General features: G+C 71.7%; 54 protein-coding genes and 1 riboswitch (1 of these 55 only partly in view). Of the genes, 19 read left to right on the top strand and 35 right to left on the bottom strand.

All coding sequences use genetic code 11. The annotated features are described in order from the left end of the window. Window positions 1-1,197, top strand: partial view of a glycerate kinase type-2 family protein gene (locus ABDZ66_RS11370; RefSeq protein ID WP_343758917.1) — the 3' portion only. It extends 84 nt beyond the left edge of the window; the window shows 1,197 of its 1,281 coding nt (coding positions 85-1,281); its start codon lies off the left edge, out of view; the stop codon is at window positions 1,195-1,197. A 628-nt stretch (window positions 1,198-1,825) separates the two neighbouring features. On the opposite strand, the gene ABDZ66_RS11365 is transcribed toward ABDZ66_RS11370, so the two are convergent. Then, window positions 1,826-2,776 (bottom strand): tyrosine-type recombinase/integrase, encoded by a 951-nt coding sequence (locus ABDZ66_RS11365; protein WP_343758915.1) that lies wholly within the window; start codon window positions 2,774-2,776, stop codon window positions 1,826-1,828. A gap of 241 nt (window positions 2,777-3,017) precedes the next feature. Further along, a complete protein-coding gene (locus ABDZ66_RS11360) occupies window positions 3,018-3,878 on the bottom strand; it encodes a metallophosphoesterase (RefSeq protein ID WP_343758912.1) in 861 nt (286 codons plus the stop codon). Window positions 3,879-3,971: 93 nt separating this feature from the next. On the opposite strand from ABDZ66_RS11360, the gene ABDZ66_RS11355 reads away from it, so the two are divergent. Then, a complete protein-coding gene (locus tag ABDZ66_RS11355; RefSeq protein WP_343758910.1) occupies window positions 3,972-4,562 on the top strand; it encodes a hypothetical protein in 591 nt (196 codons plus the stop codon). Window positions 4,563-4,592: 30 nt separating this feature from the next. Here the strand turns inward: ABDZ66_RS11355 and thiD are convergent, their stop codons facing one another. The 6 genes from thiD to thiC all read right to left on the bottom strand — a co-directional run bounded on the left by thiD (window position 4,593) and on the right by thiC (window position 9,844). After that, window positions 4,593-5,351 carry a bifunctional hydroxymethylpyrimidine kinase/phosphomethylpyrimidine kinase gene (gene thiD, locus ABDZ66_RS11350; protein WP_343758908.1) on the bottom strand — a complete coding sequence of 253 codons (759 nt, stop codon included), beginning with the start codon at window positions 5,349-5,351 and terminating at the stop codon, window positions 4,593-4,595. Then, a complete protein-coding gene (locus tag ABDZ66_RS11345) occupies window positions 5,348-6,259 on the bottom strand; it encodes an NAD(P)/FAD-dependent oxidoreductase (protein WP_343758906.1) in 912 nt (303 codons plus the stop codon). The genes thiD and ABDZ66_RS11345 overlap by 4 nt, the downstream gene beginning before the upstream one ends. A gap of 61 nt (window positions 6,260-6,320) precedes the next feature. Beyond that, complete coding sequence (locus ABDZ66_RS11340) at window positions 6,321-7,121, bottom strand: thiazole synthase (protein ID WP_343758904.1); 801 nt, start codon at window positions 7,119-7,121, stop codon at window positions 6,321-6,323. 1 nt (window position 7,122) lies between these two features. Continuing rightward, window positions 7,123-7,347, bottom strand: coding sequence for a sulfur carrier protein ThiS (gene thiS, locus ABDZ66_RS11335; protein ID WP_343758902.1), 225 nt, complete (start codon window positions 7,345-7,347; stop codon window positions 7,123-7,125). Continuing rightward, window positions 7,344-7,973, bottom strand: coding sequence for a thiamine phosphate synthase (gene thiE, locus ABDZ66_RS11330; protein ID WP_343758900.1), 630 nt, complete (start codon window positions 7,971-7,973; stop codon window positions 7,344-7,346). The genes thiS and thiE overlap by 4 nt, the downstream gene beginning before the upstream one ends. Further along, complete coding sequence (gene thiC / locus ABDZ66_RS11325; RefSeq protein WP_343758898.1) at window positions 7,970-9,844, bottom strand: phosphomethylpyrimidine synthase ThiC; 1,875 nt, start codon at window positions 9,842-9,844, stop codon at window positions 7,970-7,972. The genes thiE and thiC overlap by 4 nt, the downstream gene beginning before the upstream one ends. Before the next feature lie 172 nt (window positions 9,845-10,016). Continuing rightward, window positions 10,017-10,132, bottom strand: a riboswitch (TPP riboswitch). 119 nt (window positions 10,133-10,251) lie between these two features. On the opposite strand from thiC, the gene ABDZ66_RS11320 reads away from it, so the two are divergent. From ABDZ66_RS11320 to ABDZ66_RS11305, 4 genes are all read left to right on the top strand, one after another. After that, window positions 10,252-10,746, top strand: a complete 495-nt coding sequence (locus tag ABDZ66_RS11320) for a hypothetical protein (RefSeq protein ID WP_343758896.1) — start codon at window positions 10,252-10,254, stop codon at window positions 10,744-10,746. A 220-nt stretch (window positions 10,747-10,966) separates the two neighbouring features. Beyond that, window positions 10,967-11,419, top strand: coding sequence for a DUF1775 domain-containing protein (locus tag ABDZ66_RS11315; protein ID WP_343758894.1), 453 nt, complete (start codon window positions 10,967-10,969; stop codon window positions 11,417-11,419). Window positions 11,420-11,454: 35 nt separating this feature from the next. Continuing rightward, a complete protein-coding gene (locus tag ABDZ66_RS11310) occupies window positions 11,455-11,853 on the top strand; it encodes a copper resistance CopC family protein (protein ID WP_343758892.1) in 399 nt (132 codons plus the stop codon). Window positions 11,854-11,881: 28 nt separating this feature from the next. Further along, window positions 11,882-12,682: a CopD family protein gene (locus ABDZ66_RS11305; RefSeq protein WP_343758888.1), complete on the top strand. Its 801-nt coding sequence runs from the start codon at window positions 11,882-11,884 to the stop codon at window positions 12,680-12,682. A gap of 74 nt (window positions 12,683-12,756) precedes the next feature. Here the strand turns inward: ABDZ66_RS11305 and ABDZ66_RS11300 are convergent, their stop codons facing one another. From ABDZ66_RS11300 to ABDZ66_RS11290, 3 genes are all read right to left on the bottom strand, one after another. Next, window positions 12,757-14,772 (bottom strand): hypothetical protein, encoded by a 2,016-nt coding sequence (locus ABDZ66_RS11300; RefSeq protein ID WP_343758886.1) that lies wholly within the window; start codon window positions 14,770-14,772, stop codon window positions 12,757-12,759. A 227-nt stretch (window positions 14,773-14,999) separates the two neighbouring features. Then, window positions 15,000-16,070: a GGDEF domain-containing protein gene (locus ABDZ66_RS11295; protein ID WP_343758883.1), complete on the bottom strand. Its 1,071-nt coding sequence runs from the start codon at window positions 16,068-16,070 to the stop codon at window positions 15,000-15,002. 76 nt (window positions 16,071-16,146) lie between these two features. Beyond that, the gene (locus tag ABDZ66_RS11290; protein ID WP_343758878.1) at window positions 16,147-18,822 is read right to left on the bottom strand and encodes a sensor domain-containing diguanylate cyclase/phosphohydrolase; all 2,676 of its coding nucleotides are present in this window, start codon (window positions 18,820-18,822) and stop codon (window positions 16,147-16,149) included. A gap of 280 nt (window positions 18,823-19,102) precedes the next feature. Here ABDZ66_RS11290 and ABDZ66_RS11285 point away from each other — a divergent pair, with 280 nt between their 5' ends. Then, window positions 19,103-20,500 (top strand): NCS2 family permease, encoded by a 1,398-nt coding sequence (locus tag ABDZ66_RS11285; RefSeq protein WP_343758875.1) that lies wholly within the window; start codon window positions 19,103-19,105, stop codon window positions 20,498-20,500. A gap of 58 nt (window positions 20,501-20,558) precedes the next feature. Here the strand turns inward: ABDZ66_RS11285 and ABDZ66_RS11280 are convergent, their stop codons facing one another. Next, window positions 20,559-21,737 (bottom strand): sensor histidine kinase, encoded by a 1,179-nt coding sequence (locus ABDZ66_RS11280; protein ID WP_343758873.1) that lies wholly within the window; start codon window positions 21,735-21,737, stop codon window positions 20,559-20,561. Window positions 21,738-21,898: 161 nt separating this feature from the next. Here ABDZ66_RS11280 and ABDZ66_RS11275 point away from each other — a divergent pair, with 161 nt between their 5' ends. Together ABDZ66_RS11275 and ABDZ66_RS11270 are read left to right on the top strand one after the other, a co-directional pair. Then, complete coding sequence (locus ABDZ66_RS11275; protein ID WP_343758871.1) at window positions 21,899-22,078, top strand: hypothetical protein; 180 nt, start codon at window positions 21,899-21,901, stop codon at window positions 22,076-22,078. A gap of 176 nt (window positions 22,079-22,254) precedes the next feature. Further along, a complete protein-coding gene (locus ABDZ66_RS11270; RefSeq protein ID WP_343758870.1) occupies window positions 22,255-22,575 on the top strand; it encodes a hypothetical protein in 321 nt (106 codons plus the stop codon). 167 nt (window positions 22,576-22,742) lie between these two features. On the opposite strand, the gene ABDZ66_RS11265 is transcribed toward ABDZ66_RS11270, so the two are convergent. From ABDZ66_RS11265 to ABDZ66_RS11250, 4 genes are all read right to left on the bottom strand, one after another. Further along, entirely contained in the window at window positions 22,743-25,064 is a 2,322-nt protein-coding gene (locus ABDZ66_RS11265; RefSeq protein ID WP_343758868.1) for a hypothetical protein, read from the bottom strand. Further along, a complete protein-coding gene (locus ABDZ66_RS11260) occupies window positions 25,042-25,785 on the bottom strand; it encodes a fimbrial biogenesis chaperone (RefSeq protein WP_343758866.1) in 744 nt (247 codons plus the stop codon). The genes ABDZ66_RS11265 and ABDZ66_RS11260 overlap by 23 nt, the downstream gene beginning before the upstream one ends. Next, window positions 25,785-26,249: a hypothetical protein gene (locus ABDZ66_RS11255; protein WP_343758864.1), complete on the bottom strand. Its 465-nt coding sequence runs from the start codon at window positions 26,247-26,249 to the stop codon at window positions 25,785-25,787. The genes ABDZ66_RS11260 and ABDZ66_RS11255 overlap by 1 nt, the downstream gene beginning before the upstream one ends. Window positions 26,250-26,373: 124 nt before the next feature. Further along, window positions 26,374-26,916 carry a Csu type fimbrial protein gene (locus tag ABDZ66_RS11250; RefSeq protein WP_343758862.1) on the bottom strand — a complete coding sequence of 181 codons (543 nt, stop codon included), beginning with the start codon at window positions 26,914-26,916 and terminating at the stop codon, window positions 26,374-26,376. Between the two features lie 448 nt (window positions 26,917-27,364). Here ABDZ66_RS11250 and ABDZ66_RS11245 point away from each other — a divergent pair, with 448 nt between their 5' ends. Continuing rightward, on the top strand, window positions 27,365-29,359 hold the full coding sequence (locus ABDZ66_RS11245) for a hypothetical protein (protein WP_343758860.1): 1,995 nt from the start codon (window positions 27,365-27,367) through the stop codon (window positions 29,357-29,359). A gap of 51 nt (window positions 29,360-29,410) precedes the next feature. Here the strand turns inward: ABDZ66_RS11245 and ABDZ66_RS11240 are convergent, their stop codons facing one another. The 11 genes from ABDZ66_RS11240 to ABDZ66_RS11190 all read right to left on the bottom strand — a co-directional run bounded on the left by ABDZ66_RS11240 (window position 29,411) and on the right by ABDZ66_RS11190 (window position 39,533). Next, entirely contained in the window at window positions 29,411-29,908 is a 498-nt protein-coding gene (locus ABDZ66_RS11240) for a hypothetical protein (RefSeq protein WP_343758858.1), read from the bottom strand. Between the two features lie 92 nt (window positions 29,909-30,000). After that, window positions 30,001-31,050, bottom strand: a complete 1,050-nt coding sequence (locus ABDZ66_RS11235; RefSeq protein WP_343758856.1) for a DUF475 domain-containing protein — start codon at window positions 31,048-31,050, stop codon at window positions 30,001-30,003. 202 nt (window positions 31,051-31,252) lie between these two features. Continuing rightward, on the bottom strand, window positions 31,253-31,834 hold the full coding sequence (locus ABDZ66_RS11230) for a TerD family protein (RefSeq protein ID WP_343758854.1): 582 nt from the start codon (window positions 31,832-31,834) through the stop codon (window positions 31,253-31,255). A gap of 81 nt (window positions 31,835-31,915) precedes the next feature. Next, window positions 31,916-33,175, bottom strand: coding sequence for a VWA domain-containing protein (locus ABDZ66_RS11225; protein ID WP_343758852.1), 1,260 nt, complete (start codon window positions 33,173-33,175; stop codon window positions 31,916-31,918). Between the two features lie 126 nt (window positions 33,176-33,301). After that, window positions 33,302-33,877: a TerD family protein gene (locus ABDZ66_RS11220; RefSeq protein ID WP_343758850.1), complete on the bottom strand. Its 576-nt coding sequence runs from the start codon at window positions 33,875-33,877 to the stop codon at window positions 33,302-33,304. Window positions 33,878-34,145: 268 nt separating this feature from the next. After that, a complete protein-coding gene (locus ABDZ66_RS11215) occupies window positions 34,146-34,733 on the bottom strand; it encodes a PhoU domain-containing protein (RefSeq protein ID WP_343758849.1) in 588 nt (195 codons plus the stop codon). 5 nt (window positions 34,734-34,738) lie between these two features. After that, on the bottom strand, window positions 34,739-35,497 hold the full coding sequence (gene pstB, locus ABDZ66_RS11210) for a phosphate ABC transporter ATP-binding protein PstB (RefSeq protein ID WP_343758848.1): 759 nt from the start codon (window positions 35,495-35,497) through the stop codon (window positions 34,739-34,741). Between the two features lie 23 nt (window positions 35,498-35,520). Beyond that, window positions 35,521-36,315, bottom strand: coding sequence for a phosphate ABC transporter permease PstA (gene pstA, locus ABDZ66_RS11205; RefSeq protein WP_343759012.1), 795 nt, complete (start codon window positions 36,313-36,315; stop codon window positions 35,521-35,523). A gap of 65 nt (window positions 36,316-36,380) precedes the next feature. Further along, window positions 36,381-37,397, bottom strand: a complete 1,017-nt coding sequence (pstC, locus tag ABDZ66_RS11200; protein WP_343758847.1) for a phosphate ABC transporter permease subunit PstC — start codon at window positions 37,395-37,397, stop codon at window positions 36,381-36,383. A 167-nt stretch (window positions 37,398-37,564) separates the two neighbouring features. Then, window positions 37,565-38,590: a phosphate ABC transporter substrate-binding protein PstS gene (gene pstS / locus ABDZ66_RS11195; protein WP_343758846.1), complete on the bottom strand. Its 1,026-nt coding sequence runs from the start codon at window positions 38,588-38,590 to the stop codon at window positions 37,565-37,567. Between the two features lie 37 nt (window positions 38,591-38,627). Beyond that, complete coding sequence (locus tag ABDZ66_RS11190) at window positions 38,628-39,533, bottom strand: LysR family transcriptional regulator (RefSeq protein WP_343758845.1); 906 nt, start codon at window positions 39,531-39,533, stop codon at window positions 38,628-38,630. Window positions 39,534-39,672: 139 nt separating this feature from the next. Between ABDZ66_RS11190 and ABDZ66_RS11185 the strand changes: the two genes are divergently transcribed. The 6 genes from ABDZ66_RS11185 (at window position 39,673) to ABDZ66_RS11160 (ending at window position 44,896) form a co-directional block, all read left to right on the top strand. Beyond that, window positions 39,673-41,070 (top strand): MBL fold metallo-hydrolase, encoded by a 1,398-nt coding sequence (locus tag ABDZ66_RS11185; RefSeq protein WP_343758844.1) that lies wholly within the window; start codon window positions 39,673-39,675, stop codon window positions 41,068-41,070. A 131-nt stretch (window positions 41,071-41,201) separates the two neighbouring features. Further along, window positions 41,202-41,519 (top strand): rhodanese-like domain-containing protein, encoded by a 318-nt coding sequence (locus tag ABDZ66_RS11180; RefSeq protein WP_343758843.1) that lies wholly within the window; start codon window positions 41,202-41,204, stop codon window positions 41,517-41,519. Next, window positions 41,516-42,292, top strand: coding sequence for a sulfite exporter TauE/SafE family protein (locus ABDZ66_RS11175; protein ID WP_343758842.1), 777 nt, complete (start codon window positions 41,516-41,518; stop codon window positions 42,290-42,292). The genes ABDZ66_RS11180 and ABDZ66_RS11175 overlap by 4 nt, the downstream gene beginning before the upstream one ends. Before the next feature lie 186 nt (window positions 42,293-42,478). Next, window positions 42,479-43,054 carry a YeeE/YedE family protein gene (locus ABDZ66_RS11170; RefSeq protein ID WP_343758841.1) on the top strand — a complete coding sequence of 192 codons (576 nt, stop codon included), beginning with the start codon at window positions 42,479-42,481 and terminating at the stop codon, window positions 43,052-43,054. Beyond that, window positions 43,051-43,518: a YeeE/YedE family protein gene (locus ABDZ66_RS11165; protein WP_343758840.1), complete on the top strand. Its 468-nt coding sequence runs from the start codon at window positions 43,051-43,053 to the stop codon at window positions 43,516-43,518. Before ABDZ66_RS11170 ends, ABDZ66_RS11165 begins: the two co-directional genes overlap by 4 nt. Window positions 43,519-43,810: 292 nt before the next feature. Continuing rightward, complete coding sequence (locus ABDZ66_RS11160) at window positions 43,811-44,896, top strand: hypothetical protein (protein ID WP_343758838.1); 1,086 nt, start codon at window positions 43,811-43,813, stop codon at window positions 44,894-44,896. A 154-nt stretch (window positions 44,897-45,050) separates the two neighbouring features. On the opposite strand, the gene ABDZ66_RS11155 is transcribed toward ABDZ66_RS11160, so the two are convergent. Beyond that, window positions 45,051-46,397 carry a tetratricopeptide repeat protein gene (locus ABDZ66_RS11155; protein WP_343758837.1) on the bottom strand — a complete coding sequence of 449 codons (1,347 nt, stop codon included), beginning with the start codon at window positions 46,395-46,397 and terminating at the stop codon, window positions 45,051-45,053. A gap of 40 nt (window positions 46,398-46,437) precedes the next feature. Then, complete coding sequence (locus tag ABDZ66_RS11150; RefSeq protein ID WP_343758836.1) at window positions 46,438-46,599, bottom strand: hypothetical protein; 162 nt, start codon at window positions 46,597-46,599, stop codon at window positions 46,438-46,440. Between the two features lie 283 nt (window positions 46,600-46,882). On the opposite strand from ABDZ66_RS11150, the gene ABDZ66_RS11145 reads away from it, so the two are divergent. The 3 genes from ABDZ66_RS11145 to ABDZ66_RS11135 all read left to right on the top strand — a co-directional run bounded on the left by ABDZ66_RS11145 (window position 46,883) and on the right by ABDZ66_RS11135 (window position 50,028). Further along, complete coding sequence (locus ABDZ66_RS11145; RefSeq protein WP_343758835.1) at window positions 46,883-47,395, top strand: hypothetical protein; 513 nt, start codon at window positions 46,883-46,885, stop codon at window positions 47,393-47,395. After that, the gene (locus ABDZ66_RS11140) at window positions 47,388-48,641 is read left to right on the top strand and encodes a hypothetical protein (protein WP_343758834.1); all 1,254 of its coding nucleotides are present in this window, start codon (window positions 47,388-47,390) and stop codon (window positions 48,639-48,641) included. The genes ABDZ66_RS11145 and ABDZ66_RS11140 overlap by 8 nt, the downstream gene beginning before the upstream one ends. A gap of 424 nt (window positions 48,642-49,065) precedes the next feature. Beyond that, window positions 49,066-50,028, top strand: coding sequence for a vWA domain-containing protein (locus tag ABDZ66_RS11135; RefSeq protein WP_343758833.1), 963 nt, complete (start codon window positions 49,066-49,068; stop codon window positions 50,026-50,028). A 116-nt stretch (window positions 50,029-50,144) separates the two neighbouring features. On the opposite strand, the gene ABDZ66_RS11130 is transcribed toward ABDZ66_RS11135, so the two are convergent. The 6 genes from ABDZ66_RS11130 to ABDZ66_RS11105 all read right to left on the bottom strand — a co-directional run bounded on the left by ABDZ66_RS11130 (window position 50,145) and on the right by ABDZ66_RS11105 (window position 54,587). Beyond that, entirely contained in the window at window positions 50,145-50,717 is a 573-nt protein-coding gene (locus tag ABDZ66_RS11130) for a DUF6428 family protein (protein WP_343758831.1), read from the bottom strand. A gap of 406 nt (window positions 50,718-51,123) precedes the next feature. Then, window positions 51,124-51,843 (bottom strand): metallophosphoesterase family protein, encoded by a 720-nt coding sequence (locus ABDZ66_RS11125; RefSeq protein WP_343758829.1) that lies wholly within the window; start codon window positions 51,841-51,843, stop codon window positions 51,124-51,126. Next, entirely contained in the window at window positions 51,840-52,526 is a 687-nt protein-coding gene (locus tag ABDZ66_RS11120; protein WP_343758827.1) for an MIP/aquaporin family protein, read from the bottom strand. Before ABDZ66_RS11120 ends, ABDZ66_RS11125 begins: the two co-directional genes overlap by 4 nt. A gap of 1 nt (window position 52,527) precedes the next feature. Beyond that, window positions 52,528-52,989: an arsenate reductase ArsC gene (locus ABDZ66_RS11115; RefSeq protein ID WP_343758824.1), complete on the bottom strand. Its 462-nt coding sequence runs from the start codon at window positions 52,987-52,989 to the stop codon at window positions 52,528-52,530. Window positions 52,990-52,998: 9 nt separating this feature from the next. Then, on the bottom strand, window positions 52,999-53,319 hold the full coding sequence (locus tag ABDZ66_RS11110) for an ArsR/SmtB family transcription factor (RefSeq protein ID WP_343758822.1): 321 nt from the start codon (window positions 53,317-53,319) through the stop codon (window positions 52,999-53,001). Between the two features lie 554 nt (window positions 53,320-53,873). Further along, a complete protein-coding gene (locus ABDZ66_RS11105; protein WP_343758819.1) occupies window positions 53,874-54,587 on the bottom strand; it encodes a transposase in 714 nt (237 codons plus the stop codon). Between the last annotated feature and the right edge of the window lie 682 nt (window positions 54,588-55,269).

The raw sequence follows: 55,269 nt of genomic DNA, 5'->3' as shown, positions 1-55,269 counted from the left end.
CCGGAGCGGCTGCTCGCGCCGCACCTGGCGCGGGAGGCGCAGCCCGACCTGATCCTGGCGGTCGGGAAGGCCAGCGTGCCGATGGCGCGCGCCGCGCTGGCCCGCTGGCCGCAGGTGCCGGCCCTGGTCGTCCGGCCGGCCGGGCCAGGCGGGACGGACCTGCCGGGCCTGCCCGCCCACGCCGTGGTGCGGACCGCCGCGCACCCGGTGCCGGACGCGAGCAGCGAGGCGGCCGCCCGCGAGGTCCTGGGGCGCCTGCGGGCGCTGGGGGCCTCGCAGCGGGCGCTGCTGCTGCTGTCCGGCGGGGGCAGCGCGCTGCTGTGCCTGCCGCGCGGCGTGACCCTGGAAGGCAAGCAGGCCCTCACCCGTGACCTGCTGCGCTGCGGCGCCGACATTCATGAGATCAACACCGTGCGCCGTCACCTGTCCGGCGTGAAGGGTGGGCAGCTGGCCGCCGCCACGCGCGCGCACGTCCGGTCCCTGATCCTCTCGGACGTGGTCGGGGACGACCCGGCCTTCATCGCGAGCGGCCCGGCCGTCCCGGACCCGACCACGCCGGCGGACGCGCTCGCGGTGCTCGACCGGTACGCGCTGCCCGCCCCGGAAGTCCGCGCGTCCCTGCGCCGCGGACGCGCCGGCACGCCTGCGGTGCTGCCGAACGCCTCGTGGGAGGTGATCGGCTCGAACCGCACGTTGCTGGAGGCGGCGCGGGCGTTCCTGCGGGCGCGGGGTGTGCCGGCCGTGATTCTCGGTGATACCTTCACGGGCGAGGCGCAGGTCCTGGCCGGGTTTCACGCGGCGGTGATCCGGTCGGTCCGGGCGCACGGCACGCCGGTTCCGGCGCCGGTCGTGCTGCTCTCGGGGGGCGAGGCGACCGTGACGCTGACGGGCGGCAGCGGCCGTGGGGGGCGGAACCTGGAGTTCGCGCTGGCCCTGCTGGCGGCGCTGGGAGAGGAGGGAGTGTACGCCCTGTCGGCCGGCAGTGACGGCGTGGACGGAAGCAGCGCCGCGGCGGGGGCGTTTCTCACGCCGGACAGTTTCGCGCGGGCGGTCCGGGCGGGGCTGGACGTGCGGGCGTTCCTGCGCTCGCATGACTCGCACGGTTTCTTCGAGGCGCTGGGAGACACGCTGGTGACGGGCCTGACGGGGCATAACCTGAACGATGTCCGCGCTGTGCTGGTCGGTCCGGTCGGCTGAGCTCTGGCCTGCACTCAATGTATTCAGTTGTATATGAATGCGGAGGAAGAGGAGGTAGAGGGGGGAGAGTCCGAGCTGCCCTCCTGCACCCCGGGCATCGGAGGGTCCTGATGCCACCCGGCTTCCGGATGGGACAGGCCGCAGGCATGGGCTAAGGCCCAGGCGTCCGTACCGGCATTGCTCCGTGATTCCACCCGAACCACGCCTCCCGTCCCACGGGCTTCCCTGCGGATCATTCCCCATTACTGCCTGAACCTCCGGTCTCTGCCGGGAGCGCTGGCGACTCAACCGGGGTTCCCAGGATGCTGCTCCTGCGCCGGCGTGCGCTCCGAGGAGGCGTCTGCCTGCAACGGGCAGGCGATGCCCACCTCTGCAGCCCGGCATCTTGGTTCATTTCATATAAACATCAATATATTGAACAGGCCCTTCTTGACCGCGCCCTTCCAGCAAGAACACCAACAACAGAGAGCGACCGTCCGCGTCTCCCTGATACGGACTGCCGTTTGTTTCGTTCACAGATCGGTGGTGGTCCGATCTGTCAACGCAACGTCCGGAACCCGCCCAGCGCCTCCTCGCCTCGCCCGGATTGAACGGCTCTGTAAGCCATTCAATCCGAGTCCGTACGACATCAGAAGAACTCGACCTCACCCGCCACATCGTTGTCCTGCACGGCCACGTACCGGCGGGTGGTATCGACGGACGCGTGCCCCAGGAACAGGCCCACCCGCGTGAAATCCCGCGTCGCCTGGTACAGCCGCGTACCGGAATGCTTGCGGGCCGCGTGAAAGCCCCGCCACGCCTCGGCGTGCCCGGCCGCGCGGAAGGCCTTGCGCATACGGTACGTGGCCTGCGCGTACTTCCAGTCGAACAGCCGCCCGTCGGCCGTGACGGGCGGCGCCGCACCCAGGGCCTCGCGGACCCGGCGGCCCAGCGGCACCCGCCGGACCCGGCCACCCTTGCCGCGCACCGTCAGGGAGGACCCGTGCAGGTCGGCGGTCGTGACAGCCAGCGCCTCGCTCACGCGCAGCCCGGCATGGGCGCACAGCAGCAGCAGCGCGGCCAGACGCGCGTCACAGTGCGCCAGCACCTGGTCGACCTCGTGCAGGTAGGGGGGGTTCTTCACGATGCCGGGCGTGGGGTCCGGCGCGACGTGCGCGTCCTGGAAGGGGTGGGCGTCGGTGGCACCGGCCCAGCTGAGCGCACGGTACAGGGCGCGCGCGCCGGCCACGTACTGCGCGGCCGTCGCGGCGGACAGCGGCCCGCAGCGGCCCCGGCCGCGGCTGGGGCGGGTCTGCAGGTGCGCGACGTAGCGGCCACCGTCACGGCGGCCCGGTCGCAGGACCGACACGCCGCTCTGCTCGGCCCAGCGGACGTAGTCCTTGACGGCCAGGGCGTAGGCTTCCAGGGTGCGGCGGCTGGTGCGGGCGCCCTTGCGGCTGGCGACGGTCATGTAGGCGTGCGTGATCATCGTGAGCATGTCGTCGTCGTAGGTGCTGGCGGCCTCGACCGCCCGGACACGCAGGGCGCGGTCGTCGAGACCGCTGATGGTGACCGCGTTGCGCAGCTGGACGAGGGTCACGCGGCCCGCCGGGAAGAATGCAGCGGCAATGGGATCATGTCCCGGCAGTGTAATGGCCCGCGGGTCTGTTTTTCAAACCAATTGGCATTAGTGTGAACAGGCCGCGGCCACAAGACAGGTCCTGAACATCCCACAAGGACTGACCCGGCCGCTCACGGCCCTCCTGTGAGGAAGCCGCGGAAAGTGCGTACTGGACGCGTTTTCCCCACGGGAACAGGCACGGAAGGGCGCGGTCCGGGGATCAGGTGGGTTCATGCAGGTCGAGCAGCACCAGTTCTGCCGGGCAGTCCCAGCGCAGCGGCACACCCGTGACCCCCAGCCCACGCGACACGAACCCCAGCGCCTGCCCGTTCGGCGTCGGCGCGGGCGTCCCCTCGGCAGGCGACTGCACGATCCGGTCCCCGCGCACCCAGCCGCGCAGCACGTTCAGGAGGGTGCTGCGGCGTTTCAGCGGGCCGAACAGCGGGAGGCGGACCTGCCCACCGTGCGTGTGCCCGCTGAGCGTCAGGCCCACCCAGGCCGGCACCTGTGACAGGTAGTCGGGGTTGTGGGCCAGCAGCACCACCGCGCCGCCCGCGTGTTCGCCGAGCGCCGCGGCGAGGTCCTGCTGACCGAACCACCAGTCGTCCACGCCCGCGACGAACAGATCGTCCCGGACCTGCACGCCCGCGTTGTTGATGAGCCGCACCCCCACCCCGGCCAGCTGCTCGGCGAAATCCTGGCGGGTGGCGTTGGTGTTCAGGCTGGTCCAGTCGTGGTTGCCCCACACGGCGTACACGCCCAGCGGGGCGTGCAGGTGGGCGAGTTCGGCCAGCAGTTTCCCGTGCCGGCGCCGCCCGACACCGCTGTCCAGGAAGTCGCCGGTCACGACGATCACGTCCGGCCGGGCCTGCCGGGTGGCCTGCACCCAGCGGCGCACCGAGCGGCGGCGCATGAAGACCCCGTAGTGCAGGTCGCTGAGGTGCGCGATCCGTACCGGGCGGGTCAGGCCGGGCAGCGGAGCGCGGTGGGTGGTGATCTGGAAGCGGTAGGTGTTGGCGACGCCCAGCGCCGCCACTCCCGCCGCTGTCCAGCCGAGGGTGCTCAGGGCGCGGCGCAGCATGCCGCCCAGCTTAAGGGATGGACGGCACACGGGCGTGGCGTTCACTTTCCGGAATTAAGGCTTTTGTGCGACCCGGCCGCTTACGCTGCCAGCATGTTCCCCGAGCAGCTGCTGGCCACTGATGACATCATGTACCGTGCCGCTCAGGCCATCACGGTCATCCACGCCCACCGGACCCAGGCGCGCTGGCTGCGCGTCATCGCCCTGGCGGACCCGCAGGCGACCGGCCGCGCCCCGGCCTTCGTGGCGGCGCAAGGTGAGCGGCTGCAGCGGCCAGCGGCCAGCATCGGCCTGAACACCGACCTGGGGCACACCCAGCACCTGCACACCCGCTGCGTGTCCCCCCTGGGCAGCGATCCCGTCACCCTGCGCGCCCTGATCGGCGGCGGTCACGCCCACGAACTCGAGAGCCACGGACTGGTGGACCGCGTGACGACCGCCACCTGGGGTCTGGCCGGCGCGCTCGACGAGCAGCAGCGGGAACGCAACCGGCCCGCGAAGTCCTTCCGGCTGTGGCGGGCCCCCACCCCGCACGCGGCCCGCGAGGCGCAGGAGCGGGTGGACGCCTGGACCGAACAGCTGCGCGCCGCGCTGCGCGACCTGAACTTCGTGCCGCTCAGTGACCTGGGCCTGAGCTGGGACGAGGTCACCGAGGAGCCCCTCGACATGCCCGCTTCCGCCTGAACGCCCGCCTCCGCCTGAACGGATTCGCGGTCAGGCGGGGGACCGCAGCTCCCCCGCCGCCCGGTGCCCGAGCGGCCCGTGCCCCGCGCCCAGGCCCGGCGCGGCGCGGATCGCGGCCTGCAGGTACGCGTGCGCGGCCCGCACCGCGTCCGGCAGGGCCAGACCGCGCGCGAGGTTCGCGGTGATCGCTGCCGACAGCGTGCAGCCCGTGCCGTGCGTGTGCCGCGTGTGCTGCCTCGGCGCGCGCAGCGTGAGGTGGTGGCCGTGGGCGCACAGTTCGTCGGTGACGGTCCCGCCCGGCGCGTGCCCACCCTTCAGGAGCAGCGGCGTGGTGTCCGGCACGCCCGCCGCGCGCAGCGCCGCCCACTCCGGCACGTTCGGGGTGACGAGTGTCGCCAGGGGCAGCAGGTCGTCCCGCAGGGCGTGCAGGGCGCTGGCGTCCAGCAGGGCGTCCCCGCTCTTGGCGAGCATCACCGGATCGACGACCAGCGGCAGGTCCCGGCCCCGCAGGATGTCGGCCACGGCGCACACCAGCCCCGCGTTGCCCAGCGCACCCGTCTTCACCGCCGCGACCGGGAAATCGTCCAGCACGGATCTCAGCTGCGCGGCCACCAGCTCCGGCGGCAGCGGGTGCGCCGCCTGAACGCCCCGCGTGTTCTGCGCGGTGATCAGCGTCAGGACGCTCGCGCCGTACACGCCATGTGCCTCGAAGGTCTTCAGGTCCGCCTGGATGCCCGCCCCCCCACCGGAATCCGAGCCCGCGATGGTCAGGGCAACGGGGACGGTCATGCGCTCACGCTCTGTTCGACCAGTGCCTGTACGCGCGCCGCCGTGACCGGGGCGAGCAGCGACCCGTGCCGCCCGTGCCCCGCCGCGACGAGCACGCCCGGCACCGTGGGGTGCGGCCCGACCCGCGGCATCCCGTCCGGCGTGACCGGGCGCAGGCCCACGAGGTGCGCGGCGACCTCCGCCCCGTCCACCCCGGGCACGAGCGTCCGGGCGGCGCCGCGCAGCCAGCGGGCCGCGTGGAGGTCGGGCGTCACGGCCCAGGTGTCGCGGCTCGTCGCGCCGACGTACAGCCCGTCCGGGCGGGACAGCGCGTAACGGGAGAACCCCTGTGCGGGTGGGCCATACCACGCGCCCACCCCGGGCGCGCCGCGCAGCAGCAGCGCCTGCCCCTGCCGCGCCCCCACCGGCACGCCGAACGCCCCGCTCCACGCGCCCGCCGCGAGGACCACCTGCCCGGCGTACCAGTCGCCCGCGTCCGTCCGCACCCGCACCCCGCCGCCCGACGGCCCGATGGCCTGGACCTGCGCGGCCACGACCTCCAGCCCCTGCCGGGCCGCGCGGACCACCGACGGCGGGTGCAGGCTCCCCTCGCCGGGTGTGCAGACCACCCCACCGCCCGCCTGAAGTCGCGTGACGCCGGGCCGCAGGTGAACGGGCAGGCCCGAGCGTTCCAGCCGCGCCGCCAGCGCGGGCCAGCGCCGCAGTCCCTCCAGTGCGTCCGCGTGCAGGGGCGTGCCGCGCAGCCGCTCGCCGTCCGGGGTCAGCAGGCCCGCCGCCGCCCGCCACGCCGCGCCCGGCCGGTCCGCGTCCAGCACGAGGACGTCCGCACCCGCCCCCCGCAGCGTGAACGCCACCAGCGCCCCGATCAGGCCGCCGCCCACCACGATCACCTCCCGCACGCGGATCACGGGCTCACCCCATCCCGGCCTCCTCCCCGCCGGGGAAGGAGCAGAGACACGGCTTCCCGTGTCACACGGGCACTTCCGGGTCGGGCAGACGCACCACCCCGCCCAGCGGGCTGCTGGGGCTGGCGTGCGTGCGTTCGGGCATCCGTCCGGCCAGGAACGCCGCGCGGCCCGCCTGCACGCCCAGCGCGAACGCGTGGGCCATGCCGACCGGGTCGCGCGCCTCGGCGATCGCGGTGTTCACCAGCACGGCGTCCGCGCCGAGTTCCAGCGCCTGCGCCGCGTCGCTCGGAACGCCCAGGCCCGCGTCCACAATGATGGGCACGCGCGCGCCGTCCAGCACGGTGCGCAGCAGCTCGGGACTGCGCAGGCCCCGCCCGGAGCCGATGGGGCTCGCCAGGGGCATCACGGCGGCGCACCCGGCGTCCTCCAGCGCGCGGGCGAGCACCGCGTCCGCCTGCACGTACGGCAGCACCGTGAACCCGTCGGCGGCCAGCGCCTCGGCCGCGCGGAGCGTGCCCACGGGGTCGGGCAGCAGGTAGCGGGCGTCCGGGATGACCTCCAGCTTGATCCAGTTCACGCCGGTCGCCACGCGCGCCAGCCGCGCCACGCGCAGCGCCTCGTCGGCCGTGCGGCACCCGGCGGTGTTCGGCAGGAGTTGCACGGCGTCCCAGTCCAGGGCGTCCAGCAGCCCGTCGTGCCCCGGGGCCTTCAATTCGACGCGGCGGATGGCGACGGTCACGATCTGCGACCCGCTCGCGGCGAGCGCCTCGCGCATCACGCCGAAATCCGTGAACTTGCCTGTGCCGGTCATCAGGCGCGACGTGAACACCTTGCCGCCGAGGGTGAATGCGTCAGAGGCCATGTCAGCCCCCCCCGATGATGCGGACGATCTCGATGACATCTCCGGCCTCCAGGGTGCGCTGCGGCGCGCGCGCGCCGGGGTAGAAGTCGTCGTTCACGGCGACCGCCACGCGCGCCGGGTTCACGTTCAGGTCGCGCAGCAGGGCGTGCAGGGTCAGGCCGGGCGTGAGGGGCCGCGCCTCGCCGTTCACGGTCAGGGTGGCGGGCAGGGTGGCGGGGCGGGTCACGCGGGCACCCCCCGCAACGCCGCCAGCAGGTCAGATGCGGCCTGCGCGGGGTCGGGCGCGTCGAGGACGGCGCGCACGACCGCCACGCGGGTCGCCCCGGCGGCCAGCACCCCGGGGATGGTGCTGGCGTCGATCCCGCCGATGGCGTACCAGGGCAGCGGCGGGTTCAGGGCGGCCACGGCGCGCACATAGGCCAGTCCGGCGGGCGCGCGGCCCGGTTTGGTGGGCGTGGCGTGCACCGGCCCGGCGGCGATGTAGGCAGGGGCGTCGGCCAGCGCGGCGTGCGCCTGCGCGGGCGCGTGCGTGCTGCGGCCCAGGAGCAGCCCCGGTGCGAGGGTGCGTGCCCAGGCGGGCGGCAGGTCCCCCTGCCCCAGGTGCACGCCGTCCGCGCCGCACGCAGCGGCGACGTCCACGCGGTCGTTGATGAAAAAGGGCACGCCGCGCGGGCGGGCCAGCGCCGCCACCCGCTCGCCCAGCGCGATGTAGGGGGTGGCCTCCCAGTCCTTGCAGCGCAGTTGCAGCGTGTCCACGCCGCCGTCCAGCGCGGCCTCGATGCGTGCCAGGAACTCGCCCTGCGACTGCCCGGCGCGGGGCGTGGCGACGAGGTACAGGTGGCCGAGGTTCACGCCTCCCCCTCGCCCATCTGTGCCTGGCGGGGCACGTACACCTCGCCGCCCAGCGCGCGGAATTCGCGGGCCTTCTCCTCCAGTCCGGCCAGGACGTCGGGGGCGCGCAGGTCGTGGCTGAGTTTCATGGAGCAGAAGTGCGGGCCGCACATGGAGCAGAAGTGCGCGGTCTTCGCCGCGTCGGCGGGCAGGGTCTCGTCGTGCAGCGCGCGGGCCTTCAGGGGGTCCAGGGACAGGTTGAACTGGTCCTCCCAGCGGAACTCGAACCGGGCCTTACTCAGGGCGTTGTCGCGGGCCTGCGCGCCGGGGTGGCCCTTGGCGAGGTCGGCGGCGTGCGCGGCGATGCGGTACGCGATCACGCCGTCGCGCACGTCCTGCCGGTCCGGGAGGCCCAGGTGCTCCTTCGGGGTGACGTAGCAGAGCATGGCGGTGCCGTACCACGCGATCTGCGCCGCGCCGATCGCGGACGTGATGTGGTCGTACCCGGGCGCGATGTCGGTCGTGAGTGGCCCCAGCGTGTAGAACGGCGCCTCCTGGCACACGTCGAGCTGCCTGGTCATGTTCTCGCGGATGAGCTGCATGGGGACGTGGCCGGGGCCCTCGATCATGGTCTGCACGCCGTGGTCCCACGCGACGCGGGTGAGTTCGCCCAGCGTGTCGAGTTCCGCGAACTGCGCGGCGTCGTTGGCGTCCTCGACGCTGCCGGGGCGCAGGCCGTCCCCGAGGCTGAAGGTGATGTCGTACGCGGCGAGGATCTCGCAGATGTCCGCGAAGTGCGTGTGCAGGAAGTTCTCGCGGTGATGCGCGAGGCACCACTTCGCGAGGATGCTCCCGCCGCGCGACACGATCCCGGTACGCCGCCGCGCGGTGAGCGGCAGGTGCGCCAGCCGCACGCCGGCGTGGACGGTCATGTAGTCCACGCCCTGCTCGGCCTGCTCGATCAGCGTGTCGCGGTACACGTCCCAGGTCAGGTCCTCGGCCACGCCGCCCACCTTCTCCAGCGCCTGATAGATCGGCACGGTGCCGACCGGCACGGCGCTGTTCCGGACGATCCACTCGCGGGTGGGGTGGATGTGCCGACCCGTGGAGAGGTCCATGACCGTGTCCGCGCCCCAGCGGGTCGCCCAGATCATCTTCCCGACCTCCTCCTCGATGGAACTGGTGACGATGCTGGTGCCGAGGTTCGCGTTGATCTTCACCCGGAAGTTCCGCCCGATCACGGTGGGTTCGAGTTCCGGGTGGTTGATGTTCGCGGGGATCACCGCGCGGCCCCGCGCGACCTCCGACCGGACGAACTCCGGCGTGATCTCGCGCGGGATGGCGGCCCCGAACCCCTGCCCGGGGTGCTGGTGGGTCAGGTCGAAGTCCGGGTCCTGCCGCAGCGCCTCGCGCAGGGCGACGAATTCCATCTCCGGGGTGATCTCGCCGCGCCGCGCCGCCTGCAGCTGCGTGATGCCCGCGCCGGGGCGGGCGCGGCGGGGGCGGGGCACGCGCGGGAACGGCAGCGGCCCGCTGAGGTCCAGCGCCGGGTGGTGCCGCTCCCGCGCCAGTTCCAGCCGGGCGTCCCCGGCCAGCCAGGGGCGCGCGTGCCCCAGCCCGGCGCGCAGGTCCACGCTCAGGCGGGCGTCCGTGTACGGCCCGCTCGTGTCCGGCACGAGCAGGGCCGGGTTCGGCACGGTGCGGGTCAGGTCGCCCACGCGTTCCAGGGTCGGCGACTGCCGGATGCGCCGCGCGGGCACCCGCACGCCGGCGTGCAGCGTGCCGGTCAGGTACACCTTCTCGCTGTTCGGGAACGGCGCGGTCAGCTCCGGGTCGAGAATCGTCAGGGCTTCGGTCGCAGGGTCGGTCGGGGGTGGGGTCAGGGTGGTCATGCACACTCCGGGCAACTGGGAACAGGACAGGGCCGCCGGGCACCCGTGCGGGCGTCCGGTTGTGGGGGGCTGCCGTCAGCGGGGCAGCCCGGCAGGGTGGGTCAGGTCAGTGGCTTGGCAATAAAAAAAACGCCCCCCTCACACGCCGGAGGGGGGCGAAACACGACAACTGTTTCGGCACCCGTCACGCTCCCTCCGCTGGTACAAACCAGATCAGGTTCCTAGGGTTGAACACGACGTTCTCTCAGCCGCCCGCAACGCGCGGGCCCGGCACCCCTGGTGACTGCCCCGAGTGTACACCGCCGCTCCCGGACGTCAAGGGACCCGCCCAGCCCCGCGTGGACGTGCCGCAGGTGTTCGTGACCGGCAGGACATTCACACCGGAAGGCTGAGGTATGGTTCCCGCCATGCGGTTCCGGCGCGCCCCCCACCCCCCCACCGTTCCCCCGGTGGGAAGGTGGGTGCTGGCGCTGCTGACGGTGATCGCGTCCCTGATGCACCTGACCCGCAGCCCCGGCGTGGGCGGCCTGGGCCTCGACCGGCCCGGCGCGACCCGGGTTCACGCGCCCCGGCCCGTGACGGTGACCACGCCGGCGGTCGGCCACCCCCCCGGACACGGCGCGCACCGGACCCCGCACGACCGGCCCGGCCACGCGGCGCCCGCAACCCACGCCCCCGGCCTGAGCGACGCCGCGCCGAACGCCCCGCCACACCCCGGGAAGCACGCCGCTCCCCACTGCCCCCTGTGCCTCACGGCCGGTTTCGCGCTGAATCCGGCGCCGGCGGCCCTGCCCCTTCCCCTGACCGCCCGCATGGCGGCCGCGGCCGTCCGCCCGACTGGACCGGCCACGGCCGCCGTGCGTCACGCCGACCCGCGTGCGCCGCCCCATCCCCGGGCCTGACCGCAGGATCCACCGGCGCTGAGGGCCGCCCTGACGCGTGCCTCCCGCGCCCCGGTGAAGCGCGCCGGGTTGCCCCCGCCAGACCCGAGCCCGCCAGACCCGAGAGGGGGTCTCCCCTGCCGGCCGCTCCGGCAGGCGCAGCCACCCCGTGGAACCCCTGCGTCCCGTCTCCACGCACCCGGGGCCCGCGGGCCCCCTGACCCCGACCCCTGGAGGTCCCATGTTCAAACTGAATACCGCGTTGCCCGTCGCTTCCGCCCTGCTGTTCTCCGTCGCCGGCGCGCACGCCACCGTCCGCACCGAGGCCGGCCTGAGCGAGTCCGTCGCCGGGAAAAGCGAGACGTACCGCCTGAACGTCCCCACCGAGAAGGACCTCAGCACCACCCGCATCCGGCTGATCGTGCCGGCGGGCGTCACCCTCAGCCGCTTTCAGGTGACCCCCGGCTTCACCCGCACGGTCGTGAAGAACGACGCCGGCCTGATCCGCGAGGTGATCTGGACGGGCCGCGTGGCCCCGATGGAATACGCACGCTTCTACTTCCAGGCGAAGAACCCCCCGCAGGCCGCGGAACTCGTCTGGAAGATCCACCAGACGTACAGCGACGGCAGCGTCGTCGCCTGGGACGACAGCAACCCCGCCGAGGGACCGGCCAGCAGGACCACCGTCAGGTGACCGCGCCCCTTCCCCACCCCGCCCGGAGGGACCCCATGAACAAGACCCTGACCCTGCTCACCACCCTGACCCTGTCCGTCGCGGCGGCCCACACCGCCGTGTCGGGCGTGACCCCGGCCCCGGCCGCCACCGTGCGCGCCCCGGCGGCCGTGACCCTGACCTTCAGCGAACCGGTCGAGTTGCGCTTCTCGACGTTCCGCGTGATGGCCGTCCCCGCGGGCGTGAGCGTCCCCGAGGCGGCGCGGCGCGCCCTGGCCGAACCGGCGGACTCGGCGCGGCTCGCGAGCCGGCCCGGCGTGGTGACCGGCGCGGCCGTGCGGCTCACCCTGCCCCTGAAGGCGTCCCTGAAGGCCGGACCGTTCGTGGTCGCCTGGAAGATCCTCTCGGAGGACGGTCACCCGGTCACCGGCCACAGCACCTTCCGCGTCCGGTGATGCCCGCGGACCGCCCGGGGTACGCCCCGTGAACACCGTGCTGGCCGCCCTGAGTCTGGCGGGCGCCGCGGCGCTGCTGGGCGGCGCCCTGACCCGCCACTGGCTCACGCCCGGCCATCCGCGCCTGCGGGTCCTGGGCGCCGGCCTGGGCCTGCTGCTGCTCGGGTGGGGCGGCCAGGTGGCCGTGACGCTGGACGTCCTGGGATTTCACGCGCCGCCGGACCTGCTGGATTACCTGACCGGCACGGCCGGTGGCCGCGCCATGCTGACCGGCCTGACCGGCGCGCTGCTGCTCGTGGCCGCCGGGCTGGGCGGCTGGTCCTGGCCGGCGCTGGGCGCGGCCCTGCTGCTCGCGTGGGGAGCGGCCGGTGTGGGCCACGGTGCCGGTCACGGCGCGTGGGTACGGGCCCTGCACGCGGCGCACCTGGGCGCGATGTCGGTCTGGGTGGGCGGCGTGTTCGCGCTGCTGACGGTCCGGCCACTCGGGCCGGCGCTCGCGCGGCGCTTCACGCCGGCCGCGCTGGGCAGCCTGACCGTCCTGACCGTCACCGGCCTGCTGATGGCGGGCGGGCACCTGCAGACGCCCGCGCAGTGGACCGGTGACCTGTACGGGCAGACCCTGCTCGTCAAGTTGACGCTGGTGGTCCTGGCGGTCGGCGCGGCCGGGCTGGTCCGCCGGGCCTTCGCGGCGCGGTCCCGGCCGCGGCGGATGCTGGCCCGCGAGGCCCTGCTGCTGCTGGCGGTGCTGGGCACCACGGCCGTCCTGACGACCCTCCCCCCGCCCCACCCGACCCACGGACCCGGACGGAAGGTTTCGTCCGGACCGTAAGCGTCCGGGGCGCTGACCGCCGCTCCCGGCAGGGGCGGCGCTTGCGGCGAGCGCGACCCGGCCGGGCGCCGCGGTCAGCTCAGGGCGTTCAGGATGGCGTTCAGGTCGCGGTGCAGCTCCCCGGTTCGCTCGTAGTGCCGGTACGGCGTGGGGAAGGTCGCCTGTAACCAGCCGGCGCCGCGCTCGGCCAGCGGGGCGCGCAGGTGCGGCACGCCGAGGTCCGTGAACAGCCGCGCCAGGGCCGCCGCGTACGCGTCGGGTGTGCGCGGGCCGGGCGGCGTGGTGAACACCTTCTTCGGCGGCGTGCCGGCCCGCGCGACGCGGCGGTACACGTCCAGGGCGTGCCGGGCGACCCGCAGTTGCTCGCGGTCGAGACGGCCCGGCGGCTGGTGAACGGCGCGGCTCACGGCGCGGCGATGCGCGGGCGGCACCAGGCTGGACAGGCCGCGCCCCCAGCCTTCCTGCAGGGCGGCGCGGTCGGCGGCGAGCGGGTCGGTCGCCGCCGGGTCCGGCGCGGCGGGCGGTTGCGGCGAGGCCACCTTCCCGGCCGGGTGTTTCGCGGCGGTCTGCCCGGTGGCGCCGGTCTGCTTGCCGGAACCCTGCCGGCCGGGGGCCTGCTTGCCGGAACCCTGCGCCCCGGCTGCGGCCTTGCCCCTGGTGGCCCTGCCGGGCGGGGTGACCGCCGCGGCCGGGGCGGGCGCGTCACGGCGGGTGCCGTTCAGGGCGCGGCCCACCAGTTCCGATTCCTGGATGGGTTTCCCGTCCCGGTAGCGTTGCCACAGCCCGTCGAGCACGATCAGGCTGGTCGCCTGCCGCCGCACGTGCAGCAGTTCGCGGGCGCGTTCCACGCGTTTCTCGCGGCCCAGCAGCAGCGCCACGTACGTCAGGAACTGCCGCGCCGTGCGGGGCGTGCCCGGCTCGCCCTCCCCGGGCAGGGCCAGCAGCGTCTGGCGCAGCGCGGCGTAATCATCGGCCCGCAGCGCGCCGGTGTTGATGCCGGCCTCCACGCGCCGCCACTGCGCGGGACTGAACACGGCCTTCAGGCCCCACAGCCACGCGCGGGCGCCCTGCACGTGAGGGTCGTCCCGGACGTCGAGCAGTTCCAGGCCGCTGCCCGGTTCGATCACGCGTTCCACGCGCGGCGCGCGGACGGTGGGCCGCAGGCGTTCCGGCGGTCCCAGTTCCCGCAGCTGTTCGAGCACCGCGGCGTCCCGCGCGAGGCCCTGCAGCAGGGTCAGGTCCTCCAGGCGGAAGGGCCGGCGGCCGCGGATGGTTTCGAGCAGGAAGTCGCGGGTGTCTTCCGGCATGTCCAGCTGCGCCTGCACGGCGTTCCAGTGACCCACGAGGTTGGTGAGCCGGCTGGCGCGCAGGTACTCTTCCCACTCGACGTGGTCCATGCGGTTGCCGGCGCCGGCGCGGGGCCGGAGGGTCCGCCGGGGCCGCGCCGGCGCCGCCGGAACCTGAAAGGCGGCCGGGGCGGGCGCGAAGGCGCTGGGCGCCGGTTCGTCGCGGCGGGCGCGGGTCAGGGCGCGCAGTTCACCCAGCAGGGCCAGCGGCAGGGGTTTTTCGGTGTCCTGCAGACGCTGGAGTTTCTCGCGCAGCCCGGCGCTCAGGCCGCCGCCGCCCGCCATGGCCGGCAGGACCCAGTCGAGGCCCTGGGCGCGCAGGTAGTCGCGCCAGTTCCCGGCGCTCTGCAGCAGGTCCGCCTGCGACTGCGCCTGCGTGCGGCGGACGTGCGCGCCCACCTGGTCCGCGAGGTGCGCGCCGACCTGCCGGCCGCGTTCCTCGCCCAGCACCCGCGCGAACACGCAGGAACTCCCGATCGGGCCGATCTGCTCGCCGGTCAGGGTGGTCACGCGGAACTCGTAGCGCAGGTGGTGTCCGGAACCCGGGGGGCACAGCAGGCATTTCAGGTGCGCCTGCCGGCCGCCGTGATCGACGACGTGCAGGCCCGTGAACAGGTCGAAGGCCGCGGCCTCCTCCCGGCCGGGAACGAGCAGCGACGCGTGCGTGAGCCCCTGTTCGGTCAGGTGCTGATGAACGTGCTCGAGAACGGCACGCGTGGCGGGAACATGAGCGAGCAGGTACATGACAGGGACGGCTTTCCTGGAGTGGGACGCACCCACGCGTCGGCGCGGGCGGGTGAAGGTCGGGGGCTCGGCCGGTCAGACCGGCACCGGTCGGACGGGAGGTGACGTCGCCGGGGGCGGCCGCGGGCCGCGCGCCGGATGACGGACACACCAGAATACGACACCGGGCCGGGCGTCGCGCCGCGGAGCAGGCCGGCGCGGGGCGCGCCACCGGTCCCGCACGGCCCTCACGCGGCGCGGACGACGCGGTTGCGGCCCTGCATCTTGGCGAGGTACAGGCGTTCGTCGGCCAGCGCGGTCGCGTCGGGGCCGACGGGGACCAGGCCGCCGGAGACCGTGAAGGTCTCGTCCGGCAGGCCCACCTGCCGCGCCAGGAGCGTCTGCACCTGCAGGCGGATCCGTTCGGCCACCTCGGCCGCGCCTGCACCCGGGCTGCTCAGCAGCACCGCGAACTCCTCGCCGCCCAGCCGGTACAGGCGGTCGCCGCTGCGCACGCTGGCCTGCGCAAGGTCGCAGAAGGCCTGCAGGACCCGGTCGCCGGTATCGTGCCCGTAGGTGTCGTTGACGCGCTTGAAGTGGTCCAGGTCCAGGAGCAGCAGGTGCGTACCGTCCGGCGCGGCCGGCAGGTCCAGTTCGAACTGCCGGCGGTTCAGGGCGCCGGTCAGGGCGTCCGTGAACGCCAGCGTCCGGTAGTGGCGCGTCTGGGACAGCGAGCGCATGCGGGTGTGTCCGGCGACCTGTCCCAGCAGCAGGCCCAGGGCGCTCAGCACCACCAGGCCCGCGTAGGACGCCGCGGCCCGCGTCCACGGCTGCCCGCCCAGCGCGAACGCGACGAACAGGGGCAGGTTCGCCACCGCGAACAGGCGCAGGGCCACGCCGGGGGTGCGCAGCAGCGCGTCTCCCTGCGCGGCACTCAGGTTCAGCCAGCGGCCGTCCGGGGCGGCCAGCCACGCCACCAGCAGCAGTTGCACCAGGGACGGTCCGGCCCCCACTCCCCCCAGCAGGAAGCGGTACACGCCGATCGGCAGGGCCACCGCCAGTCCGGCCAGGCGCCCGTGCCGGCGGGCCACGAGCGCGACCGGCACCATCCGGAAGTCGAACAGGATGCCCGGCGCGAGCGGCACGGCGTTCGCCAGTGCCAGGAGCGAGGTGGCCACCAGCGCGAGGTAGCGCAGGACCAGCGCGGCCGGGCGGTCGGGGCGGCCCACCTCGTAGAACGTGAGACTGACCAGGAACACCCCGGCGATCAGCACGGCGAGGTTCAGCAGTACGCCGTTGAAGAGGGCCAGCGCGTCCATGCGTCCAGTGTAAGCGGCTCCGGGCGGCGCGCAGTGCCCACCCTGATACGGATGCCGGAGCGCTCCACCCACGCGGTCAGTTCAGGTTCAGGTTGTCCGGGAGGGGGCCGGCCGGTGCGGGGGCCTCCGGCGGGAACGGGCGGGACAGCAGCGGCGTCAGGGCGGTCAGGAGGTCCGGGTCGAGGGCCTGCCGGGCCTGCGCGGTCATGACGCTCAGGGCCTGTTCGGGCGTCAGGGGGGGCGTTCCGTGCGGCGGGTGGGTCAGGGTGTCGAAGGTGTCGAGAATGGTCAGGATGCGCGCCAGTGCCGGGATGCGGTGACCGCGCAGGCCGTCCGGGTGGCCCTGGCCGTCCCAGCGCTCGTGGTGGTGACGGATGACGCCCAGGGCCGCGTCGGACACGCCGGGCAGCTCGCGGGCCAGCGCCTCGCCGGCCGTCGCGTGCGCCAGGTCCGGCTGACCGGGACGCAGGTCCAGCAGGCCCAGGTCGTGCAGGGCCGCGCCGTCCAGCAGCGCCGCACGGTCATCCTCGCTGAGCTGCAGGGTCTCGGCGACGCGGGTGGCCTGTCCCCGCAGGCGGCGGATGTGTCCCGGTGTCTCCAGGCCGCGCGCCTCGAGCAGCTTTCCCAGCGACAGCAGCGCGCGGGTGCGGGCCTGCTGCAGTTCCGCGAGCTGCCGGGCACGGTCGAGCGCGGTGACGATGTGCGCGCCGAGCGCCCGCATCACGCTGACGTCCTCCTCCCCGAACGGGTCCTCGCGCGTGACGCACAGCGCACCGAACAGCGTGCCCCCCGCCTGCAGGGGCACGGCCAGCATCGCGCCGCTGCGCAGGAAGGTCGGGCGGTGCAGGCGCGGCGCGTCGCGGACGCTGGTGACGCGCAGCACCTCACGCTGCTCGATGGCGGCCCAGGCGACGCCGTACCCGCGCGGCAGTTCGGCGTGACCGTCGCGTGACTGGACGCCCTGCATGACCAGCGAGACCAGCTCGTCGCGTTCCGGGTCGAAGCGCAGGAACACGGACTCGCGGGCCGCCAGGATCGGCATGACCGCGCCCGTGACGGCCTGCGCGACCTGGGTGGTGGTGCGGGCGTCACGCAGGTCCTCGGTGATGCGCGCCAGGGCCTCGAGTTCCCGCTGGCGGGCCGCGGCCCGCAGCCGGGCGGCGCGGGCGCGCAGCAGCGCGGCGACCTGCTGGGCGAACGACCGCGCGACCTGCAGGGCGTCCGGACCGAACCGGTGGTCCGCGTCGAGGGTGTCGAGGTTCAGGAAGGCCAGCACCAGCCCGTCCACGCTGACCGGAACGCCCAGCGTCTCGCGCAGCGGCCCCCCGCTCACCAGGCGCCCGGAGTCCCGCTGCCCGGTCAGCTGGGTTTCGAGGTCGGCGGCGGCCAGGGCGTTGTGCCGGATGGCCTCGTCCCGCAGCACGCGCGGCTCGCCGGCCTGCCACGCCTCGGCCGGGTCCGCGTACCAGCGGCGCAGGCTGGCGGGCGAGCGGCGGTGCCCGAGCAGGTCGTCACTGAACCCCTGCTGCGCGCACAGCAGGAAGTCCCCGCGGTCCAGCACGAACAGCGTGCCGGCCTGCGCGCCAGGCACGCCCTGAACTGCCGATTCGAGCAGCGCGTGCCAGTCGGCGGCGGTGGGGTCCTGATCGGCGGCCAGGAGGGTCAGGGTCCGCTGCGCGGCCTGCGCGCCGCTGTCCGGGCCGGCCACGTCCAGGATCAGGCGGTCGCGTCCGGCGCCCTTGGCGCGGTACAGCGCGGCGTCCGCGCGGGCCAGGGCGCGTTCCGGCGTCTCGCCGGGCTGCACCTGACTCCAGCCGGCCGAGAGGGTCACGGTCTGCCCGCCGGCCGAGAGGGTCCGGACGCTGTCCAGGCAGCGCTGCGTGACCGCCCGCCCCCGCGCGGCGTCGAGGCCGCAGAGGATCAGCGCGAATTCCTCGCCGCCCACGCGGTACACGTGGTCCTGGCCGCGCAGGTTCTGCGCGAGGGTCTGCGCCACCTCACGCAGGACCTGGTCGCCCGCGGCGTGCCCGAGGCGGTCGTTCACCTGCTTGAAGTAGTCGATGTCCAGCATGATCAGCTGGTCGCCCGGCCCGATCCGCGCGAGGTCCAGGTCGAACTGCCGGCGGTTGCTGACGCCGGTCAGGGCGTCCAGGTACGCCTCACGGCGCAGGGCGGTCGTCTGCGCGAGGTGCCGGGCGCGCATGCCCACCACCAGTTGCGCCGCCCACAGGCCCAGGCAGTGGACGATCAGGACCGGCAGGTAGACCCGCCTCACCAGGGCGTGCCCGCCGGGAAACAGCAGCAGGCCCAGGCTGTTCAGGCTGAAGATCAGCGGCGACGCCCACCACCAGCGCCAGTGCATGAAGACCTGCGGGCCGGCGGCGCGCCACACCACCCCGGCAATCAGCAGGATCGACGCGCCGGCCAGCAGCGCGGCCGGCACGCCCGCCCCGCCCAGCCCGACGCGCCACAGCGCCGGCATCAGCAGCGCCAGACTGCCCCAGCCCGGCCCGAGCAGCAGGGTCATCAGCGCGCCGGGCACGTAGCGCAGGTCCACGAACACGCCGGGCGCGACGTTCAGCGGGAACAGCATCAGCGCGACGCCCCACACGCCGGCCAGCAGCGCCCGGCCGGCGCGGCGCGGCGCGGTGGCCTGCAGCGGCCAGTGCCGCAGGTCCAGGGCCAGCAGGATCACGCCGACGATCACCAGGCCCAGTCCGCTGAGCAGCACGTTCAGGTCCATCCAGAGCATCAGATGGCCTGCCTGTCCGGGAGCCGCCGGTCATCGCGCATGTCCACCCACTGTACCTGTCCGGCGCCGCCCGTCCCAGTCATTCCGCGGGGGGGGCGGCGGCCGGTGGTGCCGGCAGGGCGTTCTTCCCGCCGGGAGGTGGTGTAATACGGGCTTCCGGTCGCGTCCGCGCCGGGAACCGTCCCGCCTCTCCCCCGACCGCTCCGGTCGTCGCGGCGCTGCCACGCGCCGGCCCTGACGGCCCTTTCCCGCCCACGCGCGGCCCTCCCCGGAGGTCAGCATGACCCACTCCAGTTCTCCCCCTCCCGCCCCGGCCGGCCCGCTCGACCGTTTCTTCGGCCTGAGCGCCGCGGGCAGTTCGGTCCCGCAGGAACTCCGCGCGGGCCTCACGACCTTCCTGACCATGAGTTACATCCTGTTCGTGAACCCGCAGGTGCTCGGCACGGCCATCGGGGTGCCGAACGCGTTCGTGCAGCTGCTCATGACGACCGCGATTGCCGCCGCGTTCGGTTCGCTGGCCATGGGCCTGATCGCCCGCTACCCGTTCGCGCAGGCGCCGGGCATGGGCCTGAACGCCTTCTTCGCGTTCACGGTCGTGCAGGGCATGGGCGTGCCGTGGCAGACGGCGCTGGGCGCGGTGTTCATCTCGGGGGCGCTGTTCGTGGTCCTCAGTGCGCTGGGCGCGCGCCAGGCGATCGTGCGGGCCATCCCGCTCGGCCTGAAGTTCGCGATCACCGCCGGGATCGGGGCGTTCCTGGCGTTCCTGGGGCTGCGCAGCGCCGGCATCGTGGTCAGCAATCCCGCGACCATGCTGGCGCTGGGGAACGTGGCGGCGCCCGGCGCGTGGCTGGCGGCGGCCGGGCTGGTCATCACGGCGGCGCTGACGGTGCGGCGCGTGACCGGCGCGATCCTGTACGGCATCCTGCTCACCACGCTCGCCGCGGTCATCCTGCGCCTCCCGGTGTACCCGGGCGGGCCGGACGGCGCCCTGCAGGCCTTCGGGGGGTTCACGGGCCGCCTGGGCATCCTGGACGCCCCGGTGTGGCCGTCGGCGCTGGTCGGTCAGCTTGACATCGCCGGCGCGTTCGGGCTGGGCCTGCTGAGCGTGGTGTTCACGTTCTTCTTCGTGGATTTCTTCGATGCGACCGGCACCCTGACCGGCCTCGCCCAGAAGGCCGGCTACCTGGACGAACAGGGGGACATGCCGCGCGCGCGGCGCACCTTCGCCATGGACGGCCTGGCCGCCATGTTCGGCGCGTTCATGGGCACGAGCACCACGACCGCGTACGTCGAGAGCGCCAGCGGGATCGGTGCGGGCGGCCGCACCGGCCTGAGTGCCGTCACGGTGGGCGCGCTGTTCCTGCTCAGCACCTTCCTGTGGCCGCTGGCCGCCGCGATTCCCGGCGCGGCCACCGCGCCCGCCCTGATCCTGGTCGGGGCGCTGATGATGGAAGGCGTGAAGTTCATCGACTGGGACGACCTGAGTGAGAGTCTCCCGGCCTTCCTGACGATCATCGCCATGCCGCTGACCTTCTCCATCGCGAACGGCGTGAGTTTCGGGGTGCTGTCGTACTGCGCCCTGAAACTGCTGGCCGGGCGCGCGCGGGACGTCAGTCCGATCCTGTACGGCGTGGCGGCGCTGCTGCTCGCCCGGTACGTGTTCCTGTCGGCCGGCTGAGCCACGCCCCGCCGCCCCGCGGCCGCACTCCACTTCCGGGGGGCGGCCGGAAGGTGGGTCAACGGGCAGGTTTGGGAAAACTGAGGTAGAAGGTCGCGCCCTCGCCCGGATGGCTCTCGGCCCAGACCTGCCCGCCGTGCCGGGTGACGATGCGTTTCACGTTCGCGAGGCCCATGCCCACCCCCGAGAATTCCTGCTCGGAGTGCAGGCGCTGGAAGGCCCCGAACAGACGCTCGGTGTAGCGCGGGTCGAAGCCCACCCCGTCGTCCTGCACGAACACCACCCAGTGGTCCCCGACGTCACGGGCGCCCACCTCGATCTTGGCGCGGGCCCGGCCGCTGGTGTACTTCACGGCGTTGCTCAGCAGGTTCTCGAAGGCCAGCGTGAGCAGCTGCGGGTCGCCGCGCACCACCGGCAGGTCACCTGCCACCCAGTCGATCTCGCGGCCCTCGGTTTCCGGCGCGAGGTTCGCCCAGGCCCGCAGGACCACCTGCGCGAGGTTCAGTTCACGGATCTGCAGGGCGGTCTGGGTTACGCGGGCGAGTTTCAGCAGCTCGTCGATCATCGAGTTCAGCCGCTGGGTCGCGCCGTCAATGACAGTCAGCAGCCGGCGGTCCTCCTCGCCCAGCCGGGGGTCGAGGCGGCGGCGCAGCAGCGTCAGGAAGCCCTGGATGTGCCGCACCGGGGCGCGCAGGTCGTGCGAGACCGCCCCGATGAACGAGTCGAGTTCATTGACCTCGTTGCGCAGGGTGATGGTCCGCAGCGCCACCTCCTGCCGCACCTCGGCGTCCATGTCGGCCTCGCGGATCTCCACGTGCCGGCGTTCCGTGACGTTCTCGTGCGTGGCGAGCAGGTAGCGGCTGGGCCCGTCGTCGAAGGGCGTGACGGTCAGCCGGAACCAGCGCTGCTCGGTGGGGCTGTGGCAGGGGTACTCGGTGCTGAAACTCTCCCGCCGCCCGCCGAGCACGTCGCGCATGCCGCGCGCGACCTCCTCGCCCTCGTCCGCGCACAGGCCCGTGGCGTTCTCGCAGACGTTCAGGTAGTTCACGCCCGGGCCGCAGGTGGCCGGGTTCCCGCCGTTCTCACGCATGAATTCCAGCCACGCGCGGTTACACAGCACGATCACCCCGTCGTGGTCGAGGATGGCCGTCTGGTGCGGCAGCACGTCGAGCGCCGCCCGCACCGCGGTGGCGGACAGGGAAGCAGGAACTGTGCGTGGCGCGTCACCCGGAGGCATCGTCACAGCGTAGTCCCAGCCGGGACCGGCAGGATGCGCGTGGGCTCAAGAACCGGCGGGCAATCCTTAACCTGCCGGTGGCGTTTGCCCCCTGCCGGCCGACCGGGACGGGGACGGCACATGCCGCAGCGAGTCCCGGCCCGACGTGTCACGCTACGGTCATGGGCGACGACCGGCACGCGACCGCCAACCTCGAACAGATCCGGCTGCTGATGCAGGCCCTTGAACCGGCCGCGCCGGCCGGGCCCGGCCCGGAGGGAGCCGCGGAGGGCGCCACGGGGCCGGCCGCGGAACCGCCGGCCGGGGGGGGCCCGCTGACCCCCACCCCCGACGCCGAGTAGGCCCGGCCCGCGTGGGCGGTGGCGGGCGAATTCCACGGACCCCCGTGTGAAACTTCACCTGAAGGTAGGGTGCCGAAAGAAGTCCGTGTGAGCCCCTGCACTACCCTGGAGGAGTCCGGAGCGCCCGGCCCCCGCACCTGCCGGTGTCGGGCGGCGACTCCCAGGAGGTTTTCACCATGACCCGTTCCAAGCTGCTGTTCACTGCCCTGCTGGCCTGCGCCGCCCCCGCCCAGGCCGTCACCTTCCAGGCCCAGCTGTCGCTCACCGTGCGTCCGGTCTGCGAGGTCGCCCAGCTGGGCGCGCAGTCCCTGACCCTGCGCTGCACCCACGACTACCGCCCGGTCAACCCGCACGCCCTGCCGGAACTCGCCGGTCGCCTGCCGGCCGCCGAGCTGCTGCTCACGGCGTCCAGGACCGCTCCCGGTGGCGCCACCCTGAACGAGTACGCCTTCCGGACGGCCGCCCAGGGCTGGAACGGCAGCGTGGACTTCTACTGATCCGGACGCGCAGGGCCGCGCCGCAGAGCGAGCAGGAGCGGGACGCCCCTCCGGGCGTGGCGTTCACCGGTGGCGTTCGGACCTGTTGACGACACCAGCGGCAGTCCGTTTGACCCGGCCTTCCGGCGGCCTGACCGTGGCCGCCGGGAAGGCGCCGCGCTTCAGGGTCACGGGCCGGGCGGGGTCTGGCAGGTGACGGTCTCGTCGGCAGCGCGGAGCTGCACCGGGCAGCGCCGCTGGCCGTCCTCGCTCTGCAGTTCGCCGTTCAGGTCCGTGCCGGCCGGGGCCAGGCCGAACCCCTCATCGTCGAGCAGCAGGCGTTCGCCGCTCAGCTGCACGCTGCCGTAGCCGGCGGGTTCACCGGCCCCCCACAGGAACTGCACCCAGCGGTAGATCCGGAAGTTGTCGCGCCAGTCGATGGTGGTCAGTCCGGCCGTGGGTGGCAGCAGCGAGCGGCGGTCACTGCCGACCGTCACGCCGAAGGGCGTGTTCTTCAGGTCCACGCGGATCTCGCTGGTCTGACCGGCCGTCAGGTTCGTGAGGATCAGGTCGCCGGCGCTGTTCGTCTGCCCCGCGAACGTGCCGTTCAGCAGCACCGGCAGGTTCGGCACGCCGGTACGCAGCAGCACGGCCCGCCGTTCCAGCGCCGGCTGGAGCGTCAGGGCACCGTTCACGACCGCGACGGCGCCGGTCACGGTCAGGTCCGCCGCCTGCAGGCCCGCCCCGAGCTGCGCGAGGAACTGCCCCACGTGACTGTAATCGACCCGCAGGTCGTCGCGGCGGACGGTCGCGGCCACGCGGTTGCCCGGATCGATCTGGTAGGCGGCGCTGAAGGACGCGTTCACGCCGGTCGCGGCCGGAGGCGTCTGGGATGCCTGCACCTGGGTGCCCAGCGTCCAGCGCGGCGCGGGCGTGTACGCGCCGCCCACCCCGACCCGCCAGCCGGTGGGCGTGAGCGCGCCGCTGAGCGACACGGCGCCGGCCGCGCCGAAGGTCCGGGCGGCGGTCGCCGCGAGGGTCCAGCTGTCCGCGCGGAATCCGGTGCTGCCCTGCACCGAGAAACTCCAGGGCGCGGCGTCCCGGCTGACTTTCAGGCCCACGGTCGCGTCCTGCCAGAAACCGACCGGCAGCACCCCGAAGGCGCTGAGCGTGGTGCCGCCGAAGGTGCGGTCGGCCTGCAGGCCCAGGGTGGTGCGGGTGGCCGGGCCGTCGGCCGTGGGGGTCACGCTCAGTCCCACGCTGCCCTGCAGCGCGTAGTCGGGTCCGGTGTTCACGGCGCGCAGGTTGACCTGGGTGGGGCCGTCCTGCTGGCTGTCCAGACTGCCCGCGACCCGCCAGCGGCGTGGCAGGCCGACCTCGCCCTGCAGGTGGGTGACCCAGCGGCCCTGCTGAACGCCGAGTTGCGCGGCAGCCAGGTACGCGCCGGGCGGCAGGGGGCCTTCCAGCGGCGGGTAGGTCCAGTCGAGGGTCTGCAGGCCGGTCTCGTCGGTGACGTCGACCGACAGTTCGGTCAGGTTCTCGCTGCTGAGGGGGATGTTCAGCAGGCGCAGGGTCCCGGCGTTCACGCGGGCCGAGGCGACCGGCAGGCGGTTGAGGTAGACGACCACGTCGGATTCCAGTGGGAGGTCCAGGGTCTGCTCGGGTTGCACGCCGTCGAAACCGCCGCGCAGCGTGACGCCCACCCCGCTGAACTCGCTGGCGGTGAAGCCGGGGCTGCCGCCCAGGGGCGCGGCGCCCAGCGCCGCGCCCACGCTGACCTGCGCGTTCACGGTGTATTCCAGCGTGGCGCGGGGCCGGTAGCGGAACGCGCCGTCCTCCTGGCGTTCGGCGCTCACGCCGAGCGTGCCGCTGAGCCGGTCGGCCGCGCCGCCCAGGTCGAGGTACGCGCGGCCGGTCAGGGTGGTCGGGACCGGCAGTTCCTGGCCGGGGCGGCTGTACGCGGCGTTCAGGGACAGGCCGTAGTCGACGCCCCAGCTGGGTTGCGTGGCCCCCGGGGGCCGGGGCGCGGCGTCCCGCAGGTCCAGGGTGTGGCCGTTCAGGCGCGACAGCACGGGGCGCAGGAGCAGGCGCTGGCGGGCGGCGTCGAAGGTCACGGTCACCTGCCCGGACAGGCGCGTGAAGCGCTGCCCGTCGCAGTCGACCGTGCCGGCCGCGTACCCGGCCTCGCTGGGCCGCAGGACTTCCGGGGGGATCAGCGCCTCGACGCGCGGTTCGGTCTGCAGGCGCACCAGCAGGACGCCGCGGCTGGCGCCGGCGACCGTGACTTCCAGCAGCTGCTCGCCGGCGCGGCACAGGTCCGGGTCCGGCGTGGGCGCGGCGTCCGGCGGCGCGGTCTGGGCGGGTGCCACCTGGGCCGGCGTGACCTGCACCGGTGCCACCTGGGCCGGCGTGGTCTGCGCGGCGGCGGGCAGCAGCGTCCCGGCGGCCAGCGCCGCCCCCAGGGCCACGGTCCGCCAGCCGGCGCGTTCAGGGCAGTGGAATCGTGACATTGCTCGCCTTCCCTTCGGCGTTCACGAACGAGAGGGTCAGGGGACCGGCCGCCTGTTCCAGGCCCTCGAGCTGCAGGACCTGACGGGCGCCCCCCAGCACCGCGAAGGACGGCACGTTCACGCTGAGGCCGCCGCGCCGGGCGATCAGGGCGTTGAAGGTCTCGTGGCGGGTGCCGGCGTTCTCCAGGCGCAGGTCCACGCCGCCCGGCACGACCTGCGCGTCGTAGGTCATGCGCGGGGCGGCGCTGGGCGGCGCAACGTACACCGGCAGCGAGTAGTTCGTGGGCATGTCGAGCTTGATGTCGATGCCGTCGGCGTTCACGACGCTCTGCGGCACGCTCTGGCCGTACGGCTGCTGCTGCACGATCAGGCGGAAGGTGAGTTCCTGCGCGCCGGGTTTCTTGCGCAGACCGACCCGCACGACCTGCGAGCCGCCGCCGGGCAGCACGAATTCGGTGGGGTTCACCACGAGGTCGCGGGTGTCCTGCAGGACCATCGCGCCGTTCACGACCTTCCAGGCGCGGACCTCCACCCGGAATTTCGCGGCGACGCGGCCGGTGTTCAGCATGGTCGTCTGGGTGCTGAGGGTCCGGGTGGGATCGAGCGTCAGGACGGTCGGCGTGAAGCCGAAGCCCTGGGCGCCGGCCTGCGCGGCCAGCCACAGGAGGGCGGCGCACAGGAGGCGCGGGGTCCAGCAGCGGTCGGTGTGCGGCGCGGTCATCACCTGACTCCTTCGGAGGGGCGGGGAGCGGCGGTCAGGGCGCCCGGTCCGTCCGTGACGGACTGAAGCTCCACGGTGAGCGGCGCGGCGTACGTGCCGGCGCGCACCCACGCCTGGTCGGCGATGGTGAGCGTGAAGGCAAAGGCGCGGCTTCCGGTCCAGGTCTGCACGTTCAGGGAGCTGGCGTTCAGGATGCGGGCGTTCAGGGTCTGTCCGTCCGGGCCGCCCAGTGCCAGGCGCAGGTTCAGGCCGTCGGCTGTCAGGGGACCGGCGCCGCTGCCCAGGCGCAGGAGGTAGGTGTCGTCCGGCCGGTCGCAGCGCACGGTGACACGCAGGCTGCCGCGCCAGGACTGGGCGGCCGTGAATTCCGGCAGGTCGGCCCCGGCGGCCTGCACGGCGCAGGTGGCGCCCGCCTGCGCGCCCAGGCTGAGGGCGGTCAGTGCCAGTGTGACGGTCCGGATCATGCAGTCCTCCTGCGGCGCGTGGCGCGGCTCTGATCGGTCGGTTGTCTTGGTCGCCGGGCGGGTGGGGGCGTTGCAGGACATGGCCGGGGACGCACCACGGCGACCCGGCCATGTCAGGCTTCGCTCAATTGTACGAGATGGTCACGGCGAGCGTGCCGGAATACGTGCCGGCCGGGACGCCCCACTGCCCGTCGGGCGCGGTGAACTTGACCTTGCCCTTGTACATGTCCGCCGAGAGCGGCCCGGTGGACGGGGTGGGTTTGATGACGACCTTGTACTTGGCGTGCAGCGGAATCGTGCCGGCACCGTTCAGGTAGATGCTGCCGTTATAGGTGGTGTCCACCGAGTTCGAGAACGACATGGCAGCCTGACTGTCGGAGCCGGTGCCCGAGGCGTTGATGGCCATGCTCAGGGCGGTGCCGGCGGTACACCAGAACTTCACCATGTCGGTCTGCACGCCGCCCCCATCACCGTCCAGCGCGTTGTAGTCCATGGTGGGATAGCTGGGAATGGTCTCGTTGAGGGTGTTGAGGTTGATGTTCCCGACGGTGGCGCAGACATTCGAGACCGTGACGGTCGGCGTGAGGGTGACGGAGGCGGACTGGGCCGCCACCGCTTGGGCGGCGCCGAGGTTCAGAGCGGCGGCCAGCAACAGGAGCTTTTTCATGGTCCCTTCCTTCCGTTCTGACCGGCGCAGCGGACTCAACGGGAACGCCCAACCTCCCCTGGGAAGCTGTTCCGGAAGCGTTTCAGCGGCGCGTCGATCTGAACTGACCGCACTGTAGGACCCGTGGGCCGGGTGGTCAATTTTTACCCCCCGGCACGACATAAATCCGGACGTTAACGTGATGTGAAACGGACGTGATCATTCCCTGAGACGCCTGAACGTCCGTATGAACTGCGCATGAAACGGAGTTCATGAAGCGGGCCACGTCCCGCACAGAACGTGAAAAAGTTACGATGACCTGGCTGGAGGGCATAAATTACGTTCACCCGACTGTCATCTGCGGAGGTGAAGCACCCTGAGGCTGAATCTGCTGGGCACCGTCAATGTCGAACTCGCCGGCCGCACCCTCCACGCCTCCCGCAAGGGACTGCGGCTGATCAGCTTTCTGGTGCTCAGCGGCCGGCCGCAGCACCGGGAAACCTGCGCCAGACTGCTGTGGCCCCAGGAAATCGCCCTGCAGAACCTGCGGGTGGAACTCTCGAACCTGCGCCGGCTGGGCGTGGACCTGGGACCCAGCCGCGCGCCGCTGCTGAGCGCGCAGGCCACCACCGACCTCGAGGCCTGGGAACAGGAACTCGACCAGGACCTCCCCACCTGGCTGGGCGCACTCGGGGAGCGCGTCCTCGACGGCCTGGACGAGCCCAGCAACCCCGGCCTGACCCTGTGGCTGGGACAGCAGCGTCAGGAACTCGCCGGCCGGATCGAGGCAGCCCTGCAGCGCCGCTTCGAGGTCGAGGCGACCCGCGCGCCCGGCAGCGCCGCACTGATCCAGCAGCGGGCCGCGCAGCTGGGCCTGACCGTGACCGGCCACGCCGGACCGGAACGCTCCCTGCCGTGGACGGCCGCGGCCGTGGCCGCCCCGATCCAGCTGGCGCTCTCGCTCGCGCAGCGGCAACCGCACCTGCTGATCTACACCGGACGCTACGCCAGCGGCCGGCAGGACACCGTCTCGGCGGTGCTGACCGACGCCGGCTGGCGGCACCTGGCCGTCACGGCCAGCCGCAGTCCCCGCCACCTGCTGGCCTCGGTGCTGCTGCAGCTGCGGCTACAGCTTCCACCGGACCTGCAGGAGCAGACCGACGCGCTGCTCGGCAGCCTCGGAAACGACGAGTACGATCAGCTGAAACTCTGCCAGCTGCTGATGCGCTGGCGGAACCCGGTCGCGCTGATCCTGACCGGCGCCGAGGCCCTGAACGCCGAGACGGCCCCCATGCTCGAATTCATGCTGAACTGGCCGCTGCAACTGCTGATCGTCGCGGTCGCCCGCCCCTCGGCCGAGGGCAGCATCCGGCAGCTGTTCGGGCAGCATGTCGGGATCGGCCGGGTCAGCAGCGTCCCGGCGGCCGAACTGTCCAGTGACGCCGTCGCCTCCCTGTGCAGCGCACCGGACGCCGATCACCTGGAGATCCTGCGGCAGTCCGAGGGCTGGCTGCCGGCCATCCCGTTTCTCGCGGCCGAGGCGAGCGGCGTGGCACGCCGGGTGCGCTTCAGTCCCCACCTGCTGCACCTGCTGCTCAGTGACGTGCACGCCGCGACTGGACAGGAACCCCGCCGCTACGCCCGGCTGGCCGGCCTGAACGGGCCGTTCACGGAACCGCAGGCCGTGCAGATCCTGGCGGAAAACGGCGTGACCGCCACCGAGGTCCGCACGCTGCTGCGGGTCGGCCTGAGGTCCGGCATTCTGGAACGGGTGCCGGCCCAGCTGACCGTGGCGGCCAGCGGCGCGGTCGTGCGGGCGCTCGATGGCGAGCAGCCGCTGGATTTCGCCAGCGAGCAGCAACGCGCCGCGCTGGCCGGACTGCTCGACGGAGACGTGCGCCGGCGGCTACGCACCGCCTTCGGCACTCCCATCCGCTACGCGCCGGGCGGCCAGCTGTGGCCCGTGCAGCCCAGCGCCCCCCCCTGCCCGGCGCCGGAGCCCGAAGGCGAGCGGCCGCCGGAGGGCGCGCAGCTGCTGGGCTGCGGCTTCCGTCTGCTGCGCCGCGACCGGCAGCTGACCCTGATGCGCCTGGGCCTGCCGGGCCGGGCGGCGCCCGCCGTGGCCCTGACCTTCGCGGTGCCCGCCGACCTGCAGGACCTGCCGGTCTGGTCCTGGACGCTGCACTTTCGCGTCAGCGTGCCGCACGAGCTGGGCAACGAGGCGCCGGTCGCCGTGCGCGTTCAGCTGCCGGGAGCGGGCGACGCGGACCTGCTGCGCCCGGGCCTGATCAACGGCGAACAGCACCGCGCCGCGCCACCCCCGCCGCTGCAGGCCGGACAGTGGTACCGCATGGACGGAGCGGGAAGCGGGACCAGCCTGGAATGCATCTTCACGTGCCCGGACCTGCTCGTGCAGGTCACGGACGTGCAGTTCAGCCGGCCGGCGGACGAGCCACCCTCCTGATCCGGACGCCGATTGAACGGCTTTGTCAGCCGTTCAATCGGCGCGTCCGGGTCAGGGAATGATCTCGATCTCGGACATGGAGGTCGAGGCGGACTCGACGCGCTGCTGGCGCAGGGCGCCCATCTCGCGTTCGTTCAGGGCGCTCTGTGCCAGCACGATGGTCTGGCACAGCAGCATCAGGGACGCGCTGACGCTGCTGCTCAGCCGGCGCGTGCCGCCAGCGCTCAGGACGACGCCGCGCTGCCCGTCCGTGAGGATCAGGACGGTCGGGCCGACGAGCAGTCCGGCGGGTTCCGGGGAATGCCAGGTGCGGGCGCGGCCGGCCATCAGTTCAGCCCGCCAGGCGTCGGTGGTGGGGCTGGCCGCGCCGGACGGGACGGGTGCGCCGGGGTCCGGGCTGCGCAGCAGGTCCGTGATGGCCTGCCGGACCAGGTGGCCCTCGTCGCGCTGCAGGGCCGTGAAGTGCGCGACGGCCTCCTCCTGCGTCAGTTGCGAGGCCTGCCAGGCCTGCACGGCGCTGATCAGGCTGGGTTTGTTCTGGTCGCTCACGCGGGTTCACCTCTGCCTCCACTATAGCCCAGCCGCGCAGACGCAAAAACCGGCACCCACAGGGGAGTGCCGGTCCGGTGGGCGGGGAGATGTCAGGCGGGCAGGTCGCGTTTGTTCGCGCGCATGCTGGAGATCACGGCCACCACGATGAAGCCCGCGCCGATCAGGCCGGTCACGACCTCCGGGATGTGCACGTCGCGGTTCATGCTGATCAGCATGATGATGGCGAGCGCGCCGATGCCGTAGTGCGCGCCGTGTTCCAGGAACCGGTAGGCTTCCAGCGTGCCTTTCTTGACCATCATGACGGTCAGGGAGCGCACGAAGATCGCGCCGATGGTGAGGCCCGCGGCGATCAGCACGATGTCGGTCGTCAGGGCGAAGGCGCCGATCACGCCGTCGAGACTGAAGCTGGCGTCCAGGATCTCGAGGTACATGAAGGCGCTGAAGCCGGCGGCGCCGGCCTTGGCGGTCACGTTGTCACTGCCGAACAGGTTCCCGACGGCGTCCATGGCGAGGTACACCAGCAGGCCGATGAAACCGGCGCTGAGCGCCTGGAGTTTCTCCTCGGGCGCCACGAAGTACTGGGTGATGACGAGCAGGAGCACGCCGACGATCACGGCCTGGACGGTGTCGAGTTTCCCGATGCGGGACAGGACGCCCTCGGTGCGCTGGAGCCAGTGTTCCTCCTTGTCGGGGTCCATGAAGTACTTCAGGAACACCATCATCAGGAACGCGCCGCCGAAGGCGCTGATGGCGACGTGCGCCTTTTCCAGCTGCTGCGCGTAGAATTCCGGCTGTCCGAAGGCGGCGCGGACGACCTCGATCATGCCCAGGCCCGAGGTCAGGGCGACGATCACGATCGGGAAGATGAAGCGCATCCCGAACACCGCGATCAGGATGCCCCAGGTCAGGAAGCGGCGCTGCCACTTCTCGCTCATGGTGCGCAGGACGCTGGCGTTCACGACGGCGTTGTCGAAGGACAGGCTCACCTCGAGGATGCCCAGCAGCACGGCGATGATCAGCGCGTTGAGCAGGGCGGTGAGGGTGCTGCCGCCGCGGACGTAGCCGTCCCAGGCGGCCAGCGCGAGGCAGACCACCGAGACGAGGGTGGCGAAGCCGAAGTACTGACGGAAGGTATTCATTCGATAGGGCTCCTGCAGGTGAACCGTGGATTCGCACGGATTCCGGTCGAGGTCGTGAACCGTTGCGGTCCGGTTGAAACGGGGGCGGGCGGAACGGCGGCCGGGACGCTGCGCCCCCGGGGCCGGAAGCCGTTCCAGACCGTACCGGCACGCCGGGCGGGGTGCGGCGGCGTGCCGGCAGGACGGCTCCCAGCATAGTGGGTTACAGGTGGGGGCGCATGTCGGGCAGGTTGTCGTTGAAGGTGCGGCCGCGTGAGGGCGTGCCGATGGCGGTCATGGTCCAGTCGCTGCCGCTGCGGCGCAGGCTGGCGAGAATCATGGCGGTGTGGTCGCCCTGCACGCTCAGGTTGAAGCGCGCGATCTCGCGTTCGCCCTGGGTGTTCACGAGGCGGCAGTAGGCGTTGTCGACCTGACTGAAGTTCTGGCCGGTGTAGTTGTTCACGCTGAAGATCACGGTCTGCACGCTGGCGGGCACGCGGGTCAGGTCCACGGTGATGGTCTCGTCGTCGCCGTCCCCGGCGCCGGTGCGGTTGTCGCCGCTGTGGCGGACACTGCCGTCCTTGCTCTGGAGTTGCCGGAACCACACGGCGTCGACCAGCTGCCCGGCCGCGTCGAACATCAGGGCGTTGGCGTCGAGGTCCACGTCGGCGCTGCCGCCGCCGAAGCCCAGGAAGCCCTTCTTCTTGATGGCGTCCCAGCCGAGTCCCATGCGGACGGTCTGGAGGCTGGGGCCGGCTTCCTTGGCGAGGCTGATCTGCTGGCCTTTCTGGAGGGAGATGGGCATGTGGGTCACTCCTTGTGGGGATCTGCGGCCGGACGGTGTGGCGCCGTTCCGTCCGGGCGAGGTGAGGGGGGCGTGTGGGGCTCAGCGAAGGATGCGGGCGGCGCGGGCGGCGGCCTGCCAGGTGTCGAGTTCGTTCACGAGCAGGTCGAACAGGGGCGCGTCGGGGATGGTGATGGGCGCGGGGACGCTGAAGAAGTCGGCGTTGTCGACCGCGCGGCCGCGCAGGTCGTCGAGTTTTTCCAGGAAGTTGAAGTTCACGCCGCCCTGGTCGATGCCCATGAACTTCCAGAAGATCGGTTCGTGGGAGGCGTCGGTCATCTGGCGGATCACGGCGTCCCGGTTGCTGCTGCCGCCGTCCGTGATGAACAGCACCAGGGTGGGGGTGGTCCCGCCGGCCTGCCGGGCGTCCTCACGGACGAGCTGCATGACCGGGCTGTAGTGGGTGCCGGCCTCCAGTTTCACGTTCAGGCGGTCCACGAAGCCGCGGGCGTTGTCCAGGGAGAGGCTGCCGGCGCGGTGGGCCCTGATGCCGAACAGGTACACGTCCACCTGTCCGTCGTCGTCCAGGCGGGCGGCGAGGGCCAGGGCGCGCTCGGCGAGGGCCTGGACGGCCCCGCTGCGGTACTCGCGGCTCATGCTGCCGCTGATGTCCAGCACCAGGTTCACGCGGTAGAGGGCCTCGCCCAGACCGCGTTTCTCCAGGCTGACGTTCGCGGTCTTGATCAGGCTGACCAGGTGTGGGCTGGTGGCCTCGGCCTTCTCCAGCAGGACGCGCTGGCGTTCCTTGCGCAGGTTGACCGGCGCGGCGGGCGGGGCGGGGGTGTCGGCCACCTCTCCCCCGAAGTGCCGGACCAGTGCGTCCAGGCCGCCGTTGAAGCCCTGCCCGACCGCCCAGACGCGCCAGACGTCCCGGTGGTACACGTCGAGCAGCATCACGGCCCGCTCCTGCTGGAAGTCCTGGCCGGTCACGCGGTAGCTGGCGACGGGTACGCCGTCCATCCGGAGGGTCACGTCGGCGTGGTCGATCTGCGCGAAGGTCGCCCCGCCGTCCACCGTGGCGGCCAGACTCAGGCGGCGCACGCCGGCGGGCAGGGCGTTCAGGTCGGCCGTGAAGGTCTGCTCGCCGGGCGCACGTCCCTGCAGGGTCAGCGCGCCCTCGGGCGAGCGGGGCTGGTTGTAGAAGACCATGTACCGGTCGTCGCTCAGGCGGTCGTGGTCGTCCAGGCCGAACAGGATCAGGTCGTATTCCGGGGCGGGGCCGGTCACGCGGGCCGTGACGCTCAGCGTGCCGCTGCCCAGGTCGGAGAGGCGGGCCTTCTGGCCCGTCTGCAAGGTCAACATCAGCGTGTCTCCAGGGGCGAAAGCATGGAGGGCGGGCCTGCGGGTGCGGCCCTCCCTCCGGGGGTGGTGCGGGTAGACGGGCAGGCCCCTGAACGGGCGGGGGGCGCCCCACCACCGTTCAGGTGATCAGACGTTCACGCCGAAGTTGCGGGCCAGCGGGGCGAGGCCGCCGGCGTAGCCCTGGCCGACCGCGCGGAATTTCCAGTCGGCGCCGTTGCGGTAGACCTCGCCGAAGATCATGGCGGTGTCGGTGCTGGCGTCCTCGGAGAGGTCGTAGCGGGCGATCTCGGCGCCGCCGGTCTTGTTCAGGATGCGGATGTAGGCCTTGCTGACCTGACCGAAGTTCTGGCCGCGGGTGTCGGCCTCGTGGATGGTGACGCACACGGCGATCCTGTCCACGTCGGCCGGCACGCCCGCGAGGTTCACCTCGACGGTCTCGTCGTCGCCGTCGCCCTGGCCGGTGGTGTTGTCACCGGCGTGCGTGACGCTGCCGTCGGCGCTGGTCTTGTTGTTGTAGAAGATGAAGTCGCTGTCGCTGCGGACCTTGCCGCCGGCGTTCAGCAGGAACACGCTGCCGTCGAGGTCGAACTGCTGCCCGTCGGTGGCGCGGGGGTCCCAGCCCAGGCCGATGGTGATGGCGCTGAGGCCCGGGGCTTCCTTGGAAAGAGAAACGTTGCCGCCTTTGGAAAGGGATACTGCCATGCTGTCCTCCTGAATACGGCCCGCGGGGGGCGGGCAGCTGAGATGGGAAGGGGGTGTCACGCGCGGGGCCCGGTCGGGGTGGTCCGCGCGGGTCGCTGCGGACGCCGGCGCGGGGCGCGGCGTCACGGAAAACGGGTGGCGCGCCGCAACCGGGGCGCCACCCTGTCTTACGCGGGTCTGACGCGCGGGGTTCCCGCCCGGCCCGGCCACCCGGAACTCTAAAGACTGGGTGAAGCGGCGCGGGGAACCCGGGGGGCCGGGGGCCTGCTCAGCGGTACAGCGTCTCGAGGCGCCCCGCGACGTTCTTCAGGTGGTCCCCGAGCCGTTCGGCGCTCCGCCACCAGCCGGCGGCCGCCAGGGCGTCGGGACCGCCGGGCCGGGCGATCAGCGCGGCAGTGGCCGCGTCGACGCGCGCGTCGACGCGGGCGTCGAGTTCCCGCACCTGCGCGGCCAGCCCGGCGTCGCCCGGGAAGGTCGCGGCGCGCAGCGTGGCGGCCATCACGGTCAGGTCCCCGAGCGCCAGCCGGCCCTCGGTGCCGGCCACGTCCGGCGTGCGGGACAGGTGCCGGGCGTAGTCGCCGGCGCGTTCCAGGTCCGGGGTGCTCTGCAGGATCAGCACCGTCAGGCGCAGGTCCCGCGCGACCGGGGACTGCAGCGCCAGCAGGCGCAGGACGCCCTGCACCGCGGCCCGCTCGGCCTCGTCGATCTGACGGTCCAGGGCCTGCACGTCGCTGATCAGCTGCGCCGGATCGCGGGTGGGCTCGCCCAGCCGCCGCAGCTGCGCGACGAGGTGGTCCTGCATGCTCAGGAACTGGCCGCGCACGGCGCTCAGTTGCTCGTCGAGGCGGGCGGTCACGGCGCTCAGCCGAAGCGGCCGGTGACGTACGCCTCGGTGCGTTCGTCGCGGGGACTGGTGAAGATCTGGTCGGTCACGCCATGCTCGACGAGGTCGCCGTTCAGGAAGAAGCTGGTGGTGTCGCTCACGCGGGCCGCCTGGTGCATGTTGTGCGTGACGATCACGATGGTCGTGACCTTCTTCAGGTCGCTCATCAGGTCCTCGATCTTGGCGGTGCTGGCGGGGTCCAGGGCGCTGGTGGGTTCGTCCATCAGCAGGATTTCCGGTTCGACCGCCAGGGCGCGGGCGATGCACAGGCGCTGCTGCTGCCCGCCGCTGAGGCCGGTGGCGGGCGTCTTGAGGCGGTCCTTGACCTCCTCCCAGAGGGCCGCGCCGCGCAGGGAGCGTTCGGCGATCTCCATCAGGCGTTTCTGGTCGCGCATCCCGGCGAGCTTCAGGCCCGAGACGACGTTGTCGAACACGCTCATGGTCGGGAAGGGGTTGGGTTTCTGGAAGACCATGCCCACGCGGCGGCGCATGTTCACGGGGTCCACGCCCGGGCCGTACACGTCCTGTCCGTCGAGCAGGATGGTGCCCTCGACGCGGGCGCCGGGCGTCAGGTCATGCATGCGGTTGATGGCGCGCAGGAAGGTGGTCTTGCCGCAGCCGCTGGGGCCGATCAGGGCGTTCACGGTGCCGGGTTCCACGTCGAGGTTCACGCCCTTGACGGCCTGTTTCTCACCGTAGTAGATGTTGACGTTCTGGGCGCTGAGGATGGGGGTCATGTGCAGGGGCTCCTTGGGAGGCGTTATTTCCGGCGGCTGGCGCGGCGGGCCAGCAGGCTGGTCAGGAAGATCAGGGTGATCAGCAGCAGCGCGCCGGCCTTGGCGAGGCGCTGGTTCTCGTCGTAGGCGCTGGTGGCGCCGCGGTAGATCTCGAGCGGCAGCGCGCTCATGGGTTTGCTGGGGTCCAGGTTGATGGCGCTGTTGCCGAAGGCCGTGAACAGCAGCGGGGCGGCCTCGCCGGCCACGCGGGCCAGGGCCAGCATCACGCCGGTCACGATCCCGCCGGCCGCGGCGGGCAGCACGATGCGCAGCGTGACCAGCCACTTGGGGAGGCCCAGCGCCAGTCCGGCCTCGCGCACGGTCTGCGGCACGAGCTTCAGGACTTCCTCGGTGGTGCGGACCACGATGGGCATCATCAGGAACCCCAGCGCGAGCGCCCCGGCGAACCCGGAAAACCCGAACTGCAGCACGATCAGCCCGTAGGCGACCAGACCCATGACGATGGCGGGAATGCCGGCCAGCACGTCGCTGATCATGCGGACGGTGGGCATCAGCGGGTGGCGCGGGTACTCGGAGAGGAAGATCCCGCCGGACACGCCGACCAGCACGCCCAGCACGCTGGCCATGGCGAGCATCTCGACGCTGCCCAGGATGGCGTTGGCGAGGCCGCCGCCCGTCTCGCCTTCCGGGGCGGGCACCTTCGTGAAGAAGTCCAGGTTGACGGCGCCCAGGCCCTCGCGGATCAGGTACGCGAAGATCAGGATCAGGGGCGCGACGACCAGCAGGGTCGCGAGGAGGATCAGGCCGCCCATCAGCATGTTCTGGAAGCGGCGGGCGGGGCTCAGGGTGCGCCCGGCGGGCGCGGCGGTGCGGACGGAACTGGTCACTGGATGCCCTTGGGCGTCAGGCGGCCGATGATCAGGCGCGCGACGTAGTTGACGATGACGCTCAGGAAGAACAGCGTCAGGCCGAGCGTCACGACCGACGAGCGGTGCAGCGCTTCCTGCGCGTCACCGAACTGGTTGGCGATCACGGAGGCCATGGTGCTGGCCCCGCCGAACAGGCTCTTGAGGGCGTCCTGGCTGTCGCCGATGACCATGGCGACCGCGAGCGTCTCGCCGAGCGCGCGGCCGAGCGCGAGGATCACGCCGCCCATGATGCCCGCGCGGGCGTAGGGCAGGATGGCGCGCGAGATGACTTCCCATTTGGTGGCGCCGAGCGCGTACATGGCCTCGCGCTGGTCCTGCGGGACGAGGCGGATCACGTCACGCGCGACCGACGCGGTGTACGGCAGGATCATGACGGTCAGGATGATGATGGCGAGCGCCAGGCCGCGCCCGTCGAAGGAGCTGGGCACGAAGAAGCACTGCAGGGTCGTGGACCCGCTGTCCCAGAGGTTCTTGCAGGCGGTGTACAGCGCGATCTTCTCGGGTGCCTGGAAGAATCCCTGTTCCCAGCGGCTGAGGACCGGGGCGATCACGAACAGCGCCCACAGGCCGTAGACGACGCTGGGCACGGCGGCGAGCAGTTCGATCAGGTACCCGACCGGGTTGGCCAGCCACCTGGGGGCGTACTCGGCGACGAACAGGGCGCTGGCAATCGCGAGCGGCACGCTGATGGCGAGCGCCACGAGGCTGGTGACCAGCGTTCCGGTGATCATGGCGACCGCGCCGTACGAGCCCTGCACGGGATTCCAGGTGCGCTGCGTGAAGAAGTCCAGACCGAAGCGTTTCAGGGCCGGCCAGGATTCGGTGCCCAGCTGGTAGATGCTGAGCGCGAAGACCAGCACGATGACCGAGGCGAGCGTCAGGATCAGGATCTCGAACAGCCGGTCGCTGCGGCTGGACAGCGAGGCCGGCGCGGGCAGTCGGTTCGGGCGGGATTGGGTTGGTTCGCTCATGGTTTCGTGGCCCCTCCGGGGCATTTGCCGAACAGTTCACACGGCGTTCGTCAGCCCTGCGTCAGCCCGCTGCGGGGGTGGGGGGGGGCAGGACGGGGGCGGCCCTCCCTGTGTCAGGAAGGCCGCCCCCACGTGGGCCGGCCGCGAGGCGGCCGGCGCTGGTCAGCTCAGAATTTCTTGCCGTCGAAGGTCATGCTGGCGATGATGGTCTTGGCCTTGGCGGCGGCGTTGCTGGGCAGCGCGGCGTAGTCCAGCGGCTCGTTGTACTTCTGGCCGGCCGTGACCATCCAGGTCAGCAGCTTCTTCAGGGTCTGCGCCTGGGCCAGGGTGCGCCCGGCGTACTTCTGCTCCTGGTAGAAGATGACGTACGTGAAGCTCGCGATCGGGTAGGAGTCGGGGTTGGCGCTGTTGGTGATGCTGACGCGGGTGTCGGCGGGCATCACGACACCCTTGGCGGCCAGGGCGGCGGGGGCGTTGTCGGCCAGCACGAACTTCCCGGCGCGGTTCTGCACGCTGCCGAAGGGCAGTTTGTTCTGCTTGGCGTACACCAGTTCCACGTAGCCGATGGCGCCGGGGGTGCTCTTGACCACGCCGGCCACGCCGTCGTTGCCCTTGGCGCCGGTGCCGACGGGCCACTGCAGGCTGTTGCCGGTGCCGACCTTGCTCTTCCACTCGGTGCTGACCTTGCTCAGGTAGTCGCTGAAGACGAAGGTGGTGCCGGACCCGTCGCTGCGGCGCGCGACCGTGATGGGCAGCGGGGGAATGCTGACGCCGGGGTTCAGGGCGGCGATGGCCTTGTCGTTCCAGGTCTTGATCTTGCCGAGGTAGATGTCGGCCAGGACCTTGCCGGTGAACTTCAGCGGGCTGGTGACGCCGGGCAGGTTGTACGACGGCACGACCGCGCCGATGGCGGTGGGGATGTGCAGCAGTTTGGCCGGCGCGGCCTTCAGGGCCTCGTCGCTCATGGGGTTGTCGCTGCCGGCGAAGTCGACGGTGCGTTCGGTGATCTGCTTCTGGCCGGCGCCGCTGCCGACGCTCTGGTAGTTGACGGTCACGCCGGCGTCATTCTTGTACTCGGCGAACATCTTGCTGTACAGGGGGAAGGGGAAGCTCGCGCCGGCACCCGTCAGGCTCCCCTGAGCGGAAGCGGAGGTCATGGCGAGCGCAGCTGCAACGGTCAGAAGCTTCTTCATACGCTGCCGAGTGTGGCAGCGCTTTGTCAGCGGTTCGTCACGTCGCCCGGGTTGTGGGGGCGGGCGGGGCCGGGCGGCCCAGCAGGTCGATCAGGGTGCGGGTGGCGGCCGGCAGCAGCGCGGCGGGCGGGGTGACCAGCACGTGCAGGACCGTGACGGAGGGGGCCTCCAGTCCCAGGGAGCGCAGGTGGCCGCCGCGCACGTCGCGGTCCATGAACGAGGCCGGCAGGACCGCCAGGCCGTCGCCGCGCCGCACGCCTTCCAGCGCGGCCCAGAGGCTTCCGACCTCCATCCCCTGGGCGGGCACGACGCCCTGGAGGATGCGTTCGGTCTGCAACCGGACGCCGGAGCCGCGTGCGGGCCACAGCAGCGTCTCGCCGCGCAGGGCGTGGGGGGCGACGTAGCCGTGGCGGGCCAGCGGGTGGCCGGGCGGAACGGCCAGCCGCAGCTGGTCCTCGCCGACGCGGTGCAGGTCGAGGTCCGGCAGGGTGCGCTGCGGGGAGGTCACGAGCAGCGCGGCGGCGAGCGCGCCGCTGCGGACGCCCTCGGCCAGTTCGGCGGCGGGGCGGGTGTCGACCTGCAGGTGCAGTCCGGCCTCCAGTGCGCGGCGCGCGGCGGTGCTGGCCAGGCCGGCGAGGGCGAACGAGAAGCCCACGCGCAGGGTGGTCAGGGGGCGGCGGCGCAGGTCCGTGATCTGCTCGCCGACCTCGTGCAGGGTCCGGGCGATGGCCTGGGCGTGCGGGAGCAGGCGTTCGCCGTCCTCGGTGAGGGTCACGCCGCGGCCCCGGCGGACGTACAGGGGCCGGCCGATCTGGTCCTGCAGGGCGCGCAGCTGCCCACTCACGGCCGGCTGGCTGAGGTTCAGGGTCTGCGCGGCGCGGCTGACGCTGCCGAGCTGCGCGACGACGCTGAAGGTGACGAGCTGTTCCGGGTTCACGCGCATGGGGGGGGGCCTCCCTGCCCATGATATCGGCGTGGCTGATGGTTCATACCGGAGAACGCGATACCAGCCGCCCACACCCTTGCATGATACCCCAAGGGGGTATACCTTCCGGTCAGATTCAGCCCAAGGAGGGTCCCCCATGTTCTTCGAACGCTTCTACAACACCGACCTCGCCCAGGCGTCCTACATGATCGGCTGCCAGAAAACCGGCGAATGCCTGGTCATCGACCCCGTGCGCGACATCCAGCCGTACCTCGACCGCGCCGCCCGCGAGAACCTCCGCGTCACGCACGTCACCGAGACGCACATCCACGCCGACTACCTCTCCGGCAGCCGCGAACTCGCCGCCCGCAGCGGCGCCCGACTGCTGCTCTCCGCCGAGGGCGGCCCCGACTGGACCTACGGCTTCCAGGCCCAGCCGCTCCGGCACGGCGAGACCTTCATGGTCGGCAACCTGCGCATCGAGGTCCGCCACACGCCCGGCCACACCCCGGAAAGCCTCTCGTTCCTCGTGACCGACACCCCGCGCGGCGACACGCCCGTCATGTACTTCACGGGCGACTTCGTGTTCGTCGGCGACATCGGCCGACCCGACCTGCTCGACGAGGCCGCCGGCGGCGAGGACACCCGCTTCACCGGCGCGCGGCAGATGTTCGCCAGCCTGCGCGACCAGTTCCTGACCCTGCCCGACAGCCTGCAGGTCTGGCCCGGACACGGCGCCGGCAGCGCCTGCGGCAAGGCGCTGGGCGCCGTCCCCACCACCACCGTCGGCTACGAACGCCGCCTGGCCTGGTGGGCTCCCTTCGTCGCCGCCGGCGACGAGAGCGGCTTCACCGACCTGCTGCTCAGTGGGCAGCCCGACGCGCCGCTGTACTACGGGCGCATGAAGACGCAGAACCGGGCCGGCCCCGCCCTGCTGGGCGACGCGGCCCCCCTGCCGCCGCTGAGCGCCGACGCGCTGCACGCCCACGTGCGTGCCGGCGGCCTGCTCATCGACCCCCGCCCGAAAGAGGCGCACCAGGCCGCCGCGCCGCAGGGCAGCGTGAACATCCCCGACGGCAACACCTTCGAAACCTGGGCCGGATGGCTGCTGCGCCCCGAAGACACCACGTACGTCCTGCTGGCCCGCGACGCCACGCACGCCGAGACGCTGCGCCGCCGCCTGTGGATGGTCGGCCTGGACACCGTCGCCGGGTACGTCACCAGCCCCGACGGCCTGCCCACCGCGCCCGCCCGGCCCTTCCCGGCCGCCGAACTCGCGCAGCACCGCGACGCCCTGATCCTCGACGTGCGCAACAGGACCGAACACCAGGCCGGCGCCATTCCCGGCGCGGAGCAACTGCACGCCGGACGCCTCGCCTGGAACCTCGCCACCCTGCCACGCGACCGCGAGATCGTCGTCCACTGCCAGGGTGGCGCGCGCAGCGCCGCCGCCGCCAGCCTCCTGCGCGCCCGGGGCTTCCACGTGAACGAACTGGCCGGCGGGTACGAAGCGTACGTCCGCGAGCAGGCCGCGCCGACCGCCTCCCCGGTCTGACCGGGCCGCCCCCTCCCCCCTGGGCCGCCGTCCGGGTTGAACGGATCTCCCCCGTTCAACCGGCGTCGGCACGCCCCCTGCTCCGGGCCGCGCGCCACCAGCCCCGCCGCCCCCCCCAAAGGAATCAAGTGATGACCTACACCGACCTCTTCCCGAACGAACTCGACCTTCACCGCCGCGCCGGCGCCGCCCTGATCGACGTGCGTGAAGCCGACGAGTACCGCCGCGGCCACGTGCCCGGGGCCGTCAACCTCCCCCTCACCGAACTCCAGGGCCGGGAGGGGGAAGTGCCCGACGGCGCGGTGCTGGTCTGCGCCAGCGGCAACCGCTCCTCGCAGGCCGCCGCGTACTTGGCCGGCCTGGGCCGTCAGCGCCTGATGAACCTGATGGGCGGCACCGTCGGCTGGACACGCGAGAGCCGCGACCTGGTGACCGGCGACCGGCCGTGATCCTGGCCTGGATAGGCGCGGCCCTGATCGGATTGAGTCTCGGCCTGCTGGGCTCCGGGGGCAGCATCCTGACCGTGCCCGTGCTGGTCTACCTCGTCGGTGAACCCGAGAAGCTCGCCATCACCGAAAGTCTCGCGATCGTCGGGCTGATCAGCCTGTTCGGCACGCTGCCGTACGCGCTGAAACGGCAGATCGACTGGCGGCGCGTGGCGCTGTTCGGCCTGCCCGGCATGCTCGGCACGGCCGCCGGCTCGGCGCTGAGCGCGCACCTGAGTGGCGGCACGCAACTGCTGATCTTCGCCGTGGTGATGCTGCTCGCCGCGACACTGATGTTCCGCCCGCCGCCCGCACCCGGCGCGTCCACCCACCCGGCGTGGCTGACCGCGCTGGAGGGGGCCGGGGTGGGCGTTCTGACGGGCGTGGTCGGCGTGGGCGGCGGGTTCCTGATCGTGCCGGCCTTGGTGCTGCTGGGCGGCCTGCCCATGGGTCTCGCGGTGGGCACCAGCCTGAGCATCATCACCCTGAACAGCGCCGCCGGGTTTCTCAAGCACCTCGATCAGGGCAGCGCGGCCCTGCACTGGCCCCTGATCGCCGTGTTCGCGGTGATCGGCGTGGCGGGCAGCCAGGTGGGCGCCCGAATCGGCTGCCGCCTGCCGCAGGTGACACTCCGCCGGGGATTTGCGGCCTTCCTGATCGTGATGGGCCTGTACGTCCTGGGAACCAACGTGCCCAAAGTGCTCAACCCGCCCGCGGTGGAAAGCGGCGTTCACTGACCTGCTCCGCTCTCCGTCCTGATCCGGACTGCCGCCTGGCCTCGTCAACCATCCGGAACAACGCCGGGTTGCCAACGCCACGCCCGACAGCCCGGTTCTCTCCTGCCCGCTCTGCCCGGATCGAAGGGTTCGCGACCCCCTTCAATCAGAGGCCGTATGACGGCCCTGCCGCTCATCAAGGTGACTATGACTGACCTGCTTGACCTGCTCCGCTCGCCCTGGCCCTGGTGGGTCGGCGGCCCCCTGATCGGCCTGACCGTCCCGCTCCTCCTGTGGATCGGCAATAAAGGCTTCGGCATCTCCGCCAACCTGCGCCACGCCTGCGCCGCGCTGCTGCCCGACGCCGCCAAGCCCGGCTTCTTCCGCTACAACTGGCGCGCCGAAGCCTGGAACCTCACCTTTGCCGCCGGGCTCATCCTGGGCGGCCTGCTGGCCGGCCTGGTGTTCGCCAATCCAGAACCGACGCGTCTCACGGCAGCGGGCGCGGCGTCCGTGCAGGCACTCGGCGTTCAGGTTCGCCCCGGCCTGGTCCCGGCCGAACTGACCGATCTCTCCAATCCCGGCGTGTGGCTGCTGCTGGGCGTGTCCGGCCTGCTGGTGGGTTTTGGCACCCGCTACGGCGGCGGCTGCACGAGCGGGCACGCCATCACGGGTCTGAGTACCCTGCAGCGGCCCAGCCTGCTTGCCACTGCGTCCTTCTTCGCGGGCGGCATTCTCAGCGCCAACCTGCTGCTGCCGCTGTTCCTGACGGTGATCCGGTGAGCGGCGCCTCCCGGATTCCCGGCGTGCACGGCCCGGCCGCCACGCGAGCGACCGCCCTTCCCGCCTACCTGCTGATGGGCGTGTATTTCGGGGTGGTGCTGATCAAGTCCGAGGCGGCCAGCTGGTACCGCATTCAGGAGATGTTCCGCTTCCAGTCCATTCACATGTTCGGCCTGATCGGCTCGGCGGTCCTGACCGGGATGATCACCACGTGGTGGCTGCGCCGAAGCGGCGCCCGCAGCCTGGACGGGCAGCGCATCACGGTGACGCCCAAGGAGCGCGGCTGGACGCGGTACATGCTGGGCGGCGCGACCTTCGGGGTGGGATGGGGCCTGGCCGGCGTGTGCCCGGGGCCGGTCTTCACGCTGCTCGGCGCGGGCGTGGGGCCCATGCTGGTCGTGCTGGGCTTCGCGCTCCTGGGAACCTGGCTGTACGGCGCCCTCCGCGACCACCTGCCCCACTGACCCGGACACCCCGGGGGCCGCCTGCCCGCACCCGCCCGGGTCCCGGGTGGCCCCGGACACTCTATGCTCGGGTGCATGCGGGGAAGGAACAGTTGATGCGGTGGGCGCCTCCGCCGCCCGGGGGTTTCCGGCGGACGCCGGGCCGGGCCGGGAACAGCCGCGCCGCGCCCGGCCGCGCCGCGCCCGACCGCGCGGCCGTCCGTGCCCAGCACCCAGTGACCCTGTGCCCAGTGATCCTGCACCCAGTGATCCTGTGCCGAGTGACCCTGCAGCCGGCGTTCCCGGTGGCGGCGTGACGCCGCTGTCGCCGCCGCTGGGTCGCTGGGCGCAGGGCAGCCCGCTCGAACCCCCGGCGGACTGGTCGTGGCGTCATCCGCCCGCCGCGTGGTTGACCCTGCTGGCCGAGGGCGGGCGGGGCGTGCCGCAACGGGCCGCGGTCCTGCATGACCTGGCCTGGGCCGCGCTGCTGGGCGGGGAGGTCGCCGCGGCAGCCGGGCAGTTCGAGGAGGGCATGGGACTGGTCCGTTCCCAGCGGGCGGCGCGGCCATGGCGGGGGCCGCTGCTGGTGGGACTGGCGACCGTGGACCGCGTGCAGGGGTCGTTCGAGGCGTCCCTGAGCCGCGCGCGCGAGGCGCTGGGCGGTCAGGTGGACGCGGCCGTCACCTTCGGGGCGCACCTGACGCTGGCGACCACGACGCGCCTGATGGGTGACCCGCTGGTGTCGGTCCGGCATCATTACGCGGCGCTGCGGTACGCGCCGGCACCGGCGGTGGCGGACGTGCAGGCACTGCTGGACCTGGTGCATCCGGGTGCCGGACGGCCGGATGCGGCGCGGCTGTCGCCGGGCGTGCAGCTCAGGCTGGCGTTGCAGGACGCCGAGTCGGTGCGGCGTTCGGGCCGGCCGGCGGGTCCGCTGCCGGACGTGGCGGGGTTCAGGTTCGAGGTGCTGGACGAGTCGCGCAGTGTGCCGCTTGTGCGCGCGGCGCTGGGCCTGCCGGAGCCGGCCACCACGCCGAATGAGGCGCGGCTGATCACGCGGGGGCGGCTGGGCGTGCAGCGCGGGCTGACGTTCGTGCCGATGCGTGGCGAGGGGCGGAGTCTGTCGCTGCTGGCGTACCTGATCGAGCGGGGCGGCGCGCCCTGGCCGCGGGTGGCCGACGCGGTGCTGGAGGAGGGCACGGAAAAGGCGCTGTACGGTCAGGTGCGGTACCACGTGTCGCGCCTGCGGAGCCTGCTGGGGGATTCAGGCGCGGTGCGGCTGCGGGGCGGGCGGCTGTCGCTGGGGCCGCAGTGGGTGTGGTCGACGGACCTCCGTGACGGCCAGGGACCGTGCCTGCTGGACGGCCCGCTGGGCTGGCTGGAGGCGGACGAGGCCTGATACGGACTGCCGTTTGTTTCGTCAACAGATCGGAACACCACCGATCTGTCAACTCCACGTCCGGAACCCGTTTTGCTCCTCCTCGCTTCGCTCGGACCCAGCGGGCTTTGCAGCCCATTCAATCGGAGTCCGTACCAGACGGCCGTCCGCCTGATCAGCGGCTGAGCTGCGCGACCCACTCGCCGTAGAGGTCCGTGAACGGGTCGGGACCGGGAGCGTCCAGATCGGTGGTGATCACCCAGTCGGGACCGAGGGTGACGGTGCGCCGCCCAAGGCGGGTGAGGGTGTCGGTGCCGATCAGGTCGTGAAGGTCGTTCAGGGCGGCGCGGATGCGGGCAGGGCCACGCGCGTCACCGGCCGGCAGGTCGAGCAGCGCGCCGGCCAGCGTGTCGAGCGTGGCGGCCCCCTCGTGGTGAAGGTAGGCGATCACGGCCGCGCTCAGCGGGCGCACGCCGGGAAGGGGTCTGCCGCACAGGTGCAGGCCGGGCGCGCCGCGTGAGATGACGTGCAGCGCCGCCGGTTGCCGCGCCGCGGGTGCCGGGAGGATCAGACCGGCGGTCCGTCCGCAGGCGTACAGGTCGGTCAGGGCGGGCGCCTCGTCGAGCAGGACGTAGGGTTCATTCGCGTCGGTGACCGCGCGGAGCACCTGCAGGGCCCCGTCGGGCCGGCCGGCGTGCAGGTCCGCCTGGGCGAGGTGCAGGCGGGCGCGCCAGGCATCGTAGGGAGCGGTGCGTGGCGCGAGGCGCCGCAGGGTCTCGCGGGCCGCCCCGGCGTCCGGGCCGCCGAGGTCGATCAGGGCCAGGTAGAGGGCCTCAGCATCGTGAGCGGCGCCGTCTCCGGCGAGGCTCAGGGCGCGCTGCTGGGCCTCGCGGGCGGCGCCGGTCTGCCCGGTGAGACGCAGGGTGCCGGCCAGGACGTTCCAGGCGTACACGCCGGCCCGGTCGTTCCCGGCGAGTCGGGTGGCCTGCCGGGCGCGCCCGAGCGCGAGGTCAAACTGGCCGCACGCGCGGGCGTGCAGGGCCAGGGCGCAGCGGAACAGGTGGCCGCGCCAGCGCAGGCGTTCCTGACGGCTGCCGCGCGTCAGGGCGTAGCCCTCGTGCAGCGCGTCGAGGGCGTGGTCGAGGTGTCCGCGGCGCAGGTACGTCCAGCCGAGGTTGTAGAGGGTCGTGGCGCGCTCCTCGGGTTCGGTGGCGTGGGCGAGCGCCTGATGGTAGAGCCGGAAGCCCTCCTCGAAACGCTGGTCGCGCATCAGCATGACGGCCCAGTCGATGTAGACCGCGCTCCGCTGGACCGGGCGTTCCGTCTCGGCGATGTGGGCGGCCTGTTCGATCCCGGCGTACGCCTCCTCCACGCGCCCCAGGTAGTGCAGGGCGTAGGCCCGCTGCCGGGCGTGATGCAGGGCGTCCACGATCGGCCGGGCGTCCAGGAGGTCCAGGGCCGCCTGGTACTGCCCGGCGAGGAACAGCGCGTACGCGTCGAGATACTGCTGAAAATCACCCATGAGGAGATCATGATGGCGTCTGCGCGGGTCGGGCCGGGGCTCACCTGAGCACGGGAACTTCACCCGGGGGATCAGGGGGGCACGCCGGCGCCTGGGTGAGGGTGAACTGGAAGCCGGGCACCGGCACCACCCCGCCCTCGTCGCGGGCGTGGGCCTGTGTGGTCAGGCCAGACAGAATCAGGATGATGTGCAGCGTCTTCATGAGGGCCTCCGCGGGGGGCGGCCGGGTGAATGGACCGGCGGCCCCCGCACCTGCATGCGTGACGCCCCGGGAAACCCGCCCGGAGACCGGCGGGGGGACCGGCACTGCCAGTCGGGGGCCGGCCCCGGGACCGGGCATCACTGGACTTGCAATCGGGTCTGAATCTGCACATGGACGCCCTACCGTCAGGGCGTGAACCCCGCATGACCGAACCGACCTGCACAGCGCCCTCCACGGCAACCACGCCCGCCGCGTCCACCTGTCCGGCCGTCCAGGCAGCCCCATGACCTACCGGACCCTGCCACTCCATGAGTTGCCCGGCGTTCCGGACGGCACGCTGGTCCTCGTGACCGGCATCTACAGCCGCAGCGTGACCGGCGCCACCCTGCACGACGCCGGCTCGCACCTCGAGCTTTCCGGAGAACCGTTCGACTGGAGTCCCCGGCACGGCACCCGCCTGGACGTCTGGGGTCAGCTCTGGAACGGCCCCGCGCCCCGCCTGATCGTCCACAATGCCCGCCTGCCCGGCGATCCCCGCCGGCAGCCGCGCACCTCCCCGACGGCGCCACTGGGCACCTCACTCAGCGTCACGGCCCGCATCCAGCGCGTGGGGGCCGACCTGCTGGCCGTCACCCCGGACCGCCACACCTACCTGCTGCGCGCCCCGGAACTCCGCGAAGGGTACGTCCACCTGACCGGCACGCTGGTGCACGAGACGCCGCCCATCCTGCACGTCACGGGTCACCAAGACCTGAGCCGCGCCATGCTCCCCCCCACCGAGGTCCCCCATGACTAGGCGCCCACTGCTCCTGACGCTGCTCCTGCTCACCGCCTGTCAAGAGCTGGCCGGCCCGCCCAAGCCGGATTTCAGCCTGCAGGCTCCTGCGCCCACCCGCGTGTGGCCCGGCACGGACTCGACCGTGACGCTCCGCCTCTCCCGGACCGGCGGGCATGCGGCGCCCGTCACGCTGACCGTCCAGAGCCCCCTGCCGGGCCTGAGTGCGTCGGTCACGAGCGCCGGGGAACAGGTGGACGTCCGCCTGCAGGCCAGAGGAGACCTTCCGCTGCAGGGGTACGTGCCGGTCGCGCTGACCGTCACGGACGGCACCCTGACCCGCAGCGTGCGCCTGCCGGTCGAGGTGGGCGACGTGATCGACCGGGAGCAGCGTCGGCTGAACGACCTGCGCCGCAGCGCCCACCTGCCCGGCGTGCCGTTCGACGTGCCGGGCAGCATGAACTGCTGGCTGCACGGCCGGTACGCGGTGCACAACAACACCCGCGGCCACACCGAGGACCTGTCCCTGCCGCACGCGACCCCGGAGGGCCGGGCCTGCGCGGAGCAGAGCAACGTGATGTGGTACGCGCCGACCCTGGATGAACTGCGCCGGAACACGGACGTCGTCGACGTTCTCATCGGCGCGCCGTTTCACGGCATGGGCATGCTGGACCGGAACCTGCGCAGCAGCGCCGTCGGCCTGTACGTCCGCACCACGCCGCTGCCCGGCGGGTACTTTCCGGCAGGCGGCGCCGTCACGGTCAGCGACCGCCCCGGCAACAGCGCCCAGACCGTCCAGTACCCCGGCGACGGCGCCGTGACGGACCTGCTGAGTTACAGCGGTGGAGAGTGGCCGGACCCACTGACCCCCTGCGCGGGCTTCACCGGCACGACGGGCCTGCCCCTGTTCGTGATGACCACCCCAGGCACCGAGACCACGGCGACCCTCCCGAGCGTGCAGGTGGGCGGCAAGGCCGTTCCAGCCTGCGCGTACGGCAGCACCCAGTACGTGAACACCACCGACCCGGCCGGGAACTACACGGGCGGTCCGGTCAGCGCGCAGGAGACGGGGCGGCGCATCCTGAAAGGGCAGGGCGCCGTGATCGTGATCCCGCGCACGCCCCTCCCGGCGGGGGCCACCGTGCAGGCGGCCGTGACCGTGAATGGACAGTTGCATGCGTGGAGCTTCACCACGGCGCAGCAGGGCAGCCTGCGCCCGCAGCACCTCCACCGCGAGCGCAGGCTGGACGGGGCAGAGCAGGAGTAATACGGACTCCGATTGAATGGGCTGCAAAGCCCGCTGGGTCCGAGCGAAGCGACTCGGAGAGCTGCTCCGCAGAGTGGGAGCTGGGCGGGTTCCGGACGTGGAGTCGGCAATCCGGTGAAGTTCCGGATTGTCGGCGAAACAAACGGAATCCGTATCAGACGGACCCCGGTGGAACGGCCTGCATGGCCAGTTCCACCGGGGTAGAGCTGACGCGGGGGCCTGCGCAGGCGAGCGGAGAGGCTGGGCATGAAGGTCGCACTCTGGCCTCCCTTCGGTGGCTGAAGAAACAGGCACAGACCCGTTTCCCCTGTTCTTCCGATATGGACTTGCTTTTTTATCTGAATACAGACCTCTTGCAAATATTTTCCTCACAGGGCCCCGCGATCTGAACGCGGCTTCACTTCACCGCCCAAGGAGAACACCCATGAACAAAGTGCTGCTGACCAGCCTGCTCCTCACCACCGGCCTCCTCGCCTCATGCACCCGCGAGCTGGCCCCCACGACACCGGCAGCCACCACCGGCACCGTCAACGGCGTCCGGGTCGTCAACGCCACCACCTACCAGGTCGGCTTCACGCCCCTGAACAACACCAGCATCGTCACGAACGGCAAACTCGACAGCGCCGCCGTCAAGACCATCAGCGCCGGAACCGCCACGGCCCGCGTCTGCGGACAGGTGCAGGTGCAGGACACCATCACCGCCGCCATCAGCCTCGACAGCACCGGCAGCATGACCACCACTGACCCGAACAAACTCCGCAGTCAGGCGGCCAAACGGTTCATCGCCCGCATGAGCAGTCAGGACCGCGCCGCCGTCGCGTCCTTCGATGCCAGCACGCCCCCCAACGCCGGCCTCAGGGTGTCCTACCTGTGGCAGGACTTCACGGCGGACCAGGCACTCCTGAACAGCGGCGTTGACCGGGCCACGTTCGCGCGCGGGACGACGCCGCTGTACGGCGCCATCGTGGACGCCAGTACGCTCGTCAAACGAACAGGCGGCAGCAACGGCTCCGTGCTGATCCTCACCGACGGAGAAGACAACGCTTACGTCAACCAGTACCAGGAAGCGATTAACACCGCCCGCGCCAACGGCACCAAGGTGTACGCCATCGGGCTGGACGCGCAGAACACCCTCGACTTCAGCGCCCTTGAGGACATCACCACCGCCACTGGCGGCCTGTTTCAGAAGGCAAGCGACGCCGCCGCACTCGACGGGTTCTTCGATCGGATGTACAACGCCTTCCGCGCGCAGGGCTGCGTGGAACTCGTCTTCACGCAGAAACCCACCGCGGGAACCGACGTGACCGGCACCCTGAACGTCGTCGTGAGCGCCCCCGACCGCAAGGCCACCACGGTCGAAGTGCCCTTCGCCTTCACGGTCCGCTGACCCCCGCCTGAACCCCCAGTTCCGGCCGCCAACGCAGGGGCGGCCGGAACCGTTCACAGCCCACACGGAAGACGGGCAGTGTCCACGCGTCCCCGTGGACACTGCCCTGAAGCTCATCAACCGAGGGTGACGGGTGCCTGGGCGCAGCAGCCGGAGGCAGGCTCACAGCTGTCACCGGCCGCACCGGCCGCACCGGCGGGGAGGCCGCAGGCGTCTCCCGCCTTGCACCGGACGCCCGGTGTGCGCAGGTGAACGGTGATCGCGTCGGGTTGAATGTCGATGTGGGTGACGTGGTACTGCAGGGCAGGAGCGCTGGTACTGCCGTATTCAAAGCGCACTTCGGCCTCGTCGCGCACGGGGATGTGCTTGACGACGCGGTCGTAGATGGCCAGGAACTTGCGGTTGGTCATGAAGCCGGCCTTCGCTTCCTCGGCACTGCCGTCCATGAGCTGAATGACGGTCTCCCGCCAGGCGTTGGCCGTCCCGCCGCAGTCCATCGCTTCGATGGTGACGGCCTTGACCTCGGTGACGTGATAGCCGGCCGGGACGAGCACTTGCCCGTGCAGGTGGAATTGCAAGGGTCGCTGCGGCAGGGTGCGCAGGGCAGTGATCAGGGCGCCCGTGGTGGTGCACTCGCTGAGGCCGGGAATGGGCAGCGGCAGGGTGGGCAGCGGCAGGGTTCGGGTCATAACGGATCTCCTTATCGACGCCCTTCGGTGCAGAAGGGGAAATGATCAGCAGGTCAGGCAGGAGGAGGTGGAGACCGGCAGCGGCACGGTCACGGGTGGGGTCGGGCGGTCCGGCGTCGGTCGGGCGAGCGGAGCGCGCGAGGTGCAGGCCCTGGTCGCTGAGGGTGCGGTACGTCCACCTGCTGCGTTTCTCGGTGGTGACGGGACCGGCCCCGACGAGGATCTTCATGTGGTGGCTGGTGGTGGGCTGCCAGAGTCCCAGGCGTTCCTGGACGTCGCAGGTGCAGACACCCTCACCCGTGAAGCCGCAGGCAGCGTGGGCGGTGGCACGGCCCTGGCGCGGCCGGTGTGGATCGCGGCGGTCAGCCCGGCGGGGCCGCCCCCACGATGACCACGTCGTAGCGTTTCATTTCGAGATCTTCCCGGCGCGCAGCTGCGCCGCTTCCCTCGCGCCCTGATACGCGTGCTTCTCGGCCCACCGGGCGGCCGACTCGGTGTCGTACGGCACTCGCCGGAACGTCACCGTCCAGATCCCGTCCCCGCCCTCGAGCAGCACCCAGCGCGCCAGCGGGGAGCCGTCTTTCTGCCGTGACACCGCGCCGGCGTTGACGACCGTCAGGGAACCGATCTGGCGCACGTGCTCCAGGTGCGAGTGCCCCACGATCACCACGCGGGCGTTCCCAGTGTCACCCAGGCGTTCCTGCACGAGGTCGTCACTGGCCCAGGCCTTCCCGTCACGCAGGAGGTACGTCCACGCGGAGTCTGGCGTGCCGTGCGCCGCGAGCACCTCCCCGCCCGTCAGAGTGACACTGGTCGGCAGGGCCGCGACGGACGCGCCTGCCCCTTCAGGGAGCTGAGCGTGCAGCCACGCGAGCATCTCGCGTTTCTCAGTCGTTTCGGTCAGAGGCTGGCCGAGGCGTTCGTCCGTGTTGCCCCGCACCTCCAGAACCCCGTGCTGCGCCCTGAGCTGCTGCTGGAGGTGCCACGCGCCGGCTGGATCGGCGCCGCCGAACAGCTGATCCCCCAGGTTCACCCAGACGTCCGGCTGATGCGCCTCGATGTCCCTGGCGACCGCCTCAAGCGCGAAGCGGTTGCCGTGCACGTCGCCAAAGACCGCGATCTTCACGCCGGATCTCCTTCAGGCACGAATTCCTGCGCCTGCTGCGGCTGAGGTTTGACCGGGGCCGTGGGCGCGAGCAGGTGATTGACGGCAACCGCGAGCGCCGCACCCAGCAGGGGCGCGACCCAGTACAGCCAGTGGGCCGTCCAGATGCCGCTGGCCAGCGCCGGGCCGAAGGAACGCGCGGGGTTCATGCTCGCCCCGGTGATCGGACCACCCATCGCGGCCTCCAGCGCGACGACACCGCCGACCACCCACGGCAACCCGGAACGCAGCGCCACCAGAAGCAGGAAGAAGGTCAGGATCACTTCAAGCACGAACGCCTGCGTCACGCTCCCGGCCGGCAGGGTGACGCCCAGGTTGCCCTTCAGGTCGAACAGGGCCAGCAGCGTGAAGGCCGCCAGGGACGCACCGAGCAATTGAGCAGCGACATACGGCAGCACGCGCGCTCTCGGGAACTGACCGGCGAGCGTCAGCGCAAACGTCGCGGCCGGGTTGATATGAGCGCCACTGATGGGGGCCAGTGCGGCGATCACGGCCGTGACGGTCAGGCCGAAGACGGCCGCGACCCCGAGGTGACCCAGGGCACCGGTCTGGGCCTGCACGACAGCCGCGCCAGGGCCGAAGAACACCAGGGCGAAGGTGCCCAGCCCTTCTGCAGTGACCGCCCGGGAGAGGGGAACGCCCACCTCAGGCCACCGGGACGGCGGGGCTGTCCTCGTACGTGGCCGGCACGTCCCGGCCGTCCTTCAGCGCCTGCACGAACGCCCCGAACTGCGCCTTCTGCTGGTCACGCACGGCGCGCCAGCGGTCGAGGCTGCCGCCCGAGGGATCCACGAAGGGGTAGTGCCGCCGGGTGGTCTTGCCGGGGTACGCGGGGCACGCTTCGGCGGCACTGTCGCACACGGTCACCACGTAATCGAAGTTCTGGGCGTCCGGGACGTCCCAGAGGGTCTTGCTGGTGTGCGTGCTCAGGTCCAGGCCGAGTTCAGCCATGACGGTTTTCGCGTCGTCCTTGACGCGGGTGGCTTCCGTGCCGGCGGAATGCACGTCCAGATCGACGCCGAGGCGCCGGGCAGCATCCCGGGTGAGGGCTTCGGCCATCTGGGACCGGGCCGAGTTGTGCGTGCAGAGAATCAGGACGCGGATCATACGCTGACGCTAACACACCGATTTGACTTGATGTGTCAGGTGCGGATGATCTGAAAAGAGATCAGCGAGGAGCTGCCCACCCAGCAGAAACAACGGACCGGTCTTCAAGGTGTAGTACATATTCTTGCCGCGCTGTTCCGCAGTCACCAGCCCCGCTTCCTTGAGCAGACTCAGGTGATAGGACACCTTGGACTGCGGAAGATCCAGCAGGGCTTCCAGGTCGCAGACACAACGTTCACCCTGGGCCAGATGCCGCACGAGTTCATAGCGGGTATCCTGCGCCAGCGCTTTGAGCTGATCCAGCACCGTGGGGGAAGTCAGGGTCGTCACCCATCCATTCTATTCGGTCCTCAAGTTCGTGGTCGGCGACCACTGTGACCTCCTGCGGCTCACCGGTTCCAGGCGCCGCGACCCCAGGACAGTGCGCTTGACCGGGAAAGGCCAGTCTGATGCTCGGCACTGGCACTTCCCCTTTTTCGCCTCACAGGGCACGCCGGGGCTCTCCCTGAACCACATCCCCGGCCGTATGGCTCTCCGCCAGAAAGTGCCGACACGCCGCATTCCCGGCACTTTCAAGGAGTCGCCATGCAGCGGCGTGGGGAACTCCGGGTGGTTATGTTTCTGTCCATGCTGTCCCACGGGCCATCCCCACAGGCGTGGGGAACTCTGGAGAGCGGATGCGCAGAGCGATTCGCGAAACTCGACACGCCCTGGACGCTCGAACGCGAGGTGGACCTCGTGCCGGTGCCCGGGGGCGTGATTCTGCCGGACTTCCGCCTCGTGCAGGGGGACCGGAGTGTGTGGTCTGCTCCCCAGAATCTGGACAGTGTTGAATAGAGACCTCGAATCACTCCCAGTCTCCCCACCTGACGGCCTGACAGATTTTATGAGATGAAGTGAAAACTGACGTGCCAGCCGTTCTTGAGTGCTTCCAACGAGGACGGCTGGCCACGCTTTCTGGGTTTCGGTGGCTCGGGGTCCGGGCCACCATGCAATCTCAGGGTTCTGAAGAACCTCTGACCTCGACTCAGCGCGTAGCTCATCGCTTTGTGCCCAATCTTCAGGTAGCTCAATCCGCGCTGCCAGTGGGGATCGACGACGCGTCGATCCCCACGCTCCACCACGTCCAGCGCTTCGGACACCAGCACCAACATCGCCACCGAGATCACCATGACCAGCCGTTCCAGGCTGTTCACATCCCGCAGCTTGGACGCTTCCAGCTCGAACAGGCCGCTTTTCTCGTCTAGGAACCCTTCCTCGATCTGGAAGCGCTCGCCGTACTCGCCAAAGGTTTCCACGCTGGTGGGCTCGTTGCTCACCACCTGCCATTGCTCCGGGTCGTCTGATGGACGACCTAGAACGACGTGCACCGGCCCGAATTGCCGTCCGGTCAGACGCACATGGTGGAAGCACGCCGTTTCCCTCGGTTGGAGTTTCACGTCGCTGATCTTGCAGAGGCGCTGCCCGTCTGGCGTGCTGAGGATCAGGGTGGATTTGATACGGATGCGGTAAGTCCATCCGCAGTGCTGGAGCCATGCCATCAGGTCGGTATCGCAGAAACCCCGGTCCGCCAGCAGGCGGACCTGACGAATGCCCACAAAGTCTAGGAGACCTTTGGTCTCTGCGAGCACCGGGAGCAATTCGTCCGTATCGACCTGTGCACTGGAATGCCCGAGCACCCGGGACACCAGTGGAACGGCCCGCCCACGGAACAGGACGGATACCCGGATGAGGCAGAATTTCTCGAACAGGACGCTGGTATCCAGGGCGAGGACCAGGGTGTCCTGGCCCCACTCGCGGAGTGCGCGAGTGATGATCGGACCGTAGAGCAGGCTCGGTTGAAGTGCTTATTGCATAACCAGCGCTGAAAGCGGCGTTCGCTGCTCTGCGCGAACGCTGCGCGGGAGTGAACGTGAGGGAGCCAGAAAGAGGGTGTGCTGCGCCTTGAGAGCAGCATTCCCGTGATCATCCAGGCGAGGGTATGGGCGTTGCGAACGTCGTTCCACAGGGCACCCTGGAGATGAGGCAGGATGGCTTGGTAGAGTCGTGAGGCGTCCCCGGTGGCATTTTCGGTCTTCACAAACAGAAAGTGTCCCCTACCGGGGACGCTTTCTCATAATTTCTGTCAGGCGGTCAGGGCGGTCAGGTCTCCCCACTGGAAAGAGGGTAGTTGGCTGGAACTATGCCCGACACCACTGAAATGGGAGCGTCCGGGGCCTATCCCCGGACGTGTCAAAAGAGCTCCCACTCGAGAGTTTCGTCTGTCAGAACCCCGCCTGT

The sequence above is a fragment of the Deinococcus depolymerans genome (assembly GCF_039522025.1).
Lineage (GTDB): Bacteria > Deinococcota > Deinococci > Deinococcales > Deinococcaceae > Deinococcus > Deinococcus depolymerans.
Note: the sequence above shows the minus strand (reverse complement) of the source record. Positions and strands in the feature narration are given on the sequence as shown.

Bases quoted from the DNA above. Each gene is read 5' to 3' on its own strand.
- ABDZ66_RS11285 (WP_343758875.1), top strand. From the start codon at position 19,103: ATGACCCACTCCAGTTCTCCCCCTCCCGCCCCGGCCGGCCCGCTCGAC.
- ABDZ66_RS11230 (WP_343758854.1), bottom strand. From the start codon at position 31,834: ATGCCCATCTCCCTCCAGAAAGGCCAGCAGATCAGCCTCGCCAAGGAA.
- pstS (WP_343758846.1), bottom strand. From the start codon at position 38,590: ATGAAGAAGCTTCTGACCGTTGCAGCTGCGCTCGCCATGACCTCCGCT.
- ABDZ66_RS11130 (WP_343758831.1), bottom strand. From the start codon at position 50,717: ATGACCCGAACCCTGCCGCTGCCCACCCTGCCGCTGCCCATTCCCGGC.
- ABDZ66_RS11155 (WP_343758837.1), bottom strand. From the start codon at position 46,397: ATGGGTGATTTTCAGCAGTATCTCGACGCGTACGCGCTGTTCCTCGCC.
- ABDZ66_RS11150 (WP_343758836.1), bottom strand. From the start codon at position 46,599: ATGAAGACGCTGCACATCATCCTGATTCTGTCTGGCCTGACCACACAG.
- ABDZ66_RS11310 (WP_343758892.1), top strand. From the start codon at position 11,455: ATGAACAAGACCCTGACCCTGCTCACCACCCTGACCCTGTCCGTCGCG.
- ABDZ66_RS11315 (WP_343758894.1), top strand. From the start codon at position 10,967: ATGTTCAAACTGAATACCGCGTTGCCCGTCGCTTCCGCCCTGCTGTTC.
- ABDZ66_RS11115 (WP_343758824.1), bottom strand. From the start codon at position 52,989: ATGATCCGCGTCCTGATTCTCTGCACGCACAACTCGGCCCGGTCCCAG.
- ABDZ66_RS11275 (WP_343758871.1), top strand. From the start codon at position 21,899: ATGGGCGACGACCGGCACGCGACCGCCAACCTCGAACAGATCCGGCTG.
- ABDZ66_RS11290 (WP_343758878.1), bottom strand. From the start codon at position 18,822: ATGCTCTGGATGGACCTGAACGTGCTGCTCAGCGGACTGGGCCTGGTG.
- thiD (WP_343758908.1), bottom strand. From the start codon at position 5,351: ATGACCGTCCCCGTTGCCCTGACCATCGCGGGCTCGGATTCCGGTGGG.
- ABDZ66_RS11270 (WP_343758870.1), top strand. From the start codon at position 22,255: ATGACCCGTTCCAAGCTGCTGTTCACTGCCCTGCTGGCCTGCGCCGCC.
- ABDZ66_RS11255 (WP_343758864.1), bottom strand. From the start codon at position 26,249: ATGATCCGGACCGTCACACTGGCACTGACCGCCCTCAGCCTGGGCGCG.
- ABDZ66_RS11185 (WP_343758844.1), top strand. From the start codon at position 39,673: ATGTTCTTCGAACGCTTCTACAACACCGACCTCGCCCAGGCGTCCTAC.
- ABDZ66_RS11235 (WP_343758856.1), bottom strand. From the start codon at position 31,050: ATGAATACCTTCCGTCAGTACTTCGGCTTCGCCACCCTCGTCTCGGTG.
- ABDZ66_RS11295 (WP_343758883.1), bottom strand. From the start codon at position 16,070: ATGGACGCGCTGGCCCTCTTCAACGGCGTACTGCTGAACCTCGCCGTG.
- ABDZ66_RS11360 (WP_343758912.1), bottom strand. From the start codon at position 3,878: ATGCTGCGCCGCGCCCTGAGCACCCTCGGCTGGACAGCGGCGGGAGTG.
- ABDZ66_RS11300 (WP_343758886.1), bottom strand. From the start codon at position 14,772: ATGTACCTGCTCGCTCATGTTCCCGCCACGCGTGCCGTTCTCGAGCAC.
- thiC (WP_343758898.1), bottom strand. From the start codon at position 9,844: ATGACCACCCTGACCCCACCCCCGACCGACCCTGCGACCGAAGCCCTG.
- ABDZ66_RS11180 (WP_343758843.1), top strand. From the start codon at position 41,202: ATGACCTACACCGACCTCTTCCCGAACGAACTCGACCTTCACCGCCGC.
- ABDZ66_RS11135 (WP_343758833.1), top strand. From the start codon at position 49,066: ATGAACAAAGTGCTGCTGACCAGCCTGCTCCTCACCACCGGCCTCCTC.
- ABDZ66_RS11190 (WP_343758845.1), bottom strand. From the start codon at position 39,533: ATGCGCGTGAACCCGGAACAGCTCGTCACCTTCAGCGTCGTCGCGCAG.
- ABDZ66_RS11170 (WP_343758841.1), top strand. From the start codon at position 42,479: ATGACTGACCTGCTTGACCTGCTCCGCTCGCCCTGGCCCTGGTGGGTC.
- ABDZ66_RS11260 (WP_343758866.1), bottom strand. From the start codon at position 25,785: ATGACCGCGCCGCACACCGACCGCTGCTGGACCCCGCGCCTCCTGTGC.
- ABDZ66_RS11320 (WP_343758896.1), top strand. From the start codon at position 10,252: ATGCGGTTCCGGCGCGCCCCCCACCCCCCCACCGTTCCCCCGGTGGGA.
- pstC (WP_343758847.1), bottom strand. From the start codon at position 37,397: ATGAGCGAACCAACCCAATCCCGCCCGAACCGACTGCCCGCGCCGGCC.
- ABDZ66_RS11340 (WP_343758904.1), bottom strand. From the start codon at position 7,121: ATGGCCTCTGACGCATTCACCCTCGGCGGCAAGGTGTTCACGTCGCGC.
- ABDZ66_RS11280 (WP_343758873.1), bottom strand. From the start codon at position 21,737: ATGCCTCCGGGTGACGCGCCACGCACAGTTCCTGCTTCCCTGTCCGCC.
- pstB (WP_343758848.1), bottom strand. From the start codon at position 35,497: ATGACCCCCATCCTCAGCGCCCAGAACGTCAACATCTACTACGGTGAG.
- ABDZ66_RS11250 (WP_343758862.1), bottom strand. From the start codon at position 26,916: ATGAAAAAGCTCCTGTTGCTGGCCGCCGCTCTGAACCTCGGCGCCGCC.
- ABDZ66_RS11145 (WP_343758835.1), top strand. From the start codon at position 46,883: ATGACCTACCGGACCCTGCCACTCCATGAGTTGCCCGGCGTTCCGGAC.
- ABDZ66_RS11265 (WP_343758868.1), bottom strand. From the start codon at position 25,064: ATGTCACGATTCCACTGCCCTGAACGCGCCGGCTGGCGGACCGTGGCC.
- ABDZ66_RS11355 (WP_343758910.1), top strand. From the start codon at position 3,972: ATGTTCCCCGAGCAGCTGCTGGCCACTGATGACATCATGTACCGTGCC.
- ABDZ66_RS11220 (WP_343758850.1), bottom strand. From the start codon at position 33,877: ATGGCAGTATCCCTTTCCAAAGGCGGCAACGTTTCTCTTTCCAAGGAA.
- ABDZ66_RS11225 (WP_343758852.1), bottom strand. From the start codon at position 33,175: ATGTTGACCTTGCAGACGGGCCAGAAGGCCCGCCTCTCCGACCTGGGC.
- pstA (WP_343759012.1), bottom strand. From the start codon at position 36,315: ATGCTGATGGGCGGCCTGATCCTCCTCGCGACCCTGCTGGTCGTCGCG.
- ABDZ66_RS11140 (WP_343758834.1), top strand. From the start codon at position 47,388: ATGACTAGGCGCCCACTGCTCCTGACGCTGCTCCTGCTCACCGCCTGT.